The sequence below is a fragment of the Nocardia sp. NPDC057440 genome (genome assembly GCF_042802915.1).
GTDB lineage: Bacteria > Actinomycetota > Actinomycetes > Mycobacteriales > Mycobacteriaceae > Nocardia.
Genome location: NZ_JBHVDF010000005.1, coordinates 244,232 through 301,902, shown reverse-complemented (window position 1 = coordinate 301,902; position 57,671 = coordinate 244,232). Strand labels below are relative to the sequence as shown.

At 66.3% G+C, this 57,671-nt stretch carries 46 protein-coding genes and 1 tRNA gene; 18 read left to right on the top strand and 29 right to left on the bottom strand.

All coding sequences use genetic code 11. From position 1 onward, the window contains the following. Window positions 1-655: 655 nt before the first annotated feature. Window positions 656-1,546 (bottom strand): hypothetical protein, encoded by an 891-nt coding sequence (locus tag ACFU4Z_RS12860; protein WP_379062244.1) that lies wholly within the window; start codon window positions 1,544-1,546, stop codon window positions 656-658. Between the two features lie 85 nt (window positions 1,547-1,631). Here ACFU4Z_RS12860 and ACFU4Z_RS12855 point away from each other — a divergent pair, with 85 nt between their 5' ends. Both ACFU4Z_RS12855 and ACFU4Z_RS12850 read left to right on the top strand, forming a co-directional pair. Beyond that, window positions 1,632-2,513 carry an NAD(P)H-binding protein gene (locus tag ACFU4Z_RS12855; RefSeq protein WP_379062242.1) on the top strand — a complete coding sequence of 294 codons (882 nt, stop codon included), beginning with the start codon at window positions 1,632-1,634 and terminating at the stop codon, window positions 2,511-2,513. A 336-nt stretch (window positions 2,514-2,849) separates the two neighbouring features. Further along, window positions 2,850-2,921 (top strand) — tRNA-Gly (locus ACFU4Z_RS12850). Here the strand turns inward: ACFU4Z_RS12850 and ACFU4Z_RS12845 are convergent. Genes ACFU4Z_RS12845 through ACFU4Z_RS12830 form a run of 4 tightly spaced genes read right to left on the bottom strand, consistent with a single transcriptional unit; the run spans window position 2,903 to window position 7,916 of the window. Beyond that, window positions 2,903-3,364 (bottom strand): YbaB/EbfC family nucleoid-associated protein, encoded by a 462-nt coding sequence (locus ACFU4Z_RS12845; RefSeq protein WP_379062240.1) that lies wholly within the window; start codon window positions 3,362-3,364, stop codon window positions 2,903-2,905. The genes ACFU4Z_RS12850 and ACFU4Z_RS12845 overlap by 19 nt on opposite strands. Before the next feature lie 22 nt (window positions 3,365-3,386). Beyond that, entirely contained in the window at window positions 3,387-4,787 is a 1,401-nt protein-coding gene (locus tag ACFU4Z_RS12840; protein WP_379062238.1) for a hypothetical protein, read from the bottom strand. After that, the gene (locus tag ACFU4Z_RS12835; protein WP_379062235.1) at window positions 4,784-5,047 is read right to left on the bottom strand and encodes a hypothetical protein; all 264 of its coding nucleotides are present in this window, start codon (window positions 5,045-5,047) and stop codon (window positions 4,784-4,786) included. Before ACFU4Z_RS12835 ends, ACFU4Z_RS12840 begins: the two co-directional genes overlap by 4 nt. Next, the gene (locus ACFU4Z_RS12830) at window positions 5,040-7,916 is read right to left on the bottom strand and encodes a hypothetical protein (protein ID WP_379062232.1); all 2,877 of its coding nucleotides are present in this window, start codon (window positions 7,914-7,916) and stop codon (window positions 5,040-5,042) included. Before ACFU4Z_RS12830 ends, ACFU4Z_RS12835 begins: the two co-directional genes overlap by 8 nt. A 1,200-nt stretch (window positions 7,917-9,116) precedes the next feature. Between ACFU4Z_RS12830 and ACFU4Z_RS12825 the strand changes: the two genes are divergently transcribed. Continuing rightward, window positions 9,117-9,500, top strand: coding sequence for a hypothetical protein (locus ACFU4Z_RS12825; RefSeq protein ID WP_379062229.1), 384 nt, complete (start codon window positions 9,117-9,119; stop codon window positions 9,498-9,500). Between the two features lie 2,066 nt (window positions 9,501-11,566). On the opposite strand, the gene ACFU4Z_RS12820 is transcribed toward ACFU4Z_RS12825, so the two are convergent. From ACFU4Z_RS12820 to ACFU4Z_RS12765, 12 genes are all read right to left on the bottom strand, one after another. Continuing rightward, window positions 11,567-12,304, bottom strand: coding sequence for a hypothetical protein (locus ACFU4Z_RS12820; protein WP_379062226.1), 738 nt, complete (start codon window positions 12,302-12,304; stop codon window positions 11,567-11,569). A gap of 1,021 nt (window positions 12,305-13,325) precedes the next feature. Then, entirely contained in the window at window positions 13,326-14,561 is a 1,236-nt protein-coding gene (locus ACFU4Z_RS12815; RefSeq protein WP_379062223.1) for a cytochrome P450, read from the bottom strand. Continuing rightward, window positions 14,558-15,832, bottom strand: a complete 1,275-nt coding sequence (locus tag ACFU4Z_RS12810) for a cytochrome P450 (RefSeq protein WP_379062220.1) — start codon at window positions 15,830-15,832, stop codon at window positions 14,558-14,560. Before ACFU4Z_RS12810 ends, ACFU4Z_RS12815 begins: the two co-directional genes overlap by 4 nt. Beyond that, window positions 15,829-16,473, bottom strand: a complete 645-nt coding sequence (locus ACFU4Z_RS12805; RefSeq protein ID WP_379062550.1) for an ATP/GTP-binding protein — start codon at window positions 16,471-16,473, stop codon at window positions 15,829-15,831. The genes ACFU4Z_RS12810 and ACFU4Z_RS12805 overlap by 4 nt, the downstream gene beginning before the upstream one ends. After that, window positions 16,454-16,825, bottom strand: coding sequence for a DUF742 domain-containing protein (locus tag ACFU4Z_RS12800; RefSeq protein WP_379062217.1), 372 nt, complete (start codon window positions 16,823-16,825; stop codon window positions 16,454-16,456). Before ACFU4Z_RS12800 ends, ACFU4Z_RS12805 begins: the two co-directional genes overlap by 20 nt. Beyond that, a complete protein-coding gene (locus tag ACFU4Z_RS12795) occupies window positions 16,822-17,238 on the bottom strand; it encodes a roadblock/LC7 domain-containing protein (protein ID WP_379062214.1) in 417 nt (138 codons plus the stop codon). The genes ACFU4Z_RS12800 and ACFU4Z_RS12795 overlap by 4 nt, the downstream gene beginning before the upstream one ends. Next, window positions 17,235-18,560, bottom strand: coding sequence for an ATP-binding protein (locus tag ACFU4Z_RS12790; protein ID WP_379062211.1), 1,326 nt, complete (start codon window positions 18,558-18,560; stop codon window positions 17,235-17,237). The genes ACFU4Z_RS12795 and ACFU4Z_RS12790 overlap by 4 nt, the downstream gene beginning before the upstream one ends. Before the next feature lie 758 nt (window positions 18,561-19,318). Further along, a complete protein-coding gene (locus ACFU4Z_RS12785; protein ID WP_379062208.1) occupies window positions 19,319-21,589 on the bottom strand; it encodes a heavy metal translocating P-type ATPase in 2,271 nt (756 codons plus the stop codon). 51 nt (window positions 21,590-21,640) lie between these two features. After that, window positions 21,641-22,573: a hypothetical protein gene (locus ACFU4Z_RS12780; RefSeq protein WP_379062205.1), complete on the bottom strand. Its 933-nt coding sequence runs from the start codon at window positions 22,571-22,573 to the stop codon at window positions 21,641-21,643. A 29-nt stretch (window positions 22,574-22,602) separates the two neighbouring features. Next, complete coding sequence (locus ACFU4Z_RS12775) at window positions 22,603-22,824, bottom strand: heavy-metal-associated domain-containing protein (RefSeq protein WP_379062202.1); 222 nt, start codon at window positions 22,822-22,824, stop codon at window positions 22,603-22,605. Between the two features lie 57 nt (window positions 22,825-22,881). Continuing rightward, window positions 22,882-24,312 (bottom strand): MFS transporter, encoded by a 1,431-nt coding sequence (locus ACFU4Z_RS12770; RefSeq protein ID WP_379062199.1) that lies wholly within the window; start codon window positions 24,310-24,312, stop codon window positions 22,882-22,884. Between the two features lie 356 nt (window positions 24,313-24,668). Next, a complete protein-coding gene (locus ACFU4Z_RS12765; RefSeq protein ID WP_379062196.1) occupies window positions 24,669-25,424 on the bottom strand; it encodes a carboxymuconolactone decarboxylase family protein in 756 nt (251 codons plus the stop codon). Between the two features lie 119 nt (window positions 25,425-25,543). Here ACFU4Z_RS12765 and ACFU4Z_RS12760 point away from each other — a divergent pair, with 119 nt between their 5' ends. Then, window positions 25,544-26,101: a TetR/AcrR family transcriptional regulator gene (locus tag ACFU4Z_RS12760; protein WP_379062194.1), complete on the top strand. Its 558-nt coding sequence runs from the start codon at window positions 25,544-25,546 to the stop codon at window positions 26,099-26,101. Window positions 26,102-26,457: 356 nt separating this feature from the next. On the opposite strand, the gene ACFU4Z_RS12755 is transcribed toward ACFU4Z_RS12760, so the two are convergent. Continuing rightward, entirely contained in the window at window positions 26,458-27,165 is a 708-nt protein-coding gene (locus ACFU4Z_RS12755) for a sterol desaturase family protein (protein WP_379062191.1), read from the bottom strand. 8 nt (window positions 27,166-27,173) lie between these two features. Further along, window positions 27,174-27,911: a FadR/GntR family transcriptional regulator gene (locus tag ACFU4Z_RS12750; protein ID WP_379062188.1), complete on the bottom strand. Its 738-nt coding sequence runs from the start codon at window positions 27,909-27,911 to the stop codon at window positions 27,174-27,176. Between the two features lie 174 nt (window positions 27,912-28,085). Here ACFU4Z_RS12750 and ACFU4Z_RS12745 point away from each other — a divergent pair, with 174 nt between their 5' ends. Continuing rightward, on the top strand, window positions 28,086-28,430 hold the full coding sequence (locus ACFU4Z_RS12745; protein ID WP_379062185.1) for a YrdB family protein: 345 nt from the start codon (window positions 28,086-28,088) through the stop codon (window positions 28,428-28,430). 21 nt (window positions 28,431-28,451) lie between these two features. Here the strand turns inward: ACFU4Z_RS12745 and ACFU4Z_RS12740 are convergent, their stop codons facing one another. From ACFU4Z_RS12740 to ACFU4Z_RS12710, 7 genes are all read right to left on the bottom strand, one after another. Further along, window positions 28,452-29,114 carry a hypothetical protein gene (locus tag ACFU4Z_RS12740; protein WP_379062182.1) on the bottom strand — a complete coding sequence of 221 codons (663 nt, stop codon included), beginning with the start codon at window positions 29,112-29,114 and terminating at the stop codon, window positions 28,452-28,454. Beyond that, the gene (locus ACFU4Z_RS12735; RefSeq protein ID WP_379062179.1) at window positions 29,111-30,778 is read right to left on the bottom strand and encodes an ABC transporter family substrate-binding protein; all 1,668 of its coding nucleotides are present in this window, start codon (window positions 30,776-30,778) and stop codon (window positions 29,111-29,113) included. The genes ACFU4Z_RS12740 and ACFU4Z_RS12735 overlap by 4 nt, the downstream gene beginning before the upstream one ends. Before the next feature lie 11 nt (window positions 30,779-30,789). Next, on the bottom strand, window positions 30,790-32,469 hold the full coding sequence (locus tag ACFU4Z_RS12730; protein WP_379062177.1) for an ABC transporter family substrate-binding protein: 1,680 nt from the start codon (window positions 32,467-32,469) through the stop codon (window positions 30,790-30,792). A 34-nt stretch (window positions 32,470-32,503) separates the two neighbouring features. Next, window positions 32,504-34,213, bottom strand: coding sequence for an ABC transporter family substrate-binding protein (locus tag ACFU4Z_RS12725; protein WP_379062174.1), 1,710 nt, complete (start codon window positions 34,211-34,213; stop codon window positions 32,504-32,506). A gap of 17 nt (window positions 34,214-34,230) precedes the next feature. Next, on the bottom strand, window positions 34,231-36,081 hold the full coding sequence (locus tag ACFU4Z_RS12720; RefSeq protein WP_379062172.1) for a dipeptide ABC transporter ATP-binding protein: 1,851 nt from the start codon (window positions 36,079-36,081) through the stop codon (window positions 34,231-34,233). Beyond that, window positions 36,078-36,998, bottom strand: a complete 921-nt coding sequence (locus tag ACFU4Z_RS12715; protein ID WP_379062170.1) for an ABC transporter permease — start codon at window positions 36,996-36,998, stop codon at window positions 36,078-36,080. Before ACFU4Z_RS12715 ends, ACFU4Z_RS12720 begins: the two co-directional genes overlap by 4 nt. Window positions 36,999-37,071: 73 nt before the next feature. Then, a complete protein-coding gene (locus ACFU4Z_RS12710) occupies window positions 37,072-38,049 on the bottom strand; it encodes an ABC transporter permease (protein ID WP_379062167.1) in 978 nt (325 codons plus the stop codon). 257 nt (window positions 38,050-38,306) lie between these two features. Here ACFU4Z_RS12710 and ACFU4Z_RS12705 point away from each other — a divergent pair, with 257 nt between their 5' ends. After that, window positions 38,307-39,107 (top strand): HAD family hydrolase, encoded by an 801-nt coding sequence (locus ACFU4Z_RS12705; protein ID WP_379062548.1) that lies wholly within the window; start codon window positions 38,307-38,309, stop codon window positions 39,105-39,107. Window positions 39,108-39,194: 87 nt separating this feature from the next. On the opposite strand, the gene ACFU4Z_RS12700 is transcribed toward ACFU4Z_RS12705, so the two are convergent. Next, window positions 39,195-41,546 carry an N-acetylmuramoyl-L-alanine amidase gene (locus tag ACFU4Z_RS12700; protein ID WP_379062164.1) on the bottom strand — a complete coding sequence of 784 codons (2,352 nt, stop codon included), beginning with the start codon at window positions 41,544-41,546 and terminating at the stop codon, window positions 39,195-39,197. Between the two features lie 551 nt (window positions 41,547-42,097). Between ACFU4Z_RS12700 and ACFU4Z_RS12695 the strand changes: the two genes are divergently transcribed. After that, window positions 42,098-43,333, top strand: coding sequence for a SpoIID/LytB domain-containing protein (locus ACFU4Z_RS12695; RefSeq protein ID WP_379062161.1), 1,236 nt, complete (start codon window positions 42,098-42,100; stop codon window positions 43,331-43,333). Window positions 43,334-43,446: 113 nt separating this feature from the next. Here ACFU4Z_RS12695 and ACFU4Z_RS12690 read toward each other — a convergent pair whose 3' ends face one another. Continuing rightward, window positions 43,447-43,947 (bottom strand): MarR family winged helix-turn-helix transcriptional regulator, encoded by a 501-nt coding sequence (locus ACFU4Z_RS12690; RefSeq protein ID WP_379062158.1) that lies wholly within the window; start codon window positions 43,945-43,947, stop codon window positions 43,447-43,449. Between the two features lie 107 nt (window positions 43,948-44,054). On the opposite strand from ACFU4Z_RS12690, the gene ACFU4Z_RS12685 reads away from it, so the two are divergent. The 4 genes from ACFU4Z_RS12685 (at window position 44,055) to ACFU4Z_RS12670 (ending at window position 47,283) form a co-directional block, all read left to right on the top strand. Next, window positions 44,055-44,993, top strand: a complete 939-nt coding sequence (locus ACFU4Z_RS12685; protein ID WP_379062155.1) for an EamA family transporter — start codon at window positions 44,055-44,057, stop codon at window positions 44,991-44,993. Window positions 44,994-45,076: 83 nt separating this feature from the next. Next, window positions 45,077-45,850: a MerR family transcriptional regulator gene (locus ACFU4Z_RS12680; protein ID WP_379062152.1), complete on the top strand. Its 774-nt coding sequence runs from the start codon at window positions 45,077-45,079 to the stop codon at window positions 45,848-45,850. 219 nt (window positions 45,851-46,069) lie between these two features. Next, window positions 46,070-46,648 carry a hypothetical protein gene (locus ACFU4Z_RS12675; protein WP_379062149.1) on the top strand — a complete coding sequence of 193 codons (579 nt, stop codon included), beginning with the start codon at window positions 46,070-46,072 and terminating at the stop codon, window positions 46,646-46,648. A gap of 59 nt (window positions 46,649-46,707) precedes the next feature. Continuing rightward, the gene (locus ACFU4Z_RS12670) at window positions 46,708-47,283 is read left to right on the top strand and encodes a hypothetical protein (RefSeq protein WP_379062147.1); all 576 of its coding nucleotides are present in this window, start codon (window positions 46,708-46,710) and stop codon (window positions 47,281-47,283) included. Window positions 47,284-47,511: 228 nt separating this feature from the next. On the opposite strand, the gene ACFU4Z_RS12665 is transcribed toward ACFU4Z_RS12670, so the two are convergent. Further along, complete coding sequence (locus ACFU4Z_RS12665; RefSeq protein WP_379062145.1) at window positions 47,512-48,138, bottom strand: TetR/AcrR family transcriptional regulator; 627 nt, start codon at window positions 48,136-48,138, stop codon at window positions 47,512-47,514. A gap of 107 nt (window positions 48,139-48,245) precedes the next feature. Between ACFU4Z_RS12665 and ACFU4Z_RS12660 the strand changes: the two genes are divergently transcribed. The 7 genes from ACFU4Z_RS12660 (at window position 48,246) to ACFU4Z_RS12630 (ending at window position 57,512) form a co-directional block, all read left to right on the top strand. Further along, window positions 48,246-48,968 carry an SDR family NAD(P)-dependent oxidoreductase gene (locus ACFU4Z_RS12660; RefSeq protein ID WP_379062141.1) on the top strand — a complete coding sequence of 241 codons (723 nt, stop codon included), beginning with the start codon at window positions 48,246-48,248 and terminating at the stop codon, window positions 48,966-48,968. 465 nt (window positions 48,969-49,433) lie between these two features. Continuing rightward, window positions 49,434-50,660, top strand: a complete 1,227-nt coding sequence (glf, locus tag ACFU4Z_RS12655; RefSeq protein WP_379062139.1) for a UDP-galactopyranose mutase — start codon at window positions 49,434-49,436, stop codon at window positions 50,658-50,660. A 77-nt stretch (window positions 50,661-50,737) separates the two neighbouring features. Beyond that, entirely contained in the window at window positions 50,738-52,675 is a 1,938-nt protein-coding gene (locus ACFU4Z_RS12650) for a glycosyltransferase (RefSeq protein ID WP_379062135.1), read from the top strand. Window positions 52,676-52,785: 110 nt separating this feature from the next. After that, complete coding sequence (locus ACFU4Z_RS12645) at window positions 52,786-53,298, top strand: phosphatase PAP2 family protein (RefSeq protein ID WP_328412583.1); 513 nt, start codon at window positions 52,786-52,788, stop codon at window positions 53,296-53,298. Window position 53,299: 1 nt separating this feature from the next. After that, a complete protein-coding gene (locus ACFU4Z_RS12640; RefSeq protein ID WP_379062133.1) occupies window positions 53,300-54,226 on the top strand; it encodes a decaprenyl-phosphate phosphoribosyltransferase in 927 nt (308 codons plus the stop codon). 4 nt (window positions 54,227-54,230) lie between these two features. Then, a complete protein-coding gene (zomB, locus tag ACFU4Z_RS12635) occupies window positions 54,231-56,186 on the top strand; it encodes a flagellar motor control protein ZomB (protein ID WP_379062545.1) in 1,956 nt (651 codons plus the stop codon). Window positions 56,187-56,504: 318 nt separating this feature from the next. Then, a complete protein-coding gene (locus tag ACFU4Z_RS12630; protein WP_379062130.1) occupies window positions 56,505-57,512 on the top strand; it encodes an alpha/beta hydrolase in 1,008 nt (335 codons plus the stop codon). Window positions 57,513-57,671 lie beyond the last annotated feature (159 nt).

Below are 57,671 nucleotides of genomic sequence, written 5' to 3'. Positions count from 1 at the left end.
GACGCACGCTCAGCAGTAGCTGCTTTCGTTGCAGTTGCGCTACGCATTGGGCAGGGGGGCGTCGAGGCCAGGCCGGTGGAGATCCGGCGGCGGGTCATCGGGTCCATAGTGAACTCCTCTGAGAACGTGTTCGAGAACGTCGGTTCCGGTGTGTGACGCTCGAGATGCGAGTGAACTACTGGTGGTTGAGTGATTGTTGAGGTCAATGATCTGTCATGTGACAGTATCCTCGATCGCATCGTTCGCGTCCGGCCCGGCTGGAGGGGTGCCGAATGGTCACCGGGTGTCGGTGTGTTCGTCCTCGTCGATGACCGATGCCCAACGGGCGCAGCTGAAGGGTCTGTTGCCGCTACGGTCGACACTGCCGAAGGCGGCGAGACCGAAGAATGGCGCCGCCGATTCCCGACTGGACTGCATCCCATGATCCGGTCGCAGGTCGGGCACTATGCCTTTGAGCCGCAGGGCCTTTGAGCGCAGGCGCTTGTCCCCTGATCCGGCGTAGGCCGCATCAGCTCCTGAATCCCGACTGCGGAAGTGTGCGCCACGGAGCCCTGGTGCTGACGGCGTATGGCGCATGAACCTCTGACGACGGCCATGACGACTGAAGCGCTACGACCACGAACCCTGGACTCGACGTCGGAAATTGCGCCGGGGTTCACGCCGGTCTGGCCAGGCCTGAAATCGCCCGGCACGGTGCGGGTGCGGGAAGGTTCCCCCGGAAGAACCTGGTCGGCGGTACACCCATCAGAGCTTTGAAGTCCGCCGACATATGGGATTGATCGTAGTAACCGTTTTCGGCCGCGACCTGGGCCAATGACGTCAGTGGAACCTTGACCTCCGGCTGGTCGTAGTAGCCGGTGGTGGCCGGTTGGGCCGATGAGGTGTTGCCCGCGTTGGCGAGGATATGGCGGACTCGGCCGATGCGGGCGTAGTGCTTGGGAGAGACGCCGACACCGGTGGTGAAGAGGTTACGGAGTTGGCGTTCGCTCACTGCCAGGTCGGCGGCCAGTTCGTGGACCGGGGTGGGTGCGGCGGCGGACATGGCGGCGACGGCGGTGCGCAGCAGGGTCCGGTGGGCGCGCTGGGTCGGGTCTTCGGAGATGTGCTGGGGGAGGACGTCTTCCAGGAAGGGCAGTACCTCCTCAGGCGCGAGGTGTGTCAGCTCGTCGGCCAGATCGGCTGCGACACCGGGAAAGTCGGCGAGCCGGAACACCCGGTTAGCAAGGTCGGTGGCCGGTACGCCCAGCAGCTGACGGGTCGCTCCCGGTTCGAGGCGAAGGCGTACGCATCCGGCCGGCTTCTCGGCTCTGGAGTAGGTCGCCTTGGTTTGCGGGCCGACGACCATCGCCTCGCGATGGCCTGCCGCCTCGGCACGCAGCACAATGGTCGTCGCGGCCTGCGGAATATGCGTGAAGGGCAGCGAGACATCGGTGACGGTCGGGATGTGTCCGAGCTCGGTGATCCACGGCCGCAAGGATTCGGGCGCTGCCACCGTGGTCTCGATGAGCTCGTCGGTCAGCGTGTGCGCCGGATGCCTTGTGGTCACCCGATCAACTGTAGGCAGTCCGAGGCCGTCCAGGTGTGCCGAAATTTCCTATAGACCGCGGGGCGGCGGCGGCAGGCTGGCCATCATGATTCTTATTACCGGTGCCACCGGAACTATCGGCAGCGAAATCGTTCGTCAACTCGCGGCGCGCGGCGAGCAGGTCCGTGCCGTGACGCGCGACCCGCAACGAGCGCGGCTGCCTGTCGAAGTCGAGGTGGTGCGCGGCGACTACACCGATAGCGCGTCGATGGCCGCGGCCATGTCGGGCGCGACTGCCGTCTTCATCGTCGGTGTGCTCGGCCCGGACGACGCCGAGACCGATCGGGCATTGGTCGCCACCGCCAAGGCGGCCGACGTCCGCCGAATCGTAAAACTGTCCGCTATCGGCACCGGCGAGCCCGAACTCGGACGAGTCGGCACCTGGCACATCCCCGGTGAGAACGCCGCGCGCGACAGCGGCCTCGAGTGGACGATCCTGCGCCCCAGCTCTTTTGCCTCGAACACCCTGAGCTGGACCGATGCGATCCGCTCTGGCCAGCCCGTGCCCAACCTGACCGGTTCGGGCAGCCAAGGCGTCATCGACCCACGCGATGTGGCGGCAGTGGCCGTGGAGGCGCTGATCGCGCCCGGTCACTCGGGCCGCATCTACACCCTCACCGGCCCTGAACTACTCACCGGCCCGGACCAGGCCGCCGTGCTGGCGGCCGTCCTCGGCCACCCGGTGGAGTCGATCGACGTCCCCGAAGACACCGCTCGCGAACACATGCTTGCCGTGGGCCTGTCCGCGGAATTCGCCGATGGCGCCCTCGCCGGCCAGGCCTACGTCCGTGCAGGCGGCAACGCCGTTCTCACCGACGACGTCCATCAGGTCCTCGGTCGCGCGCCACGCACGTACGCCGAATGGGTCACCGACCACGCGACAGCGTTCAGTGCGGTGGTGGACCCGGTTGCTCAGGGATCTCGCTAGTCGAGGCAGCCCGCATCGCTGGTGAGGTAGTCGGCTTCGGCGCACGGGATCACGTCTGTCGGCCCGGAGCCGGCTGCCATGTCTGTCGGCCCGGAGCCGGCTGCCATGTCTGTCGGCCCGGAGCCGGCTGCCATGTCTGTCGGCCCGGAGCCGGCTGCGGTCCCAGCCGAGGCCGATCGCGGGTCGCCACGGCCCTGCACTGCTCGCGCCTGTGGAGCGATGGCGGTGCCGACTGGGCATCTCCTACCACCGGATTTCCGAAATCCGGTCTGCACCTACTACAGTTCAGCGTCGCACGACATGCTCGGCCGGATTCGGATCGCGCAGACGGTGCATGCGGATGTAGCGCAGTGGTAGCGCATCACCTTGCCAAGGTGAGGGTCGCGGGTTCAAATCCCGTCATCCGCTCTGACGGGCCGACCGCCGAGGTCATTCTCGTCGCGACGCGAAGGTTCACGGCGATCTCGGAGGCTGGGCGCACCCGGCAGCAGGTCGGGCAGATCGGGCATCGCGTCGGCGCCTGCGGCGAGGGGGGCGGTGATCGCCTCGTTCTGTATGTTCGCCAGCCGAGCCGCCTCCCGAGTCGCCTCGGTCACGGAGCGGCCGAGGGTTTCGCGGGTGCTGCGAAATGCCTGCTGCGCAAACCACACATCGGTGAGGACACCGGCTCCATCGACGGTGACGGTCACCAAACCGTCGGCCGAGCTCGCTGACGCCCGCACGGCGGCCAGCTGCTCGTAGGCCCGGGCCAGCTGCGCTTGCTGCTCGGTGAGCGTGTCCAGGATGCGTTCGACCTGGTTGCGTATCCCGGAGTTGGTCGAGCGCAATCCGTCGCGCTCCCATTGATCCATCGGTAGCCACTCTCCTCGAGTCTCACCCGGTTCGAGTTACTGAACCATGGCGTTCGGAGAATCGCTGTGTGAAATCGGCCATGTACACCGCCGGAGCGATGGAGGACGACGAAGGCTCGAGCACCCCGTCGTCGCCGATATAGAAGATCGCCCTGCCGATCGCGATCTCGCCTGATGCCACTGGTACATACACCATCCAGCCGACCTCGAATCGGTCAGCGACCAACTGGGACAAGGGATATCCATCGGTGTCGATCCCGCGTCCGGTGATGTAGTCGCGCACCCGAGCGATCGCCTCCGGCGCAGGCATCTGCTCGGGTACCGTCGACACCAGCCCGGCGAGCGAATATTGATGGAGCGCACCGTCGATGTCGAAGCGCCCGTCGTCACCGAACACAGTGATCAAAGTCTCGCGAGTTACCCCGCCGGCCGCGGCGGCCGACAGCAGTCCCGCTGTCGCATCGAGCACTTCCTCGCCCGTGCTGTCGACAAGTGCTGTGACGATCCCGATCACGGTGTCCTCGGTCCACACGCCGGGCACCGCCGTCGCGGACTCCTTCGCCGACGGCGATTCCCCGCGGTACCAATGTCCTCCGTCCCACCAGTAGCAGAACGAAAGCAACCCCGATGCCGCCCGCGGATCCAGCACGGAGTCGGCCACCCAATCCGGCGCACCCGCGTAGAGTTTCGGCATCGGCGCACCGCGGTTATACGTTGCGTCCAAGGTGGGTGCATTCCACACCCCACCCGACAGCACCGCCCGTCCGGCGGGCAGCGCGTACAACGTCGACCCGCCCCGCGCGGAACCCTCGAATATGCCCATCCACGGCAGCATCCGTGGACCCCAATCCGATTCGGTCGCGACGAACGCCGCCGCGATAGTCGCCCACCGCACCCACATCACCGGAAACGGCGGAAACTCGTTCTCCGCCAGCACGGCCCACACTTGCTCCAGCCGATCGGTGCGCGCTTGCGTCGCCGCCACTTGCGGGGTGCGCACCTGCCGGTCGCCGTGTCCGATATACGCGGCCAGCCACACCGGCACGCTGTCTCGCGGATATGCCTCCAGGTCAGCGCGATACGCTTCCGGAGCGAACAGCTGGCCCGCAGGAAACGGCTCCGCACCGTAGTCGTACTCGACCTCTAACTCCCCGGAACTGCTCAACATCACCAGCATCCGCCACCACGGTCCCGCACTGGACCGCGCTGAGGCGGCTCTCATCTCCCGGACAAGAGCGAGCGCCACCTCCGACGCATTCATCGGAACGGCTTGCTCACCCTCGGAATACACGACACCGGCGATCTCGCCTGCGACCGTGACCGCGAAAACCGCGTCCGCTCGTTGCCAGCCGACCGGTCCCTGTGCCGCAAGTTCGCGGGCAAGCGGGTGTTCAGCGGTCAGCCCGCCCATCTTGTCTGTCATGGTCTGCTCCTTGCGGCGCCGCATCGGCTTGTCTCGGCCGGGACGGTCGGCTCGAATTCTCTCTTGGCTCGCGACGCCGCCCAGCGCTCCCAGGCCCTTCGTTCGTCGCTGTCGATCCAGGCGCGGCCGCGCAGCTCGGTCTCCAGTGCGCCTGCCCGTCGTCGGGGGACAACCGCCGGGTCCTCGGCCGGACCGGGTTCGAAAAGCTGTACATGCCGCACGGTGTTATCCGGTCCGACCTGCAGGGAAAAGTCACTCACTGTCGAAAGCCTCCGGATGCGCCCGCTTCACCGTCTCTTGTTCGGCCGGGCTCAGGTATCGCCACCAATGCTGGATCTCCAACAAAATGCTCCGGCGATAGGCGTCGTCTCGGGTAAGCGGTGCGGCCTTGCTCCAGGCTTGTGCCGCCAGTAGGCGGACGGCCTCCGAAGGCAGTTTCAGCACGTAGGGTCGACCGGGATGCGGTGCGACATTCGCACCACTGAAGGCCAGGTCAACGAATCGTGAGGCGGCCTCGACGAACTGTGTGAGCTCGGGGACCGAGTTCGCCTGCGCGGCAAGTCGTCGAACACCGAACAGGAGATCGTCGGTCGGCATGATAACCCCCCGGAGGGGCGCCTTCGATAGCTCGAGCAGTGAGGCCAACGCCGCGTCCAGGCGTTTGCTCCTCTCGTACAATTGCCCGAACTCTTCAGGAAAGGTCATCAGCGCTATCGCTTCCGCCATCTCGGCAGACCACTTCGCTGACAGCCCGATCAACGGCAACACGTGCAGCATGCGTCGGTCCTGGCCTGCGACTGAGCGTAATTGCCGCTCATCAACCTGGCTAACCGCATTCTGGAGGCGAACGATTCCGTTGAGCATTGTCTCCGGCCTGGCGATGAGTAGTCCCGGTTCCACCCCGATCAGTGCGGCCACCTTTGCAGCCGCCACGAGGAGTTCCGTGGTCGTTGCTGTCGGATCGTGCTGGGAACTGATTGCAGCAGAGGATATTTCGTTATTGTGCTCGCCGTCGCGGGCCGGTACCTGTGGCTGCGATTGCGGATCGACATTCGTATCCGGTGTCGGCTGTTGACCTTTCGACCCGACACCCGGTCCACCATCAGGCGTATTCATGAAGGCTAGCGGGCCCTCGACCTGCACCGTCTTCTTCGTGAATGGCCTACCGATTTGCGTCACGGCATCACCATGGGACGTGCGCCCCGGGGGGACATCCATAATGTCGTCCCGCGTAGGAAAATACGCCTTTGCGGGGGACGCCGTCTTGGCACGTTTCGGAGTGGGATGCTGGGCGGGGTCGATCGGTGCTGCTTGCTCCGCCTGCTCCATGTCAGTGATCACCCTGTTGACAGCTCGATACATCGCGAATTTGTCACGGCCGCCTTCACTGGGGAATTCAGCCTCAGTGATCATGTCGAAGCCGCCGGCTCGTTCGCCCTGCACGGCCTCGTACACAGTGTGGTGTTCCGGGGCCACGTACGCGAACAGCGCGAGGGCGTATGGGAGCCACAGCTCCCGGGGAAGTCCCAGCCATATGAAGTGGGCCATCACCCGTAGATTGGTGCCTGAAACCCCCGCTCCCACTGGGATTCCGCGCTCGACCATGTCGCGGTACCACTCGCTGTTCTTGTCGAATTCCCAAACCGCCACGCCTTGGCGCGTGGTCAGTGCTACAACGTATCGCGCGGGATCGACACTCGCCGCCGTATCGGGATCGATAGCACCTTCATCGTGGTGGACAACTATTCGCTCGACAACGGCCTTTCCTGCTTCGAGCACGAGGTCACCGCGTGCGTTATAGCGATACTGCGGCAGGACGTAAACCACTGTGCTGTCGTCGGCCCGAAGCGTTGCCTCCAATGCGGGGGCGTCGACCAGTCCGCCCGGTTCTCGGGGCAGTGGAAACTCGGGATCGAGCAATTCTTTGCGCAAAAGGCGTAGCTCGTCCTCGAAAACCTTCCTTTCATTGTCCGACAACGGCTTGAACATCTCGTATTCCTGCAAAGTGAGGGCTCTGCGCCGTGCCATATTGTCGTCGGTACCGTCGGCCGAGCGACGCACGCGCGCGGCCTCGCTGCGGCGGAATTCGGCGGCAAGCGGACCCTCATCTACCAGATAGCGGGCAAGTCGGAGATCTCCTGCCTCGATATCCGGTACCGGCTGGCCTGCCAGCTCCGCCTCCGCGGCGACTCGCGCTTTTACCGCGCTCAGTGCGGCGACATCGAGCCCCAGGCTTTCTGCGATGTCCACCCAGTCTGTCTGGTTCAGCAGTTTTGCCAAACCTTGGTCCAGCGTTGTCGACACGGAGGGGTTTGTCGCCGAGCTCTGGTACATGGCGTTGATTCCTGCCAACACCAGCTCACGTAGATTGCCGTCGCGTCGCAGACTGTCCAGCGATACCGAACGGGGTACCCGGCCCGACTCGGTCTTATCGTTTACTGCGTAGAAAGCGTCTTGGATCTCCTCGATGGTCGCGTCGGGATGCAAGATGTACAACAGCGCCTCTATCCGGTCCAGCACCGCGATGGCCGCTGCTCGGGCCGATTTCAAGTTGTAGGCCCGCACGCCGAGCGCGAGCTCGATCCTCATCCGCAGCTCCCGCCAGGCCAACTCCTCATCCGGTATCGGTTGGTCGAGGTCGGCCGCAGCGCTCGCGGCGCGCTCGCGTTCGCGTTTGGCAGCAAGGAACTCGGCGAGATCGGCAGGGGTGAATACGGGCGGTCGGGATGGTGCCGCGGATGCCGGAGCTGGTGCCGCGGATGCCGAGGCCGGTGCCGCAGTGCTCTCGGATGGTGCAGGTTCCGGTGCCGTTGCGGAGTTTTCGGCGACCGCCGGCGCGGGCCCGGCCGGCTTTTCCTGCCGAGGTTCGACGGCCCCGGTGTCGGAGTCGCCGCCCATGGTCACCTTCGTCCATGGGACCGGACGGCGGTGTTTTACAGGCGGCGAGTCCTGCTCAACGCGTCGCCGGCTCGGGGGTGACTCGATGTGCGGGATGCCGTTCGATTTAGGGTTGTAGTCGGGATCGTCGGGGTCGAGGGTGGGACGGATCTTCGGATCGGTTGGCGCGCCGAAGTCTTCCTTCGGGCGCGTTTCGTCAGGAGTCGGACTGAATGCTGGGACGGCCGGCAAGCGGGGCAGCGGCGGTTCGGGTGAGTGCGCCGGAGCGGTGAATTCGGGTGGTGGTTTCCCGGTCCATGGCGAGACGGGGCTATGCGGGCCTACGTGCTCGGCGGGGGCCGGGAATCGTGGGGCAATCGGCGTGTCCGTCAGCGGCGTCGGGGACAGGGCGGGCAGGCGCGGTATGGCGGTGCCGCTAGCGGGGCGGTCCATTTCAGGGGCGTGTGGAAGGCCCGGTGTCGGTATGTCCGATTTCGGAATCGGGACGTCTTCCGGACTTTCCGAGGGAAGATCCGGAAATTCGCGATCGTTCGGGTCGGGTACGTAGGAGGGCCGGATATCCGGGATAGTCGTCGATGTTTCGGGGAACTCGTCGGGTACTTCGGGATATTCGTCGTCGGAACCTTGGCGGGCCACCATGGCGCCCAGAGTGTTCGATGGGCGGGGTGTCGGGTCGGTGATTCCGGGAGGTACCTGCACCGTCGTCAGCGGTCGTACGTCGGAATTTGCACCGGGCATGATCGATTGTGCGGCACTGTGATTCGAGACTTCGGTAGAGAATTGCGCAGCTGTCGGAGCTGCTTTCGGCGTGTCTACCCGTGTGGCGGGTTGCGGTGCGGCCTGCGGCTCAGGGTTGGAGACCGGTCTGTTCGGGTTCGCTTGTGGTCCAGGAATTGTTGCGTTGGACGGGTGATCGTCGGGTGTCGATAGTGCTTGGTCGGGAATAGGTTTCGGTGGTGCCGATGTGTGGTCGGAGGCCGCTTTCGGGGGCGCAGCCGGTGCAGCAGGGACGTGCGTTTCCGGGGTCGGGCGCGGCGGTACCGGCGACGGGGTACTCGGAGCGGTTCTCGGCGTTGCGGTGTGTGCGGCAGGATTGCTCGTCTCGACGACAGGGGGTTGCGATGGCGCGTCGGGAGCGGCTGGCTGTGGATGAGATTGAGGTGCCGGGTCCTCGCCCTGTGGCCGAGAGGGCGAGGTCGGTGGGGGTGCCTGCTCTGAAACCAGGTCCGGCGTGGGTGCGCCTGTGTTGGTCGCGTCGAGCGGCGAAGGCGGCTCGGGTGCGGCCTCCGATATTCCCTCGCCGAGGATCTGGGACAGCGCATCATCGAATGCGGATTTGGACTGGAGGAACTCGAACTCCACGCGTACCGGGTCGTTGTGATCCGTCGTAGCCGCCGGTCGCTCGAGAACATCGGCTCCGCCGGTCGGTCGGTGCCCGATCTCATCGCGTGGACCGAGCCCTCTCGGTGCTTGTCCGGGCGCGAGCGGCACTACCGCCTTGTTGTCGGCACCGAAGCCGACAGCGTGCCAGCTCTCCACCAGCGGCGTGAGTTCGGCGAGGAATTGCCCGACAGCGTCTTTCACCTCTCGCGTGCGCATCTCGCTGACCCGTTGCCCCTGCGCGTCGACTTTCCATTCCTCGACCCGGTCGCCGGACATGCGGCGGACCATGTTGCCGACCTGCTCGTGCACCTCGACCCGCCCATGCGCGTTCTTGCCCAGCCCGAAGGCGTGCGCACCGGCATCTTTGAACTGCACACCCACAAGAAACGTCCCTTTGATGCGTTGAGCGTGTTCGACCAACGCCCTTGGTGATGCATAGGTCAGCCATTCCCCGCCCAATCCTCTCGCGACCTGGTCACTGCTGACCCCCTTTGCGCCAGCAGGCCGATCGCCGATCACCGACAGATCGATGGCGTCGTTCTTGGTTTGGGCTTTCACATATGACGCGGCTTCAGGAGCACAGTTCCGCATGCCGTCGCCCACTAGGTGCGCGGGTACGAACTCGCTGCCGCCATCGAGCGCGGGCGGCGACTCTCCGTGCGTACCGTCGGGTGGAGTCCCGGTGGCGTCCTGTCCGCTCTGAGGCGGCGAATCATCCAGCAAGCTGGTCGATTCGGCGACTGGAGTTTCTTCGCTGACCGGTGCAGGGACCTCTTCGGCGGTTGCTACACCGCCGGCTTCCTCGGGACCGGCCACCACCTTTCCTTCGTCGGCGCGCACGCCCGGCTCTGTCGTGTGCGTCGGCACGGGCGGAGCATCTCGTTGACTCGCAGGGGCCTCCACAAGCATGTCGGGGCCGGTACGTGCGATGCCAGGCTCGACGGCCAAGGTGGGCGCGGTCGGACCGCTCTGTCTGATCACGACGCGCTCGGGCGCAAATACTGTGCCGGCAGCGTTGCCGCCGCGCGCCGTCACCACCGCGGGATGGATGGGGCCGTGCCCGAGCGGCGAGCGCGGTGTCCCCGGCGGAGGGTGCTGCGTAGGAGGTGTCGGAATCGGGTCTCGCGCCGAACCCGGCTGCTGGCCAGTGCCTTTCGATGGCGGCGTCGAGCCTGCTTCTGGATTGTTCGGTCGGAGCTGCCCCATGGCTTCGGCATGGGCCATCCGTTGGAGTTCGTCGGCGGTGGGGGTTCGCAAGTTGTCGAGATCGAGCTTCGGCTTGCCGTCGTCGCCGCTGCGGCTGTTGAGGAATTCGGCAGCCCTATCGCGCGCCGATCCCGGCTCCATCGTTGTGAGATCGAGGTCGCGGGCGACGTTGTCGGACAGCTCCCGCCCCAACGCCACCATCTCCGGAGTGGTGAGGTTGTCCGGTCGAGCCAGGTGACCATCCACAGATCCGGTCCGTGGTTGCTCCGCACGGAGCGGGATGGGTTCGGCGCGCGATACGAGGTTCACCAGCGCTGGGCCGCGACCATTCCGTGCGACCGATGCACCGGAGTACGCACCGGCCCGCATGCCTCGGACGGCCGCACCGACACCACCGAGCAGGCCGCCGCCGACTCCCATCAGGATCATGTCGGCCAGGTTCCTGCCCTCGATTCTCCCGAGGGTCAGGCGTTCCGCGGTCAGCCCACCTATCAATCCACCGAATCCACCCGCAAAGACGGCGGCTGTGAGCACCGACCCGAGAAGCCAAGCCTTTTGCCCTGTCTGCGATACCGCGTTCGCCCCGAGGCGGCGCACCGCGGGCGCGACGTAGGCACCGACCAATGCACCCGCCGCGCCGCCGGTGAAGCCCGCCGCGCCCGCTACCCCGACCGCCTTCCAGTCCACGGCCTTTCGGTCCCCATGCATGACCTGGATACCTTCCGCGACAGCGCGGACCCCAGCCATGCTCACCCCGCCGATAACCGCGCCACGAATGACGATGGCCAGGAGTGGCCGTTGCGCCGCGAACCTCGCCATCAACAGTCGCAGTTGGACGAGCAGCTCCCGCCAGGCGATCTTCATCGCCGTCTCGCCTGCGACGCGATCGGTGGCTGCCTTCGCGAGACCCGGAGGGCCCATCAGCAAATCAATCGCGAGCTGCGCAGCGAGTACCATGGCGATGCCGCGCACCATGTAGATCTCGAGCTCGAGTGCTGTGGCGCCCTCGTACAACTGCTTCGCCATGCTGTTGCTGTGGTCGATCAGTCTCTGTGTGTCGTCGATGAGCTCTGGGAACCGCGTCCGCACCGCGTCCGCGGTGACACCGTCGGAGGCCGCCGCCAATGCGCGGTCTTGCGATTTCAGGAGTTCAGTCAGGACCTTCGCAAGCCCAGTGGCAGAGTCCGACCAGCCGTCTGCGGCCCGCCGCATGCCTTCGACCTTCGCTTCCGGCATGTGCCCGAACACCATGTCTTGCAAACCCGGCGGGATTCCGGGTAGTAATGGCGCTGTCACGTGGTGCCCAAGAGCCCTCGCGCGTTCTCGACAACCAGGTGGTGCAGGACTTTCGCGGGCCCGCATGCGCCGTCATCGCACAACTCGACCTCGGTGAACGCCTCGGCCAAGGCCGCGGCGGCTTGAAACTGATTGCGGGAGAAACAGCGGCCGCTCAGTTGCCCGCGCCATTTCCGGTAGCCGGCAACGATCTGCGCGAGCGTGTCGGTTCGGTCCCATGGCCCGCTGATGCGCCGATATTCGGTGATCAACGACATCTGCGCCCGCTGCCGCGCGGCGGGACCCGCGGCCGCCGCCATTATTCGGCCGAGGTCGTTGACGATGACCGAATACATCGGCCGTTCCTCGGCTCCTGGTACCGATGCGCCTGATCGGGTTGCGGCAGAGACTATTTCGGCAATCCGAGTCGGGCTGGCCACCACCGCCCTATCGAGAAGAATCCAGCCTGCTGTCCGGTCCCATTTCACACACGACACAGCGTCGCCGCCGAGTTCGGTGATCTCGATCCCACCGAGAGCCAGGAACGGGTACTTCCCGAGGATGTCGTCGATGGCCGCCGCGATCTCGTGCACCGTGCTTTCCGCAATGCCGGCGGTCTCGAAACCGACGATCCGCAGGCCGTGCCGTGCGGCAAGCGCGCGGGCCGCCTCCATGGCGGCCTCGTCGGTCTGGACCTGCTGCGCTCGGGCAGGAACCGGCCGGGGCCGACGAGCTTTCGCGGCTCTACGCGACATTGTCCGTTTCCCGGGCTGTGCCGAGGCTGGCGCGGGTCTTGCGGGTTGCGGCGGAGAAACACGGCCGGGAGGGACACCGCCGGGAGGGACATTGCCGGGAGGTGCGCCGCCAGGCGTGTTTCGCGGTGCCGATACACCGGCACCAGGAGGCGGCGATGTTGTACTGGGCGCTTTGCGTTGCCACGGTGTATCCGATGACGGCCCCGACCACGGGGTTTCCGTCGGTTTCCCGGCGATTGCCTGGCGCTCGGGCGTTCCGGATCGGGGGACCGCTGCCCCGGGAGGCGCGGAGTTCAGTGCCGTCGGCGAGGCAACGGTGCCGGGCGCGCGGTCTATCGGCGAACCGTCGGGCATACCGGTGTTGGTGTTCGGACCATAGTCGGGATACCGCGATTGATAAGGCGAATCCGGATCGCTGTTCGATTGATACTGCGGCTGTTGTGATCGAGGGGGAGCGGCATCGGGGTCACGGGCACCGGCGGCGAGCTCAGTATTCGGCGTAGTACCGTTGGGAGGCAGAGATTCTGGGGACAAGTCGGAGCCCGGCCAGCCGGGCTGGTCGAACAGCGGGGTGGGATCGTGCCACGCAGGGTGGACATCGACGGGGTCCAGAGCACGGAACTGGTTGCCGATGTCCTGGTCTTGGCTGTGGAAGGCATCGGCGGCGTCCGCGACACCCGCGCTGGTCCTGCGTAGGTTGTCGACCAGGTTCGAGTAGCCGGCCAACCCTTGTTCAGCGTCCGGCTCATAGCTTTCCCCGAAGGTCCGGCCGGGTTCGTCGTTGCCCCAGCACTGGCCTTCCGCCGCGAGCGTGGCCTTCAGCTGCGTCAGCTCTCTGTGTGCCATGTCGGCAAGCTCGGCGAGCTCTGGGGCCAGCGCCCGAAGCAGATCTGAATCGACCCGCAACGATTCGCCCATGCTCGGCAACCCTTCAAACCTGGTTCGGTGGAACCCGAGAAGGCGATTGTCCTCCAATGATCGCTTTTGCTAATTCACACTCGTCCCATTGTTGGGAAAGTATCTAGTTGCCCAGGTGGATCGGGAATGCGGCGAGGTCGTTTTGGGTGAGGATCGGGAGGTTGCGGAGGTCGACGTCGGGGATGGCGAGGTGCAGGTCGGGGAATCGTTGGAAAAGGGCGGGGACGGCGATGGTTGCTTCGAGGCGGCCGAGGGCGGCGCCGGGGCAGATGTGGGGGCCGTAGCCGAATGCGATGTGTCGGTTGGCGGTGGGGCGGGTGACGTCGAAGGCATCCGCGTCGGGGCCGTGGAGGGTGGTGTCTCTGCCGATCGCGCGGTAGGACATGACGACGCCGTCGCCTTTTTCGATGGTGATGTCGCCGATAGTGATGTCGGTGGTGGCGAAGCGCATGAGCAGGTGGGTGACGGGGCTGTCCCAGCGCAGGGTTTCCTCGACGGCGGTTTTCCATTCGTATTCACCGTTTCGGACACGGTTCAACTGGTCGGGTTGGACCAGTAGTGCGCGCACGGTGTTGAGGATGAGGCCGACGGTGGTTTCGTGTCCGGCGGCGACCAGGGCTTTGAGGTTGCCGACGACTTCTTCTTCGGTGAGGGGTTGACTGTCGTCGTCGGCGTGGATGAGTGCGGTGGTGAGGTCGTCGGTGGGGTCGGCGGTCTTCTTGCGGACGAGGTCGGTGAAGTAGGTGTCGAGGTTGTCGATGACTTGGAGGCGTTGGTCCTGGGGGGTCAGGACGGAAAAGAATGCTTTGTACCAGGTCAACAGCATGGGGTGGTCGGTGCGGTCGACGCCCATGAGTTCGCTGATGACACGCATGGGTAAGGGGTAGGCGAAGGCTGGTTTGAGATCGACGACAGTGTTGTCTTGCCCGGTGATAGCGAGCTCATCCAAGAGTTCGGCGGTGAGTTGTTCGACGACGGGGCGCAGGGTGTCGAGTCGGCGTGGGGTGAGTGCTTGGGTGGTTTTGATTCGCAGCCTTCGATGCTCGGCACCGTCCACGGTGAACATCGAACGGCCGACATCGATCATGCCGATCAGTGGCCACTGCCTGGTCACGACCCCAGATGTCCACAGCGACCAGGCGTTGATGTCCTTGATCAGTCGCGGGTCGGTGAGGAGTTGTCTGGCTAGTGCGTGTTCGGTGATTGTCCAGGCAGGGACGCCGAGTAGTTCGATGCGGGTGACGGGTCCCGCGGCACGTAGTCGGGTGGTTTCCCCGGCGAGGTCGGTGACCATGGGGTCGATGGCGATGGGCCCGGCATGCGGACATTCTTGGCTCACTGGTGACCTCCGACAGCGTTTACGGGTGTGAAACGGACGGGCAAGGACACCATGCCGCGCATGAACACCGACGGGCGTCGGACCAGGGTCTCCGCGGGCACCGCGAGATCGATATCGGGCAGCCGGTCGAGGAAGACCTCGATGCCGGTCCGCGCGATGATCTCCGCGATCTGCTGGGCGGGGAACGGGCAACGGTACTCGCCGTAGCTGAAAGCGAAGTGCGCACTGTTGCCGGTATGGGCCGGTTCGCCGCTCGCGCTGAGATGTTGGCGGACATGGGGATCAGCGTTGGCGGCGGCGAGTCCGAGCAGCAGCATGTCGCCTGCCCTGATGACTTTGTCGCCGAGTCTGGTGTCACGAGCCGCCCAGCGACCGGCGAGGATCTGGGTCGGCGTTTCTTCCCAGAGCACCTCGTTCATCGCCTGGCCCGCGCTGTGGCGCCCGCCGCCGAGTGCCGCGGCGAACCGGTCGTCGGTGAGCATCAGTCGCACCGAACTCGCAAGCCAGTCCGCGGTTGTCAGGTGGCCTGCCGCCGTAATGGCCATCAGGTCCATCGTGTATTCCTGATCGGTGAACGGTGTCGGGTGCGCAAGCATCCGCGACACCAGATCGTCGCCGGGCCGTTCTCTCTTCACGGCGACCAGGTGTTGCATGCGTTCGAGGAGATGCAGGTAGGCGGCCTGCGCGTCCGCGCCGCCGTCGGCCATCGTCTTCATCAGCCAGGCCAGTTGCGGCCCGTCCGCGTCGGGAAAGCCGACGATTCGCGCGATCGCGAGCACCGGAAACGGCTCGGCGAAGTCGGCGACCAGATCGGCCGTGCCTCGGCCACAGAACATGTCGATCAACTGATCAGCCAAATCCTCACAGGTGCGCCGCAATTCGAAGGGATCGACGGCCTCCAGAGCGGGTTCCACCATCGCGACGTGCCGGAGATGCTCCGCGCCTGCGGTGAAGTAGATCGACGGCATCGGCCGCCCGACCATCGGGAGCAGTGGCCAATCCTCCGGGATGTTCGGCCACTGATTCCACCGGCCGACATCACGGGGGAACAACTCCGGATCACTGGTGACCTGGTGTAACTCGCGGTAGCCGATGACAAGCCAGGCCGGAAAACCACCGGGCAGTTCGACGGCGACCACCGGCCCGTGCTCGCGGCGCATCTCGCGATAGAGACGGTTCGGGTCGATGTGGAAACCGGGGCCGCTCAACGGAACTGCGTGGGCTACCGGGCACTGCTGGGTATTGCCCGACGTGGCACTTGGCGTGGTCATGATGCGGGCTCCGAGGCGGTGAGGAGAGTGGCCCGGGCCGGTTCGGGCCTATCGGTGTAGAGGTGTTCGACCAAGGTGATCAGCACCTGCTTGCTGGATTCGCGCGACCTGGCATCGCAATCGATGAGCGGTACCTGCGGGTCGAGATCGAGGGCCTCACGCACCGCCGCACCCCGATCCAATGCTCCGCCGAAGTTGTTGCACGCCACGATGAATGGTGTTCGCTGGTGTTCGAGACGGTCGATGGCATACCACGAGTCTGCGATCCTGCGCTGATCGACGAGCACGATCGCGCCGAGCGCGCCGGTGAACAGTCGGTCCCACAGGAACCAGAACCGTTCCTGGCCGGGGGCTCCGAAGAGGTAGAGGACGTTCTCGTCGTCGATGGTGATCCGCCCGAAGTCGAAGGCGACCGTCGTGGTCGATTTGCCTGGCGCGCCGCGGGTGTCGTCGATTCCTACGCTCGCGTTGGTCATTGTCGCTTCGGTGTCGAGTGGCCGAATCTCGCTGACCGAGCGGACCAGGGTGGTCTTGCCGACGCCGAAGCCGCCGACGATGACGATCTTGAGTCCATGGCGGGTGCTGCTGCTCAGCGGTGCGTCGGCCCGTGCGGGCCGGGGATCAAAGTTTACGGAGTCCAACAAGCACCTTCTCCAGGGTGGTGGCGTCGGGCAGCGAATTCCACGGCGCACCAGGAACTGTGGGGCCCGGCTGCGGATGACGCACGGTGATCTTGCCTGCGTGTAGCAGGTCCGAGAGCAGAACCGTTGCGATGCCGACCGGCAGCCGTAGCTCCGCCGCGATTTCGACGACGGCGGTGGGGGCCCGGCACATGCCGAGGATCGCCACGTGTTCGGACTGCATGCCAGGCGACGGATCGCACTCGCTGACCACTAGGGCGACCAGATCGAAGCTGTCGGAATCCGGTGTGCTCCGTCCGCCGGTCAGTGTGTAGAGCCGATCCGGGTCGTCGTCGCGGCCGCTCCAGCTCAAGACACGCTCCCTCCCCCGACGCGCGGTGCGGCGGCGAGATAATGCCCGAGCTGTTCCACGAGCTCCCGCATGTTGTGGCCGACCAGGCCCGCGTCCGCGTCTTCGGCGGCGACGACGGCGATATGCGCGCCCATACCGGCCTCGACGACGAACAAGATCCCGCCGTAGAACTCGGTCATCGACTGGCGCACGCCGCCGCGGCCGTCACCGAATTCGACGGAAGCGCCGTGCGAAAGGCTCTGGATGCCCGCCGCGATGGCGGCGAGCTGATCGGCGCTGTCGACGCCGAGTTCCGGTGTGTGGCAGATCTTCAGGCCGTCGCCGGACAGCAGCAGGGCATGTCGGGTGCGCGGGGTCTTGGACAGCAGTTGTTCCAACAGCCAGCCGAGCTGCGTCGGCAAAGACGTTGTCATTGATCGTTCTCCACAGCAATGGAAGGGGAAGGTGGTGCGACGGTGTCGGTCTCACGACCGGCAAGCGCACGCTGGAAAGCGCCCAACGCGGAAGGCGTCGATGCGGGTGGGGTCGCCGGGGTGTCGGTGGCGGCATCGGGTGTGGACAGACCATGGGGGTGGGCCTGTGCCAGCGCGCTGCCTCGTTGTCGCTTCGGCAGTACTGATTCGGTCGCGGCAGGCGCGAGCGCGGGTTCGGCGACGGGAGTCGGCGCCGCAGCTGGCGCGGGGGTGGGCAGTGTGATCGTGGTGATCGATTCCGGTGTTCGTTCGACACGTGCGATGAGATCGCGTGGCACCACCATGACCACCGCGGTTCCGCCGATGGCTGAGGGCCGGTAGGACACGGTGAGTCCGTGTTTGCGCGCGAGGTGACCGACCACCGCGAGGCCGAGCCGGGTACCGGAGAGCGAGGACAGATCCGAGCCCGCTCGGCCACCGCGCCCGTTCGGGCCCGAAACCGATACGGCCTGCTGGGCACGACGCAGCGCCGATTCGCTCATGACAAGTCCGCTGTCCTCGATGGTCAGCACGACACCGGCGGGGACCTCGGCGGCATAGACATGGACTTCGGTGGTCGGCGGAGAGAAATTGCAGGCATTGTCGAGCAGTTCCGCCAAGGTGTGCATCACGCCTTCGGCCGCGTGGCCCGCGATGGCGATGTCGGTGATGGCACGCAGCCGGACGCGCTGATATCCGGCGACCCGGCCCATGGCGCCACGCAGGATCGATTCCATGGCAATCGGTTTGGCCCACCGACGCCCGGACCTGGCACCGCTGAGTACGGCGATGCTGTCGGCGAGCCTGCCTGCCTGTGCGGTGCGGTGATCGAGATGCAGCAGGTCGGCGAGCACGCGCGGATCGGCGTGGCGATGCTCCATCTCCCGCAGCTCGGCGAGCATGCTTGTGGTCATCGCCTGCATGCGGCCGGCGGCGCCTGCGAAGGCGGACATTGCTGCGGCGCGGCGATTCTCGCTGGTTTTCGACGCCTGTTCATAGCCTGCCGCCAGTTCGTTCGCGGTCGCGATGTCGGCCGCCGCTGTGGCTGTTGCCTCGGCGACGACCGCCGCGGTAGCACGGCGGGCTCGTTCGGCCGCACCGCGAGCACGCGCGGCCTCGCCACGGTAGTGCGCGGCTCCGGTGATACTGGCGCACAGAATAATCGAGACCACAATCGCGCCCACGGCAAGCGGAATACGGAATCCTGCCGGTGCGCTGACGACGGCGATGACCACAACGACCGCGCTCGTGACACCGGAGGTCAGTAGCGCTGGATAAGGCATGTGGAGACCCGACCCGGCGTATTCCTGCAGCTCGCCATCCGGCGGATTCAATAACTCTGACAAGTTCCGTACTTCCGCACTCGCATTCACCAAGGGGAGATGCCGTATTTCCCCCGCTCCCTCCTGCTCGCGGGGCCGTCCCGAATATATAGGCCACCAAACAGTTTGGAATCTCGCGGACGAGCGTAGCCGTCGGGGTCGGGGAACGAAAGGACGATCTTCCATCAATGGGAACTGGCGATGCGGCAGCAGCGTGTTCGTAACCTGTTGTCTTACTTGAATTTTGAACTAGTCCGGGCGTGCAGGACCAGGCGCTCTCTACAGGCCGAGTGCTACGGCTGTGCCGTGCCCGGCCGCCATCCGTCGCGCAACACCGCAGGTCGTTATCTTTCGCGGGTTCATTCGCGAGGCGGATGAATTCGTCTGCGGCAATGCCGGATCGGCAACGCCATCCGGATTGCGGCAGGTCGGGCGGAGTGAATATCGGGTTGCCGGTGTTCGAGCCCGTACATACCGGTTAGTTGCCATTCTGTAGCTGATCGGCTCGCATTTCTACAAGGAAACGAGAACATTCACTACAAAGGCAGGAGCACGTCGATGCTTGATATTGCCTATCGGAGAATCATGCGCGATCAGGACACCCAGCGGCTGGATATCAGCTGGCTACGACAAGGGAAGGGGTGCGGGCGCAGCGGTTGGCGGGCCGATGGGCGGAGCGGCACATGAGATGCGCCGCCCCGCCCGATCCTCCGGAGTGACTACCGCGCGGTCGAGCGGAAGCCGCGCAGCCGCAGACTGTTGCTGACCACGAAGGCCGAGGAGAACGCCATGGCCGCGCCGGCGAGCATCGGGTTCAGCAGGCCTGCCATCGCCAGCGGGATCGCCGCGACGTTGTAGGCGAAGGCCCAGAACAGGTTGCCCTTGATGGTGCCAAGGGTCTCGCGCGACAGCCGGATCGCGTCGACAGCGGCGCGCAGGTCGCCACGCACCAGCGTCAGATCGCTTGCCTCGATGGCGACGTCGGTGCCGGTGCCCATGGCCAGTCCGAGGTCGGCCTGTGCCAACGCCGCGGCATCGTTGACGCCGTCGCCGACCATGGCGACGACCTTGCCTTCTGCCTGCAGCCGTGTGACGGTGTCCGCCTTGTCCTTCGGTAGCACCTCCGCGATCACCTCGTCGATGCCGACCTGGTCGGCGATCGCGCGGGCCGCGGCGGCATTGTCGCCGGTCAGCATGATGGGGGTGAGCCCGAGCGCCTTCAGCTGTGTGATCGCTTCGGCGGAGGTGGGTTTCACTGCGTCGGCGACAACGAGCACGCCACGCGCCTTGCCGTCCCAGCCCACCGCGACCGCGGTCCTGCCCTGAGACTCGGCGTCGTGCATCGCACGCTCGAGGTCGGCGTCCAGTTGCTGAGACCAGTCGGCGAGCAGCCTGGCGCGACCGACGATGACCGCGTGGCCCTCGACAACACCCTGCACGCCGAGGCCCTCGATATTGGCGAAGCCTTCGACCGATCGCAGTTCACCGACCTTGTCGCGGGCACCCTTGGCGATCGCCTGCGCGATCGGGTGCTCGGACGAATCCTCCAGCGCTCCTGCAAGAGCCAGGATCTCACCGGCGTCCTCGCCTGCCGCGGCGACGACATCCAGCAGCGTCATCTTGCCGGTAGTGACGGTGCCGGTTTTGTCGAGCACCACGGTGTCCACCCGCCTGGTCGATTCGAGCACCTCGGGTCCCTTGATCAGGATGCCGAGTTGCGCACCGCGACCCGTGCCGACCATCAGCGCGGTCGGTGTGGCCAGCCCGAGGGCGCACGGGCAGGCGATGATCAGCACCGCGACCGCGGCGGTGAAGGCCGCCGCGATGGAACCGCCGGTGCCGAGCCAGAATCCGAGCGTCGCGACCGATAGCGCGATCACGATGGGCACGAAGATTCCGGAGATTGTGTCCGCCAGCCGTTGGGCCTGCGCCTTGCCGGTCTGTGCGTCCTCGACCAGCTTCGCCATCTGTGCCAGCTGCGTATCGGAACCGACTCGGCCAGCGCGCACCACGATTCGTCCGCCGGCATTCACCGTCGCGCCGACCACCGCATCGTCGGGCCCGACCTCGACCGGCACCGATTCACCGGTCAGCATCGAGGCGTCGACCGCGGAGGAACCCTCCACCACCACGCCATCGGTGGCGATCTTCTCACCCGGCCGCACGACGAACTGGTCGCCGACAGCCAACTGGTCGATGGGGATGCGCTGCTCGACCCCGGGCCCGTCGCTCGCACGGCGCAGCACCGAAACCTCTTTGGCGCCGAGCTCCAGTAAAGCGCGCAGCGCAGCGCCTGCGCGCCGCTTGGATCTGGCCTCGAAGAAGCGTCCGGCCAGGATGAAGGTGGTGACGCCCGCCGCGGCCTCCAGGTAGATGCTGCCGCTGCCGTCCATCCGCGAGATGGTGAACTCGAAAGGATGCTTCATGCCGGGCGTTCCGGCGGTTCCCCAGAACAGCGCATACAGCGACCAGCCGAGTGCGGCGATGGTTCCCATCGACACCAGAGTGTCCATGGTTGCCGTCCCATGGCGGAGATTGGTCCAGGCCGCCTTGTGGAACGGCAGCGCGCCCCACGCGACGACCGGTGCCGCCAGCGTCAGCGATAGCCACTGCCAGTTGGTGAATTGCAGTGCGGGCACCATCGCCATGGCGATCACCGGTACGGTCAGGACCAGCGAGACCAGCAGGCGTGTGCGGAGTGAGGCGGTCGGATCCGATTCGGCCGCAGCGGCTTCCGCTGGCGCATCGGTATTCGGCGCGGGCAGTGCCGCGGTGTAACCTGCCTGCTCGACCGTGGCGATCAACTCCGCCGGCGAAACGTCACCGCTGAAGTCGACCCGAGCCTTCTCGGTCGCGTAGTTCACGGTCGCGGTGACGCCATCGAGCTTGTTCAGCTTCTTCTCGATGCGATTGGCGCAGGACGCGCACGTCATGCCACCGATCACCAATTCGACCTGTCCGGTGCTCGAGGGTTGTGTCGCAGTGGTCATCGTGTGCTCCGTTCTGTGCGGCACGGGTGGGGATAATGTCGCTGATGCTGGTCAGTGGCCGTGCGCCGGTTCGGGCGCGGGTGCGTTGCCGGTGGGCGCTGGGCCAGGGGCAACGGCGAGAGTGAATTCGGCTGTGCGGAGGACACCTTCGTGCTGGAAGTCGAGGAACAGTCGGTAGTCGCCCGCGCTGGGTACGGTGACGGCGAAGGTTATGCCGGGGCCTGCCGGGGTGGTCCCGTCGCCGGGATGACCCTCGGGGTGGACGTGCAGGTAGCCGAGGTCGGCGGCCCGCAGGGCGACGAGGTGACCGTAGGCGCCCAGGTAGGGCTGCAGATCGGTGACCGGCTTGCCGTCGCGGCTCACCGAGAGGGTGACCGTGGCGGTTTGTCCTGGCGTCACCGCGCCGCTCGAGGTGACCGTGTAACCGCCGACCGTGCTGGTGGCCACCGGAGCGGGCAGTGGTTGCGCGTCATAAGTACCCGCCACCCGCAGGTCCGCGCCGAGGGTGAGGTTGTCGCCGCCTTCCGCGGTGAAGTCGGCGAATACCCGGTAGTCACCGGCGTGCGTGAGATCCAGTGGGACGCTCCATGTTCCGGCCTGGTCGAGGGTGGGGTGCACGTGCTGGAAACCGACCATGTCGCGGCGAACCGCGATCAGATGCAGATCCTTGTCGTGACTGCGCACGTAGCGGGTCACCGGTGTGCCTGCCGGATTCAGGATGCGGAATCGCAGCGGAACCTTCGCCGCCGCGGTGGTCTGCGCGGTGTCCAGTCGCAGGGTGTAGCCGTTTTGCGTGGCCATAAGTCCGGCAGGGTATTCCTCGGGGCTCGGCCTGCTGGTGGCGGGCGCTGCTGCGTGGGTATTCGAATCGTGCGCGGCCGGTTCGGCGGGGTCCGGTCCGATCGCGGCGCCGGTGGCCAGAGCGATCCCGAAGACCGCCGCGAGACCGAGGGCGAAGCCGGCGAACTTACTGGATGCGTTCATCGGGATGCTCCGTTCTGAAAGATGGCGAATTAGTCGGCGGTGATCTGGTATCCGGCCTTGTCGACGGCTACGGCGATCACGCCGGGCTCGACCGGGGCCACGCTGTCGACGGTGACCCTGCCGATGGCGAGATCGACGTCGACAGCGGTGACGCCGGCGATCTCGCCGACCTCCTTGCTGACCGAGTTGACGCAGCAGCCACAGGTCATTCCGGTGACGGTGACAGTGGCGGTGGTGGCTGCGGTGCTCATGAGGTTCTCCTTCTGGGTGGCGGGCGACTGCCGTCTCGTGTCGTTTACCATACCCCCCTAGGGTATTTTGTCAACGGCTTCGGGCGCGGATTCCCGCTCGGGGGTGCGCATGGTCACTGCCGCGATCACCGCCCCGGCAATCGCGATGACGCCCGCGCCGAGGAATGCCGCAGAGAAACCACTGGTCAGCGCGGGGAGATCGCCGATCTCGTCGGCGCCGAACGCTGTGGCGACCGCGGTCATCGCGGCCAGCCCGACGGCCGAGCCGACCTGGTAACTGACGTTGACGATGCCGGAGGCCAGCCCGCCCTCTTCGGGGCGCGCCGCAGAGATGGCGGTACCCAGTGAGGGTATGAAGGCCAGCGACATGCCGCCCGCGGCGACCAGCGAGGCGGGCAATACATCGATCCAGAAGTTGCCGGTCGGCCGCACCAGCGACATGATCCCCAGCCCGAGGCCGAGCACCAGCAGACCGGTGACGATCATCGGCTTCGCACCGAAACGCTGCATCGCCCGCGGTGCGATCACCACCATGCCGAGCATGATCAGCGTCGTCATCGGCAACAACGCCGCGCCCGACGGGAATGCGCGGTAACCGAGTACCTGCTGCAGGTAGAGGTTGAGGAAGAACCACATCGGGACCCAGGCCGCGCCGAGCAGCAGCTGGGCGATATTGGCTGCGGCGAGGTTCGGCGCGCGGAAGATGCTCAGCCGCATCAGCGGCTCGCTGCGGCGAGATTGCAGGTAGACGAATCCGGCGAGCAATGCGGCCGCGGCGGTGAGGGCCGCCCAGGTCTGTCCGGACGCCCAGCCGACCTCGGGTGCTCGGACGATGCCGTAGACGGCGGCGGCGAGTCCCGCGGTGACGGTGGCGGAACCGAGCAGGTCGACCGATCCGGAGCGGGCCGGTGCGCTCGGCATCAGTGCGGGAACGGCGATCAGTGCGAGCACGGCGATCGGGATGTTGATGTAGAAAACCCAAGGCCAGCTGATGTATTCGGTGATCACACCGCCGAGGAACACGCCTGCCGTGCCGCCGGCGGGCGCGGCGGCGCCGTAGACGGCGAGTGCCTTCGTCAGTTCCTGTGGCGAGGAGCCGAACAGCATCATCAGCAGTGTCAGTGCCGAGGGTGCGATCAGGGCGGCCCCGCCACCCTGGATGGCGCGACCCGCGAGTTCGATGCCGACGGTCCCCGCCGCGCCTGCGATGGCGGATCCGGCCAGCAGCACCGCCCAACCTGCGGCGAATACTCGGCGCGCGCCGAGTAGGTCGGATAGCCGGCCGCCGAGTAGCAGCAGTCCACCGAAGGCGACCACGTAGGCGTTGAACACCCAGGTCAGGCTCTCCTGGGAGAAGCCGAGTTCCGCCTGCATCTTCGGCAAGGCAATGCCGATGATCGAGGTATCCATGATGACGATGAATTGCGCGGCGGCGATCACCGCCAATGCCAACCACTTTCGTGTGGCCGGTCGTGCTTGCGTAGTCATGTCGATTCCGTCCTTCCGGGAACAGCTGAACGATTTCGGTACCATACCCCCCTAGGGTATAAATCTGTCAAGATCGATACCGTGCGAATTCGAGCGGCCGGGTGGGGAATTCGAGAAGATGGGTGAACATCGAGATGTTCGGTGCGATCGGGATCGGCCCTGCGCTGCACGCGTCGGGTCCGTGAAAACGCGGCGGGCATGTCCGGAAAAGCAGCGAGCCCGGCCGGACGATGGATGATCGTCGGGACCGGGCTCCGCCGTGATCGAGGGTGCGGTTCAGTCTTTGGTGGCGTCCGCGATTCGCGGTCTGGATCGGTATCGAATCGGGAGGCCGGTCCGATTCGGGCAGGCGGCGTTCAGGATTCGGCGCGGTAGGTGACCAGGGCGACGGCAGGTGCGGACACGATCTGCACCTCGGCGGTTTCGGAGACCTTGATGTGCAGGAACCCGCCTTCGATCAACACCTGGACGTTCTCGACCGTGCCCACCGGCTGCCCCGTGTTGTTCCGCAGCGCGTAGCCGTCCACCAGTGCGACCCTGCTCGCGGAACGCCATTTCGTCGCCAGCGCGGCGCCTTCCGTGATCGCGGCCGGCGGGAAATCCAGCTCCGGCCGTGCGACGTGATTGAAGTAGTTGGACAGGATATTCAGCGAAACGTGGCCGACGATCTCGCTCAGTTCGGCATCGCTCACTCCGCGCTGCCGGGCCGAGGCGATCAGGTCGTCGTCGACTCGGCCACGGGATCGCAGCACGTCCTTGGCGAAGTGCAGTACCGCATCCGCGTGCGGGTCTTCGGCGTTGGCCGCGCGGGTGGCTGTGATCGCCTCATCGGTGAACCCCATCCGTCCGGCCCGCATGGTGTGCGCGGCCACGCAGTAGTCGCAACCGTTTTCACTCGCCACCAGCAGTGCGAGCTGCTCGCGGACGCGGGCGGAGAGCTTTCCGTGCGTCAGCGCGTCGCGCAGGGTGAGATAGCCGCGCAGCGTCGCGGGGCTGTTCGCCATGGCGGCATATAGATTCGGGACCCGGCCCAGCTGTCGTTGAACTTCGGTCAGCAGATCCGCCTGTTCCGCGTCGGCGGTTTCGGTGGAGACGAGAGGTAGCCGCGACATGTGCACTCCATGCTCGAATGTAATGGTACCGATCGGTGCCGAATGAAAACGGTACCGATCGGCGCCGAACTGGTCAAGCAAAATGGTACTGATTGGTTCCATCCTGGTACGGTGGCGTCATGGCAACACAGGCCAAGCAGCGTTTGCTCGCCACCGCGGAGGATCTGTTCTACGCCGAAGGCATCCGCGCGGTCGGCGTCGACCGCCTGCTCCAGGAGTCCGGCGTCGGCCGCGCCTCCTTCTACCGCCACTTCACCAGCAAGGACGATCTGGTCGTCGCGGTGCTCGAGGGCCGCGACCGCCGCTGGCTGGACTGGTTGCGGGCATCGGTCGAATCGAAAGCACCCGATCCTGTCGACCGCCCACTAGCCGTATTCGATTCCCTCTCGGAACGCTTCGCCCGCAACGACTTCCGCGGCTGCGCCTTCATCAACACCATGGTCGAAGTAGCCGACCCGACCTCCGCCGCACATCAGGCGGCAGATCGGCACAAGCGCCGAGTAATCGACTACCTCACCGAACTCCTCACCGCGGCAGGCAGATCCGACGCCCCTGAACTCGCCGCCGAATTCGCCCTCCTGGTCGACGGCGCCATCGTTACTTCCGTCCGTGAAGCGAGTCCCGCCGCCGCCCATCGCGCCCGTACGATCGCCGCGCGCCTGCTCGCTTCGAACTGACCGACCGACCGAGCAGCTAGTCCTGTGGACGGCGAAAAGTGGCGCACGACGATTGCCGCGCGCCTGCTCGCTTCGAACTGGCCGACCGAGCGAGCTGCCAGTCCGGTGGACGGCGAAAAGTGGCGCACGAGCGCGAGCGCTTCTCGGCGTTCGCCGCAGCCGGTGTTCCTTACCGCGAACCCGGCTTCCTCGGCTGCCCTCGCGAAATCCGCCACCCCGGCCGCATGCCTGCCGGTCATCGCTGTCTCCCGACTCGGCAGCAGCTGCTGGCCGGTGGAGTAGTCGGCGGGGTGATGAGCTGACGCCGAGAGCCGACGTCCTGGACCAGTGTCCTTGGGAGCGTCGGCTCTCGGCGGTCAGGCGGAGTGGAGTTTGCGGGCAGTGGGGGAGGCGGTGACTTCGGCGGGGTCCGGGTGGGTGCCGAACAGGCGGTCGGCGGTGCCGGAGGTGGTGACGGTGAACCAGAAGTGCTCGTTCTTGTAGTGGTGGTGGCGGTGGTTGCGCCAGACCGCGCGGTAGAGCGAGCCTTTCGGCTTGTAGTCGGTGTGGATCAGGTAATGGGTCCACTCGTAGCCGAGGCCGAGCAGGGTGATGGTGAGCAGGAAGGTCAGGCCGAGGCCGAGGCGTGGGAATGCCAGGGCGGCGAGGGCGATGAGGATGACGACCAGTACCGACAGTGTCTTGGTCGGGATGAAGATCAGCGGGATATTGCGCGGATCGACGTGGTGCTCACGGTGTTTGCGGGCCAGTTCGCTGTCGACGGCGACCGGGCCGAGTTTGCGCGGCCGCCAGTGCAGCACGGTGACGTGCACGATCCATTCGAAGATCGGGAACACCGCGAGCATCACGGCGGGCACCAGCGCGTCGGTCAACTGCCAGTCGCCCACGATGATTCGGCCGGTGAGGGCCGCGATCAGGGTGATGCCGATGAGCCACGGCGAAGGGTGCCGGACGAACTCGCGGAAGGCCTCGCCGAGGGTGAGGCCGCGCCGCAGCGCACGCTCGTCGCGCTGAACGCGCGCCCTGGCGCTCGAATCCTGTTCGGAGGAATGAGATTTCGTCATGGTTCTTCCTAGGGTGAAGCGTGATCAGTGCCACCGAGGGCATCGATCAGGATGGTGGTCGCCGGCTCGAGCAACGCCCGGGCGATCTCGGCGGCCTGTTTCGGCCGGCCCGCCACGATGGCGGCGGCCAGTTCGCGGTACGCCTCGACATTGCCCACCTCGGCGGACATGATCGGAGCCAGCGCGGTGAGCGCGGGTTCGTAGGCGGCGCTGAGCATGTTGAACATCAGCCGGAACACAATGGAATCGGCCGCGTCGATGACGTGATCCCAGAACTCCATCGCGTGCCGCTGCTGGGCGACCGGATCCTGTTCTGCGGCAAGTGCTGCCACGGTGCGCTCGAGCGCCGCGCCGACGGTGGCGGACTCGGTCTTGCCCAGGCGCGTAGCCGCCAACTCGGCAACCTTCGGCCCGTTGTGCAGCCGCGCCTCGAGAATGCTGCGCGCCACCCCCGGGTCCAACTCCCCACCCTGTACCAGCAGCCGAGGCAAAACCTCCAGCCCAGCCCCCCGCCGATAGTCCAGCACGGTCGTCGCATCCCCCTGCCGCACCGCAACCAACCCGGCCGCCGCCAGCCGCTGCAACGCCTCCCGAACCGCGGGCCGAGAAACCCCCAACGCCTCCGCCAGTTGTCGCTCACTGGGCAAGGTCGCCCCCGGCGCCAACTCCCCACTCAACACATCCGCCGCGATCTGCTCGAACACATCGCCGGACACCGACCGCTTGACCACGGGTTGCAACGCCATATCCCTACTGTGCGCCACATCGGCCAGATGGTCAAGTGGTCAGACCAGTTCGGTCGCGACACTGTTTTCCTGCTCGACAACCTCTACCCGGGCGGCAACTTGACGAAGGCGAGCCAGTCCAGCACACTGCTCTCATTAGAGAGCGATGCTCTCAGTATTTGAGGGAGAACGGACATGTTAGAAGTCTGGAAATGGGCCAACCTCACGCTGGCATTCGCGATGGAGTTGGTCGCGCTCGCGGCGCTGGCACTGTGGGGCTGGAAGACCGCCACTGCGATTCCGGCCAAGCTCGTGTTGGCTGTGGGCGCGCCTCTCCTCGCGGCGGTGGCGTGGAGTCTCTTCGCGGCGCCGAAGGCGACCTTCGACTATCCACTGCTCGCAGTCGTCACCAAGGTCTTGGTGTTCGGCGGCGCTGCGGTCGGATTGTGGGCCGCGAGCTACCGGGCGGCCGCGGTCGTCTTCGTCACCGTCCTGGTCGCGAACCTGCTGGCGATCAGGCTCGGGCACATCACCCTGTGAGCACGCCGCGTGGTGTACCACTCAGCTCGGGTCGGAGCCCCGGATGGCGGAGAGCCAGATGGTGCAAGCGGCGGCGACGGTGGTGGCCGCGAGGAAGGCGGTGAAGCCGCCGTTGGCGATGTATACCCACATCAGGGCTATGAAGGGGGCAGCGACTGTTGATTGGGCGTCCAGCAGGAGTCGCCGGGTCGGGCGGGTGGAGCTGGTGGCGAGCGTGGGGGCCTCAGGGTCGGGGCGTGAGGGGTTGTCGATGAGGCGGCCAGGGGGTTCGGTGTCGCGGATGCGGCCGGAGGGGTACAGGCGGAGGTTGTCGGTGTGCACCGATCGGTCGGTGATCTCGCCGGTGGTTTCGGTGAGGGCCAGCATGGCTGGGTCGAAATAGACGGGGAGCCAGCGGGATCTACCGGTGCCGGTGATTTCGAGCCAGGTCCGGCTGAGGAGGCGGTGGTCTTGGCGGATGCGTTTGACGCCGATGGCGCGGGTGGCGCTGGTCGATCCGTTGGATAGCAGGCCGAGGGCTCTGCTCAGCTGGTAGGTCGTGTAGCCGAGGATACCGAGCGCCGCTGTTGCCAGGGCGGCGAGTTGGTCCGGGTCGGCGAACGGCGCCCAGGCGAGGCAGGTCGCGAGGGCGCCGATCGTCACGGTGACCGGGTAGGCCAGGGGGTGGCCCGGTCCAGAACTCACTTCAGGAAGCCGACTTTGGTGTAGTCGGCGGAGGCGAGGCCGAAGGCTCCGTAGTTGGCCAGGTTTTCGCGGACCGCGTAAGTGCCCGAGGCCTGCTGGAGCGGGACCGAATAGCCCTCGGCGAAGATCATCTGATCGCATTGGTTGGCCAGCGCGATCGCCTTGTCGGGGTCGAGCTCGGCGATCGTCTTATCGATGAGTTCGTTGAGTTCCGGCGAACCGATCCTGGCCTTGTTGCCCTGCAGGTTCTCCGGGTTAAAGGCATAGATCTGGGGCAGCGCGCCGAGCGGGAGAACGCTACCGCCCCAGCTGAACTGGGCGATATCGAAGTTGCCCGGATCGATCACGTCCTTGAAAAGGCCACTGCCGGGCACGGTCTGGATGGTCAGCTTCACGCCGACCGCGGCCAGATTCTGCTGCACGATCTGTGCGGTCTGCACCCACTGATCCTGCTGGTACATCACATCGCGGATTTCCAGCTTGCGGCCGTCCTTCTCGCGGACATCGCCGTTGAGCTTCCAGCCGAGCGCATCGAGCATCCGCGCGGCCTCGGCGGGATCGAACGCGATGGGACCCGCGTTGTCCTGATAGCCCTTCTGCCCTGTCATGAAGATGTGATTGTTCAGCGGCTTCGGGTCGGTGACGACGCCGTTCTGGGCGGCGGTCACCAGCCCCTGCCGATCGATCGCCTTCGAAATGGCAATGCGCAGTTGTGGATCCGAGAGCAGCGCGCCGGGCGCACCGTTGAAGGTCAGATGCGACCAGCTCGGCTCCGGTGTCCGGCGGATGACGACATTCTTCGAGTTCTTGGCCGCGGTCACCAGCTCGATGCCGGACATGTACCCGTAGTCGAGCTCGTTGTTCTGGATCGCGGGCAGCATGGCGCTGTGGTCGAGCACGCTGAGGGTGATGGTGTCGAGCCTCGGGGTGTCACCCCACCAGGTCGGGTTGCGGTTCAGCATGATCCGGTTCTGGGCGCGATCGATGTTGGTGATGACGAACGGTCCCGAGCTGACCGACAGCGAGTTGAGGTCGACAGCGGCGAACGCATCGGGGGTCGCGGTCACGGCCTTCGGATACAGCGGGCTGAACTGGCCCTGCCATTCGGCGTAGGGCTTGTCGAAGGTGACGATCGCCTGGCGATCGTCGACGCCGCGCTCCACCTTCGCGACCCGTTCGAAACCGCTGGTCGAGGAGACCAGGAACGCATTGTCCCTGCCGCTCAGCGCCGCCGCCTGAGAGCGCATGTCCTCCCAGGTGATGGGGCTGCCGTCGGACCAGACGGCCTTCGGGTTGATCGTGTAGGTGACCTGCTGCGGGGAGGTGCTCGTCAGCTCGATGTCGGTGAAGTAGTTGTGGTTGACGGTGAGCTGGCCCGCGGCGTCGCTGACGAACGCGACGGGCATCGTCGGAGCGATCACGATGGCGCCGTCATCGGTGCCGCCGTCGACATGCAGGTAGTTGAAGTTCGACGGGAAAGCACTCAGCGCCAGCCGCAGATTGCCGCCGTCGCGCAGTTCGCTCGGGTCCTTCGGATTGATGTCGTTCGTATTGCCGATGGTGCTGGTGCCCGAGGCCACGTCGCTGTTGGAGCAACCGGCCACGATCAACCCGAGTGCGACGACCGGGATGGCGCACCGGGCGCCGAGGGAACGGAGCCGCATTGCTGGTCCTCTCACTTCAGGAAACCGATTTTGGTGTAGTCGTAGGATGCCAGCCCCGCCGCGCCGTAGTTCGCGAGGTTCGCACGGACCGCGACATTGCCGGGTGACTGCATCAGCGGCAGGGAATGACCCTCTTCGAACACCTTGCGATCGACCTGGTTGGCCAGCTCGATGGCCTTCTTCGGGTCGAGCTCCGAGATGGTCTGCTCGATCAGGTCGTTGAGCTCCTGCGATCCGATGCGTCCATAGTTGCCCTGCAGATCGTTCGGGTTGTAGCCATAGATCTGGATGAGGCTACCGAGCGGGAAGGGATCACCCACCCAGGTCCACTGCCCGACGTCGAAGTTGCCGGGCTGGATGACGTCGGTGAAAAAGCCGGTGCCCGCCTTGGTTTCGATGGTCAGCTTCACACCGATCTGAGCGAGGTTCTGCTGGATGATCTGCGCCATCTGCACCCAGACGTCCTGGTTGTACATGATGTCGCGGATTTCCAGTTTGCGGCCGTCCTTTTCACGGACATCGCCGTTGAGCTTCCAGCCCAGTGCGTCCAATTCCTTGGCGGCCGCGGCCGGATCGAAACCGAGGCTGTTGTCCTGGTAACCGTCTTGGCCCTGCAAGAAGATGTGGTTGTTCAGCGGCCTCGGGTTCTCGACGAGACCGTTCTGGATGGCGCTTGCGATGCCCTGCCGGTCGATGGCCTTCGAGATCGCGACGCGCACGCCTTGTTCGGCGAGGATCGATCCGGGTGCCCCGTTGAACGTCAGGTGCGACCAGCTATTTCCCGGTGCGCGGCGGATCGCGATGCCGTCAGTGTTGCGCGCCGTCTTCAATTCGTCCCTGCTGGCGAGGCCGACGGCGTCGATTTCATTGTTCTGCAGCGCGGGCAGCAGCGCGGAACTGTCGAGCACACTGAAGGTGAAGGTGTCGAGTTTAGGTGTGTTGCCCCACCACTTGGGGTTACGACCGAGCACGACCCGGCCCTGCGCCCGGTCCACCGACTGGATGATGAACGGGCCCGACGACAGCGTGAGGCCGTTGAGCTGGCTCTTGTTGAAAGCCTCCGGGGTGGCCGTGACGGCCTTGGGAAACAGGAACGAGTTGCCCGCGAATTGTCCTCGCCAGTCGGCGAAGTGCTTCTTGAAGGTGATGACGGCCTGCCGGTCGTCGACGCCCCGCTCGACCTTCTCGACCCGGTCGAAGCCGCTGTTGTTGGCGATCAGGAACGATTTGTCGGCTCCGCTGAGCGCGTTGGCCTGGGACTGGATGTCTTCCCACGTGATCGGGGTGCCGTCGGACCAGATGGCCTTCGGGTTGATCGTGTAGGTGACCTGCTGCGGTTCGGTGCCGGTCAGCGCGACATCGGTGAAATAGTCGGTGTTGACCGAGAGTTCCGCTGCCGCATTGGTTTTGAACGCCCGCGGCATCACCGGGCGCAGCAGCCCGCCGGTGTCGGCGTCGTTTCCGTCGTTGTGCAGCGCGTTCCAGTTCTGCGGCAGCGCGCTGATGGCGAGGCGCAGATTGCCGCCGTCGCGCAGTTCGCTGACATCTTTCGGGTTGATGTCGTTGGTGGTGCCGAGCGCGGCGGCGGCGCCTTCCGGGGCGGCCTCCTCGTCCGAACTGCACCCGGCCGCGATCAAGCCGACCGTGACAAGGGGAATCGCCAGTCGTGTCGTCCATGAACGAATCCGCATGGTCCGCTCCTTTCCGCAGGGATGCTGCTGGGGGTTACTTCAGGAAGCCGATGGTGGTGTAGTCGTAGGACGCGAGCCCGGGGGAGCCGATATTGGCCAGCTCGGCACGGACGCCGAAGCTGCCGTCGGATTGGGTGAGCGGCAGGGAATGGCCCTCCTCGAACACCTGGCGATCCACCTCGTTGGCCAACTCGATCGTCTTCTCCGGATCGAGTTCCGCGAGGGTGCGATCGATGAGGTCGTTGAGCTCCGGTGAGCCGATGCGGCCGTAGTTGCCTTGCAGATCGTTCGGGTCGTAGCGGTAGATCTGCCGAATGCTGCCGAGCGGGAACGCGTCACCCTGGAAGATGAACTGGGCGGCATCGAAGTCACCTGGCTGGATGACATCGGTGAAATATCCCGCGCCCGGCTTGGTGTCGATGGTCAGCTTGACGCCGATCTGCGCCAGGTTCTGCTGGATGATCTGGGCGATCTGCACCCATAGCGGGTCGTTGTACATGACATCGCGGATGATCAGCTTGCGTCCGTCCTTCTCGCGGACGTCACCGTTGAGCTTCCAGCCGAGCGCGTCGAGTTCCTTGGCCGCCGCGGCCGAATCGAAGCCGAGGCTGTTGTCCCGGTAGCCTTCCTGGCCCTGCAGGAAGATGTGGTTGTTCAGCGGTTTCGGATTCTCGACGAGGCCGTTCTGGGTCGCGGTCGCGATCCCTTGCCGGTCGATGGCCTTGGAGATGGCGACGCGCACCTGTGGATCGGCGAGGATGGAGCCCGGTGCTCCGTTGAACGTGATGTGCCGCCACCGGTTGCCCGGCGCGCGGCGCAGGGCCAGGCCCTGGGTATTGCGCACCGTTTTGACCTCGTCGATGCTGTTGAGCCGGACCAGGTCGACTTCGTTGTTCTGCAACGCCCCCACCCACGCCGGGTGATCGAGCACGCTGTAGGTGATGGTGTCGAGCTTCGGCGTCGCGCCCCACCATTTCGGGTTGCGGCCCAGCACGATTCGGCCCTGCGAGCGATCGGTGGACTGCACCACGAACGGCCCCGCGCTCGGTCCCATGGCCTCGACCAGGCTGTTGTTGAACGATTCCGGGTCTGCGGTCACGGATTTCGGGAACAGTGACGCATTGCCCGCGAACTGGCCGCGCCATTCCGCGTACGGATGTTCGAAGGTGAGGACGGCTTGCCGGTCGTCGACACCGCGTTCCACCTTGTCCACGAACTCGAAGCCGTTGGTGATCGCGATCAGGAAGCGCTTGTCGGCCCCGCGCAGCGCGTTGGCCTGGGATCGAATGTCCTCCCAGGTGATGGGGTTGCCGTCGGACCAGACGGCCTTCGGGTTGATGGTGTAGGTGACCTGCTGCGGGTTGGTGCCGGTCAGTGCGATATCGGTGAAGTAGTCCTTGTTCACCGAAAGCTCGCCCGTCGCATCGGTGGTGAAGGAGCGCGGCATCATCGGTCGTTCGATGTCGGCGATCTCGCCGTCGTTTCCCTCGTTGGACAGCGTGTTCCAGTTCGCCGGAAACGTGGTCGTCACCAGGCGCAGGTTGCCGCCCTCGCGGATTTCGCCGAGGTTGCGCGGGTTGATATCGCTGGTGGTGCCGAGCGCGTCCGACAGCCCCTTGCCCGCGTCGGAGTCCTCGGCGCCACAGCCGGTCGCGATCAGGCCGAGCGCGACTGTCACCGCGGCACATCGCAGTGCGGTCATTCGGGTTGAGCCCATCCCGGCTCGGCTCGATCGGATCCGCATTGCGCTCTCCCCTTCCGCTACCGGCTCACAGCCGGAACCGGAATCGCGTCGATCAGCGCCCTGGTGTACTCATTGCGCGGATCGGCGAAAATCTGTTCCGCCGGACCGGATTCGACGATCTTGCCGCGGTACATCACCGCGATGTCGTGGGCCAGGTTGCGGACCACCGACAGGTCGTGCGAGACGAACAGATAGGACAGTCCGCGTTCGATCTGCAGGTCGCGCAGTAGGTTCAGCACGCCTGCCTGGATCGACACGTCCAGTGAGGACACCGGCTCGTCGAGCACCAGCAGCTCCGGATCCAAGGCCAGCGCGCGGGCGATGCTGATGCGCTGCTTCTGGCCGCCGGAGAAGTCGGCCGGATAGCGATCGGAGTGTTCCGGGCGCAGGCCGACCTGCTCGAGCAGTTCCGGTACCCGCCGGGCGATGTCGGCGCGTGGCCGGCCATCGATGCGCAACGGCTCGGCGAGTGCGTCGAAAATCGGCAGCCTCGGGTCCAATGACGCGGTCGGATCCTGGAAGACGATCTGCATCTTCCTGCGGATCTCCCGCTTGTGCGCCTTGGTCAGGGTCGCGACATCGCTGCCCATGATCTCGATGCTGCCGGATTCGGGCCGGACCAGGTCCAGAATCTGGGTGAGCGTGGTGGATTTTCCGGAACCGGACTCGCCCACCAGCGCCAGTGTGCGGCCTGCGCGGACTTCGAAGCTGATGCCGTCGACCGCGCGCACCTCGCCCTTGTGGCGCCGGAACACCACACCCGAGGTGATCGGGAAGGTCTTCACCAGCTCCGAAACCTTCAGCACCACACGGTCTTCGGTGGCGGCCTCGGTCCGCGGTTCGGAGATTTCCTGACGGTAGGCCTCGAACAGTTCCTTCGAACCGACCTCCGCGGTGCGGATGCAGGCGGCGGAGTGCCCGGGGTTGGTCTTCTCCAGCGGTGGTTCGGCCGCCCGGCAGTCGTCGATGGCGATCGGGCAGCGCGGCGCGAAGGAGCAGCCGGGCGGCAGCGAATGCATCGCGGGCGGTGCGCCGACGATCGGGATCAGCGGACTGCGCGCGGGGCCGTCGATGCGCGGGATGGAGCCGAGCAGCCCCACCGTGTACGGCATCCGAGGCGCGTTGAAAAGCTCGGTGGTGGTGGCGGTTTCGACGATTTTACCCGCGTACATGACCGCGACCCGGTCGGCGAGGGTGGCCGCGATGCCCATGTCGTGGGTGATCATGATGACGCCTGCGCCGGTGATGTCGCGCGCCTTGCGCAGCAGGTTCAGGATCTGTTTCTGCACGGTCACATCGAGTGCGGTGGTCGGCTCGTCGCAGATGATCAGCGCGGGATCGTTGGCGATCGCCATCGCGATGACGACGCGCTGGCGCATGCCGCCGGAGAACTCGTGCGGAAACATGGTGGCGCGCACCGCGGGCTCGGGGATGCCGACCAGGTCGAGCAGTTCCACCGCCTTCTTGCCGGCTTCCTTCTTGCCCATCGTGCCGTGCGCGAGCAGCGCCTCGGCGACCTGGTCGCCCACCCGGTACACCGGGGTCAGCGCCGAAAGCGGGTCCTGGAACACCATGCTGATGGAACTGCCGCGCAGCTTGGACATTGGGCGGTCACCGAGGCCGAGCAGTTCGCGCCCGCGCAACCGGATGGATCCGTTGATGCGCGCCTGCTCCGGCAGCAACCCCATCACCGCGAGCGACGACACCGACTTGCCGGAACCGGATTCGCCGACGATGGCGAGTACTTCACCGTCGGACACTGTGTAGTTCACCCCCCGCACCGCGTCGATCCGGCCCTCCTCGCTGGGGAACGAGACTCGTAGATCGGTGACCTCGAGCAGGGGTGCGGTCGAACTTGCTCCCGTCATGGTTTCGCTTTCTTCCGCGAGCGGGCCCGCTTGGCGCCCGGATCGAACGCGTCGCGCAGGCCGTCACCGACCAGATTCGCGCTCAGCACCGTGATGATCAACAGGCCACCGGCGAACAGGAACAGCCAGGGGTAGGTCAGCGCCGATTTGGTGCCCGCCGCGATGAGCGAGCCGAGCGACACATCGGGCGGCTGCACACCGAAACCGAGGAAGCTCAAACCGGTTTCGGCCATGATCGCCGCACCGACGCTGAGCGTGGTGTCGATGATCAGGATCGACGCGATGTTCGGAATGATGTGGCTGACGATCACCGTCCGGGTCGGTGCACCCATATACCGGGCGGCCTTGACGAATTCGCGGTCACGCAGGCTCAGGGTCAGGCCGCGCACGATCCGCGCGCTGATCATCCAGCCGAAGGCGGCCAGCAGCACGATCAGCAAGGCGATGGATCCGCTGCCCTTCGTGCGCGGTGCGAACAGCGCGATGATGATGAAGCTGGGCACCACCAGCAGCAGGTCGACCACCCACATGATCGCCCGGTCGGTCCAGCCGCCGAGCAAGCCGGCCACCGAGCCCGCCGTCGCGGCGATGGCGGTGGAGAACAGTGCGACGCACAGGCCGATAACCAGCGATTTCTGCAGGCCGCGCAGCGTCTGCGCCAGCACGTCCTGGCCGATCTGCGTGGTGCCGAAAGGATGCTTGGCGCTCGGTGGTTTGAGCAGTGCGGTGTAGTCCAGCTGTTGATAGTCGTAGGCCAGCAGCGGCGGCAGCGCGAAGCTGGCGACGAACAGTGCGATCAGCACCGCCGCGCCCGCGATCGCGGGCTTATTGCGAGTGAACCGACGCCAGACGAGCTTGCGCCTGCCGGAAGCGGTGATCTCCGGCGCGCCCTGAACAATGATTTCGGCTTCGGTCACGATTGCGCCTCGCTACGGCTCGGCTCCGCCGTGCCGAACGGTGCTGTGTTGATGGTTCGATCGCTGCGCTCACTCACGACACACGCACCCTGGGGTCGAGAATCGCGTACACGATGTCGGAGAGCAGACCCGACACCAGCACCACCAGCCCGGCGAAGGCCGTCACCGTCACCACCACGTAGAGATCCTGGGCGTTGATCGAGTCGACGAGCCACTCGCCGACGCCGTGCCAGCCGAAGATCTTCTCGGTGAACGTCGCACCGGTGATCAGGCCGCCGAGGCTGTAGGCGAACAGCGTCGCCATCGGAATCAGCGCGGTGCGCAGGCCGTGCTTGTACAACGCCTTGCTGCGGGTCAGGCCCTTGGCGCGGGCGGTGCGAATGAAGTCGCTCTGCAGCACGTCGAGCATGGCGTTGCGCTGATAGCGGCTGTAGCCCGCCATACCGCCGAGCGCGAGGCCCGCCGTCGGCAGCACCAGGTGCTGGAGGCGGTCGAGCAGCTGCGGCCAGAAGCCGGTGACCGTATTCGCCGAGGTTTCACCGGTATAGAGGAAGATCTGCGAACCGGTGAGCGAGTTGACTTCCAGCGCACCATATTTCAACAAGGTGGCGAGCAGGAACACCGGAGTGCTCAAGATCAGCAGCGAGACGACCGTGGTGAAGTAGTCGCTGAACTTGTACTGCCGGATCGCTCCCGCCGCGCCGATCAGCACGCCCAGCACGGTGCCGACGAGCGAACCGATGATCAGCAGTCGCAGACTGACCGCGACCCGGCGCGGTAACTCCTCACCGACCGGCTGTCCGGCGAGTGTGGTGCCGAAGTCGCCGTGCGAGACACCCTTCAGCCAGGTCACGTAGCGCTGCGGAATCGGATCGTTGAGATGCAGCTGCTCGGCCTTGGCGTCGATCACCGCCTGTGGTGGCCGCGGGTTGCGCTGTTCGAGACTGTCCAACGGCCGAAACGTCAGCGAAGCAAGGCTGAACGTCAGGAACGAGGCCAGCAGCAACAGCACGACATAATTGAGCGCGCGTCGTAGCAGGAAGCCGGTCATCAGTCCTCTGGTCTTACGGCTGGGCGGGCCAGCATGAGTATTAGCCCCTGATCATAAGGACGTGTGTCGCCGCGCGCGTGCCACGCGGGGGTTCGGCATGTCCTTTATTCTGTCGGATCTCCGAAGGCCGAGCCGGAGACCCGGGCCGACGACGCGAAATGGCGTCGACCGCCCTCCTGACGCACATCGCGATCGTCTCGAGACTGTTTTCCGGCAGGATGGCGTAGGTGACTCGCCTGGACCTGCCCAAACCGAAGATGGTTGCCACCGATGTCGACGGCACCCTCATTGATCACGACGAGCGGGTCACCGCGCGGACCAAGGCGGCGATCGACGCCCTGGTCGCCGACGGTGTGCCGTTCGTCCTCGCGACCGGTCGGCCGCCGCGCTGGATCGACCCGGTGGTCGACGGTCTCGGTTACGCGCCGCTGTGTGTCTGCGGCAACGGTGCGGTGATCTACGACAGTGCCACCGATCGGGTGCTGGCGAGCAAGACGTTGGACGTGCAGACCCTGGCGTGGATCGCGGATCTGGCCGAACGCGCGCTGCCCGGCTGCGGTCTCGCCGCCGAACGAGTCGGCGCCCGCGCGCACGACGCGGTGACGCCGCAGTTCGTGAGCTCGCCCGAGTACGAGCACGCCTGGCTGAATCCGGACGACACCGCCGTGTCCCGCAGCGAGGTCATCGACGCGCCCGCGATCAAAATGCTGGTCCGACTACGCGGAACCAGCAGCGCCGATATGCGCGCGGTGCTCGCGCCACTGATCGGGGACCGCGCTGACATCACCTATTCGACCGATCACGGTCTGATCGAGCTGTCCGCACCGGGCGTCACCAAGGCCTCCGGGCTGGCCTCGGTGGCGCAGCGGCTAGGTGTGGAGCACTCGACGATCATCGCGTTCGGCGATATGCCCAACGATGTTCCGATGCTCACGATGGTCGGGCACGGGGTGGCGATGGCCAACGCGCACCCGGAGGCGCTCGCCGCCGCGAACGAGGTCACCGCGGCGAATTCGGAGGACGGGGTTGCGCGGGTGCTGGAACGCTGGTGGGTCTGAGTCGGTTCGGTTGGTCTCGGGAGGCCAATCAACCGACGCGCAATATTCTGTGCTGCAACAACTTTCGATTCAACGCGGCGGTGGGTCCTACTCCGGGGCCGGATCGGCTTCTGGCGCGGGCGCAGTCTCCGGTGCAGGAGCGGCGTCGGGAGCCGCAGCGATGTCCGGTGCCGGAGCGGCGTCGGGAGCCGCAGCGATGTCCGGTGCCGGAGCGGCGTCGGGAGCCGCAGCGATCTCCGGTGCCGGAGCGGTCTCGGGAGCCGCAGCGATCCCCGGTGCCGGTGCCGGATCAGTGCCGAGCGCCGGAGCATTGCCGGGTGCTGAGGGCGGGGCGGGCGCCGGTCCGGGTGCGGCGATCCGCTCGTTCGGTTTGCGCCGCGTTTCCTGCTGGTAGGTGTCGTTGTAGGTCTTCCATACCGTGGTGACGATGTCGGTCAGCTGGTTGAAAACGAGTGAGCCGTACTGGAAGTCCGAACGCAGGCCATTGGGCACCGGGTAGGAATTGCTCAGCGGCAGGCCGAGCACGCCCGCGTCGGCGCCGAGCGCGAGGAAGCGGTCGAGGATCGCACCCATCACCGCGTACACCTGACCGTCGGGCGCGGAATACACATACCCGTTGGTGAACTTGGCGTACTGCTGGCCCGACGCCGCGGGAAGCAACTTCGACCGCGCGGCGCCGAGCGGGCCGGTCGGGCCGCCCTGGTCGAACCAATACCTGGCGATTCCGCTCTCGTTCACCATGCCGAGCAGCTCGTTGGCCAGTGCGGCAAGTGTGGCGAGGTCGGGCTGCGTCCGCGGTGCGGGCTGCTGCTGAGTGCCGTTCTGCGTCTGTGTATTACCGGTCTGCGGCTGGGTGGTCTGCACCGGGACGCTCGACTGTCCCGTGCCGCTCGCGGCGATGTCGCGAATGCGGTCCATCAACGCGTAGGCGGCGTCACCGGGGCAGCTGGTGTTGCCGACGTCGCGGTGCGCGAACACTATCGGCAGCCGGACGCTCTCACCTTGGGCGTAGGAGGTGAATTCGGTGCCTTCGGAGTACATGGTGGTGTACCCCTTCGGATCGAGGCCCGCGACCTTGGTCTTCCAGCCGACGAACCTGCCGAGGGCGTTGATCGCCTCGTCCGACGGCTGCTCCGACTCGTAGTTGCCCATCAGCGACACGCCGGAAGTGTTCTCGTTGAATCCGCCCGCGTGCGCGCCCTGCACCGGGCGATCCAGTCCGCCGAAGCGACCCTCGAAGATCTGCCCGTACTTGTCGACGAGGGCGTTGTAGCCGATGTCGCACCAGCCCAACGTCCTTGCGTGATAGGTGTAGATCGCGCGGACGATGCCCGCGGACTCGGCCTTGCTGTAGTCGTTGCGTCCCGCGGTGTGGTGGACCGTCACCCCGCCGACGCCGTCCGCGTCGTAGGTCGGTTCCTCGCAGCGGATCGATTCGTCGGCGCCCCACTGGGCACGGGTGATCACGTTCGGGCCGCCGCCGGGCAGTGCCGCGGCGACGTCGGACAGTTCGCTGTCGATGGCGCCGCGACCGGGATCGATGAGGACCGCGGTCATGGCCGCGGCGTTGATCTGGGCCGGGTCGTCGGAGCGCGCGGCGGCCGCCGTCGGCTGCGTGGGCTCCTGCGGCGCTGTCGACGCGGCGGGCTTGCGGGTCACCAGGATCTGCACGGCCTTCGTGTCGCCGACGTAGATCGGTTCCGTGCCGGTGGTGCCGCCTGCCGGGGCGCGATCGGTGCGCCGGGTGTCGACGGCCTCGGTGTCATACCAGGGTCCCCATGCGCCGTCGGGTTGGCGGGCACGGATCGTCGCGGTGGTGTTCACCAGATCGTTCGCGGTGAGTGCGACCACGCTGAACGGTGTTTCGCGGGTGAGCTCCTTGACCTGCGCGCCGACCTGGTCGATCAGGTCGGGCGGGACGGCGCCGGGCGCCAACGCCGGGGTGTCGGGGGTGGTTCCCGGTTCCAGCAGGCTGGGGTCGGCGATGAAGCTCGCGGTCGGGGTGCGACCCGGGATGGGCGGCGTGGGAGCGGTCGGGCTCGGGGCGGGGTACTGGCCGGAGAGCGGGCGCTGTCCGGGAGCTGTCTGAAACTGCCCGGGAGCGAATTGACTCTGACCAGGGACTGTTCGGCTCGGAACGGAATTCGGGCCGGCGCCTGGCGCCGTCGGGCTTTGGCCGGAATTGAGCCTGGGTAGTGGAATTTCCTTTGGTAGCTGAATGCCTGGTGGCAGCGGCAGGCCATCGGGAATCCGCAGCGACGATGGCAACGGCAGCATGCGCAGATCGGACAGCCGCAGGTCCGGCAGGTCGAGGCCGGTGAGCTCCTTGAGCGGGAGCGTGATGTCGGGGGCGGAGGCGAGCGCCATTTCGGCGAGTTGTGCGGGTACAGCAGCCAGCTCGCTATCGGTGGTCGAGCGGTAATCGATCGAATCGCTCATGGTAAATGCTGCGAGCGGGGCCGCTACCGCGAGCGTGGTGACAACCGGGATTACGTAGGAACGTTTCGGTTTGCGGTACGGCACGAGCATCTCCAATCAGGTCGAACTGGCGATCTGTGCAAAAGATTCAGGCTTGCATCCTGATGCATCAACGATCACACTAGTTTACAACTGTCACATTATCTAAACCTCTTCTTGAGGATTAATATGATTGCTCGAATGTAGCTCTCGGATTGCGACCGGACGGCGCGACATGCCGACAGGCGGAGCACTGATCCGGTCCTGGAAACCGTGGGAGTGAACAGATGCGACGCAGACAGCACCGAAATGAAAGCGCACGCGCGCAGCGACAATTGCCTGCGAAATGGGGTGCGCGCATACCGCGCTCGGTCCGCGGATATCGCGGTCCGACGACACCGTCCGCGATATCCGCGCCTCCGGTTCTTGTCACCGGTGCTGCGCTGCTCGTTGCGGGAACAGTTCTCGCATTCTGGGGTTGGCAAGGGCACGCGGGATATCGACCGTTGGCAGGGCCCGGGCATGGACGTGGCATGAGTCAGGTCGGCGCATTCGACAGCGCGCTCGAGGGGTGGCAGGCCGGGCAGATTCTCGAGCACTACTACCCGGGCGCAGACCTCGGCCGAATCCCGCAGGCCACGGTCGCGGTGCGGCTCGTCGAACAGGACGACTCCACCCTGGACGCCTACGCCGATGCGGGCGGTCGGGTCGCGGGGCGGGAGTTCGCCGCCGGCCAGGCCGCTCACCTCACACCGTTGCCCGACGGCGGCGCGAATGTGGTCGTCACCACCGGCTGTGACGGCGAGGTGTTGTGGCAGTCCGCGACCGACGACCCGTGGATCTATCCGCACGATCACGCGCCCGGCAGGCCCGCTACTGAACATCTGACCCTGTGTGGCGGCTCGGCGTACCGGGGCGCGCTCGGTGTGGCGACGGAGAACGGCGAGGCGCGCACGGTCAACCGTGTCGATGTGCAGGACTACCTGCTCGGTGTGGTGCCCGCCGAGGTGCAGGCCAATTGGGCCGACAAGGGTGCGGTGGAAGCCCTTCGCGCCCAGGCGATCGCGGCTCGTTCGTATGCCCTTGCCGAGCGCCGTTACCCCTACGCGCAGACCTGCGACACCACTGACTGCCAGGCCTATCCCGGTACCGACAAGGAAGATCCGCGTACGGCCGCCGCGGTGGTCGCCACCGCGGGCATGGTCCTGCTGCGCGACGGACGGATCTTGCGAGCGGAATACTCCGCCGCGCCCGACGGCGGCGAGCCTGCCGATATCTACACCTTCGCCGTCGGCCCGACCCCGGGCGAATTGGGGCCGGTGCCAGTCGAACCCGGTCCCGCCGACCAGTCCGCCGTCGGTCCGCTGGATCCGCGCACCCAGACCGTCGTCGGTGAGTTGCCGATCGCTGTCGAGTACCGGCGGCTCGGCGGCGCGAACAGTTCGGTCGGGCAGCCGTTGGGCCCCGAGATGGCGCTGCCGCAGCACGCGGGCACCTATCGGATGTTCACCAATGGCGTCATCGTTTCGACGCCGACCCTCGGTGCTCAGGTCGTCGACTTCACCAGGCTGATGCAGTTGGTGCCCGAGCCGCCCGCTTCTGGGGCGAAGCCCTCAAACAACGCCGTGCCGCTTGCCGATGCGATCCCGCCCGCGAGCGCCGTTGCGCCGGGGCACACCGTCGCGCCGAAAACCGCGTCGACCCCGACGCCGCGTCCGACGTCGAGCGCTGCCCTCCCGTCCGGCGGTCCGACCGGAGGTGAGCTCTGATCGGTTCGATGACATTGCCGAGGTTTGACTCCGGGCAGCGGGTTTTCCGAAGTCGCCTGCTGTCGATCGGTTTTCGTCTTTCGCGCGAAAGCTGACCGAAGGCGTCGATGGGGTCAATCCAGCGAGGTGTCGCCCAAGGACTCGGACAGGTTGCGTAACAGTCCCGTCAGCTGTTCGCGCGCCGCGGCATCCAGTGTCGTCAGCATGCGCTGCTCGTTTGCCATGTGGAGTGGGAGCAGGTCGTCGATCAGGGTGCGGCCTGCCGGGGTGAGCTGAACCCGGACCGATCGGCGATCCTCGGGATCGGGCGTGCGTTCCACCAAGCCCTTGGTCGCGAGCCGGTCGATGCGATTGGTGATCGCGCCCGAGGTCACCATGGCCGCTCGGTTCAAAGCGCCTGCGGTGAGCCCGGTTTCGCCGCCGGAGCGCCGCAGCGTGGCCAGCACATCGAACTCCCAGAACTCCATGCCGTGGCCCGCGAAGAACTTCTTCAGGTCCTGTTCCACCACACGCGACAGGCGGCTGATCCGTCCGATCACCTGCATCGGTGAGACATCCACATCGGGGCGTTCCCGGCCCCAGTGTTCGATGATCAGGTCCACGGCGTCTCCCATCGGAGTTCCTCTCGTTCCTAAGAATCTTAACATTGATCTACTTGACGGTGAGACATCTCGTACGGTAGATATTTCAACGTTGAGATTATCAATGAGGAGCGACCGACATGACCACAACCACCGCCCCGCGTGCCGCGGGTTCTTACGCGGGCACCCTGGCGCTCACCGCCCTGACTCCGATCGTCTGGGGCTCCACCTATGCCGTCACCACCGAGTTCCTGCCCCCGGACCGGCCGCTGTTCACCGCGCTCATGCGCGCGCTGCCCGCCGGGCTCGTGCTGCTCGCCCTCACGCGGGTGCTGCCCCGCGGCATCTGGGTCGGACGGGCCGCGGTGCTCGGCATCCTCAATATCGGGGCGTTCTTCCCGCTGCTGTTCCTGGCCGCCTACCGGCTGCCGGGCGGTGTCGCGGGCGTGCTCGGTGCGGTGGCGCCGATGATCGCGCTCGGCTTCGCGGCGATGGTGCTGGCGGAGAAGCCGACCGGGCGCAAGATCATCGCCGGTCTGGTCGGCATCTTCGGCGTCGCACTGGTGGTGCTGCGTGGCAATGCCCAGCTCGACACGCTCGGGGTGATCGCCGGACTCGCCGGCGCCGCGTCGATGTCGTTGGGCACGGTGCTCACCAAGCGCTGGGGACGGCCCGACGGTGTCGGTCCACTCGCGCTCACCGGCTGGCAGCTCACCGCGGGCGGATTGTTCATCGCGCCGCTGGCCTTCCTGATCGAGGGCGCTCCGCCGGCGCTCGACGGCCGCGCTGTCGGTGGCTACCTGTACCTCGGCATCATCGGCACCGCAGTGGCGTACTGGCTGTGGTTCCGCGGCATCTCTCGGGTGCCTGCCACCTCGATCGCCTTCCTCGGGCTGCTCAGCCCGGTATCCGCGGCGGTGATCGGCTGGGTCGCGCTCGGTCAGGCGCTTACTCCCCTGCAGGTGCTCGGCATGGTGATCGCCTTGGTCGGCACCCTGCTCGGTCAGCTGGCGGGCAAGCCTGCACCCGCGGCGCTGCCCGAGGAGCCGGGTGCGCCGGTGCCCGTCCCGGCCCGCTAGGAGTTCGCCGAGAAAAGTGTTGACTTTGACGTAACGTCAACTTGCAAGCTGGTAAGTACCGACGAGAACGAAGGGAAAGGGTCATGGCATCGGCCACCCGCACCGGCGAATGGTCCATCCAGGACCTGGCCAAGGCGGCAGGCACCACCAGCCGGACACTGCGCCACTACGGGCAGCTCGGGCTACTGCCGCCGAGCCGAATCGGCGCCAACGGGTACCGCTACTACGACCAGAACTCCCTGGTGCGGCTGCAACGCATCCTGCTGCTGCGAGAACTCGGCCTCGGCCTGCCTGCCATCGCCGAAGTTCTCGCCGGACAACAGGACGCCAACGCCGCACTGCGCGCGCACCTGGAACTGCTACGGCAGGAACAGGATCGGATCCGGCGCCAGATCGAATCGGTGACCACCACGCTGCACAAGACGGAACGAGGTGAACAACTCATGGCAGCAGAAGTTTTCGACGGGTTCGACCACACCCAGTACAAGGATGAGGTGATCGAACGCTGGGGCAAGGACGCCTACGAGAGCGGCGACCGTTGGTGGCGTTCGCTGAGTGAGGCCGACAAGAAGGCGCACCAGCAAACGCATCTCGACATCGCGGCCGACTACGGCGGGGCGCGCGCCACGGGGCGCACACCCGACAGCGACGAGGTCCAGGCCATCGCGCAACGGCACCGTGACTGGCTCGGTGACAGCTGGCAGGGCCGCCCGCTCACCGCCGAGGCCTTCATCGGCCTTGGCGAAATGTACGTCGCCGACCCGAGGTTCGGGAAGAACTACGACGTACATGGCGAGGGCACAGCCGAATTCGTGCGTGACGCGATGAAGGTCTACGCCGAGAACCGGCTGCGGTAGCCGGAAACTGCTCGGTCGCAACAAGGTAGAGCGCCCGCATGTCACGTGGCATGCGGGCGCTTTCGGCTTGGATGCCGCATTGGACGCGCGCGGGCAGCTCGGTTCGAAGAGCGGGTGCCGTTCGGCGGTGACTGTGTCGGCGGGCGGGGCCCGCGCCGGAGCGCTCGATTTCACGTGCTCGCGGAAGGTAGAGTTCGCCAGCAGGACGAGGGGGGCTCGATGAACTATCCGTATGGTCACACGGGGAATCCGCAGCACATCTATCCGCAGGCGCCCGGCTATCCATCGCAGCCCGGCTACCAGCCGCCGTACGGATATCAGCCACGGCCCGGCGGCGGAACGGCCATCACCGCGGGGATATTGGCGCTGCTCGGTGGTGTGCAGAACACGATCAGCACGGTGTTCGCGTTACTGGAGTGGCGCGACCGCCACGGTCCGCTCACCGCGAGGAACGGCTCTATCGCATCCACTCGGGTACGGCTCGACACGATCTACGCCGTGTGGTTCGGTGGCGTGGGACTCATCGCCTTTCTGCTGGTCCTTGGTGCTGTTCTGCTGTTGTGTCGCAAGCAGACCGGAAGGGTCATGGTGATCCTCGGAACGGTTCTGGCGCTCTTCGTCGCCGCCCTGCCGATATTCGGCGTCGGCGCCCTCGGTGGCGTCGGCGCGCTCGCCGATTCCGATCTGGCCATGGTCGTTGCGATCGGCGCGGGGCCGCCGCTGCTGACATTGGTCCTGGCCGCGTGGAGCTCGACAGGCCGCTGGATCGCAGCGGGACGCCTGCCGCGATACCCGTAGCCGTTTCCGGGCTGCCTGGATGTCCGGTGCGGACGCCGATCACCGGCTACGGTCGAACTGTGGATGCCACTGGGAATTCGGGCGCAGCCCCGTACTCGGAACCGAGCGCAGCACTGGCGACGACAGCCGGGGTACTCGGCGTGGTCCTCGGTGCGAGCAATCTGATCGGCGCGGGCATGCTGCTGATCGCATTCCGTAGCGACCCGGACACATTCGACAACTCCCTCGCCATCTTCGCGACCCTCGGCGCCCTGCTGCTGGCTTTCGCGCTGATCTACGGCGCGATCCTGCTGTTCCGCCGCGACGAGACCGGCCGCTACACCCTCACCGTCGCTTCGGGCTCGATGCTCGCCATCGCCCTTGCCGCCCTTGCCTGTTCGCTCACCGGCTACGAATCCAGCTACGGCATCCACTGGTTCGACGAAGGGGCTCGCGCCGCCGACGCCATCACGTCGACATTCGGCCTTGTCGGCACCCTCACGGCCTTCGTTCACCAGGACTGGCTCGCCGGGCTGACCACAATCGTCGTCCCCCTCGCCACCTTCCTCACCGCGGCATCGAGCTACACCGCCCGCTGGGTAGCGGCATCTCCTCGCCGCCGCGCCGTTCCGCATCTGGACGAGCCGGCCTACTGACGGCCTCGGCCGGCATCGAGCGATCGAACCGATCTGCTCGGAGTCGTGGAACCACGCTCGGCGGCATCGCCGCTGACGATCGATCGCGCGGTGGATGGCAACGTGGCTACCAGAGCCTGGAGCAAGCCGAGGTCGATACCGGACTGTGGGAGCTTGTCCTGCGGGCGGTTTCGACCAGCACGGCGGTGATCGAGAGTGACGACCGGCCGTGGGGCGAATGGATAGGCATCAGCCGCGCATGGCCTGCATCAGTTGGTCTTCGGTGATCGGGGGGACCGGAAGCGGGTGGGCGGCGGAGGCGCGGAGGCCGTCGAGGACGAGGGCCAGGTGGCGGCGCCAGATGTCGGGGGCCACGGTGGCGGTGGCTTCGACTATGCGGGTGTGGGACCAGGTGATGAAGGCGATGTCCTCCAGGACCCAGTCGGGGCGCAGGACGCCGGCTTCCTGTGCGCGGACGATGATTCGGCGCATCAGGCCGTGGCCGTGTTCCTGGGCGCGCGCGATGGCGGCGCTGGGGGCCGCGCGCAGTGACAGGTCGCTGAGGAGCCGGTCGCTGGCTTGGAGCTCGCAGACCTTCTCGACGAGGTAGGTGAAGGCGTCCCAGGGGTCGTCGATGGCGATGGCCTGTTCGGCGATGCGTCCGCCCGCTTCGATGCGGTCTTCGACGGCGGCGGCGATGAGGTCGTCGCGGGTGGGGAAGCGGTTGTAGAGGGTGCCGATGGCGACGCCTGCGCGGGCGGCGACCTCCTTCAGGGGTGCGTCGAGACCGCGTTCTTCGAACACTTCCCTGGCAGCGGTCACGAGCGCGTCCCTATTGCGGCGGGCGTCGCTGCGTAACGGCTTGTCCTCGGGCATTCGCCGATCCTACAAATCTGCCGCTCGATTTATCTTGAGCATGGGTTCAAGTTAATGCTACGGTCGCAGTGAACTTGAACCATGGCTCAACTTAGTGAGGTAGTGGCATGACGAAGACGATCGCGATATTCGGGTTCGGGCCGGGGCTCGGCATGGGGACCGGGCGGCGGTTCGGGCGCGAGGGCTTCCGGGTCGCGGTGATCGGCCGGAATCCGGACAAGGCCGCGCGGCACGTCGAGGAGCTGGCCGCGGAAGGTATCGAGGCTGCCGCCTTTCCCGCGGATCTCACCGACGAAGCGCAGCTGCGCGGTGTGGTCGACGACATCACCGGCACGTTCGGGCAGATCGACGTCGCGTTGCACGGCGCGGCGGCCGACATGACCGACCGGACCCCGACCACGCTGGACGTGGACGCGGCAGCCTTGCGCGTCCCGCTCGAACTGAAGCTCTACTCGCCGATCTGGATGGCCCGTGCGCTCGCGCCCGCGATGGTCGAGCGCGGTGCGGGCACTTTGCTCTTCTCCTCCGGGTCGTCGGACCGGTATGTGCTGCCCTACCTGTCCAACTTCGGCGTCATCCTCGGCGCGCAGCGCACCTACATCCGCCAACTCGACGTCGAACTCGCGGGCACCGGCGTCTATGTCGGACTGCTCAACATCGGCGTGCTGATCGGCAACAGCAAGGCCGAACGCATCGTCGACGAGCATCCCGAGCTGGTGCCGCCCGGTGTCGAGATCGCCAGAATGGGCAATGACGAACTGGGCGAACATTATTGGCGCATGTACACCGAGCGGACCGAGGTCGAGGTGGAGGTCGGCTTCCCCGAGTGACGCCGGTTCGTCGGGGCCGCGACCGCATCGCACGCATCGACGGCGTTCACCGCATCGCCGAAGGTCGGTGTGCCTGTCACGCACCACCCGGGCCGTCGGCGATGGGTGCGCCTGCCGGTGAGTCGGCCTCGGCGGCCCATGTGGTGGGGCCAGGCTGGTTTGCCGAGGACGGCGACCGGGGTGCGGAACCCGATGGACGGGGCGAGGGTGTGACATCCACGATGCGGGGTTTCCGGTCGACCGGGCGATGGTGTGGCTCGATCGGCCTTCGCCGCCAAACTGGACGATCGCTCAGTTCGAGTGTCTATTGAATAGCGGCTTTATTGCGGTCACATGGCGGTTTGGGCAAACTCTCGGCGAAATTCGGATGTTCTCTCTCCGAAACCACTGGCTGGAGCAGGGCCGCTCAGCCCGCCCGGTGACTCCGCCAGGACAGCGCGGAGACTTCCGATACGCTGGGCTCCCGTGACCGCCGCATCGTCCTCGGGTAACTCCGTCCCCACCGCCTCACAGTTCGATCTGATCGTCGTCGGCTCCGGATTCTTCGGGCTGACCGTCGCCGAACGCACCGCTACCTTGCTCGGCAAGCGAGTGCTGGTGATCGACCGCCGCTACCACCTCGGTGGCAACGCCTATTCGGAGCCGGAGCCGGAAACCGGGATCGAGGTGCACAAGTACGGTGCGCACCTGTTCCACACCTCGAACAAGCGGGTGTGGGACTACGTCACCCAGTTCACCGAGTTCACCGGCTACCAGCACCGTGTCTTCGCGATGCACAAGGGGCAGGCCTACCAGTTCCCGATGGGCCTCGGCTTGATCTCCCAGTTCTTCGGTCGCTACTTCACCCCCGAGGAGGCGCGCACGCTGATCGCCGAGCAGGCCGCCGAGGTCGAGACCAAGGACGCGCAGAACCTGGAGGAAAAGGCGATCTCGCTGATCGGCCGCCCGCTCTATGAGGCGTTCGTCCGCGACTACACCGCCAAGCAGTGGCAGACCGACCCGAGGGAACTGCCCGCGGGCAACATCACCCGCTTGCCGGTGCGCTACACCTTCGACAACCGCTACTTCAACGACACCTACGAGGGTCTGCCCGCACAGGGCTACACGAAGTGGCTGGAGAACATGGCCGCCTCCGACCTGATCGAGGTCAGGCTCGACACCGACTGGTTCGACGTGCGCGAGCAGATTCGCGCCGAGAACCCGGACGCGCCGGTGGTCTACACCGGTCCGGTGGATCGCTACTTCGACTACAGCGAGGGCGAACTCGGCTGGCGCACCATCGATTTCGAGACCGAAGTGCTGCCGACCGGCGACTACCAGGGCACCTCGGTGATGAACTACAACGATGCGGACGTGCCCTACACCCGCATCATCGAACCGCGCCACTTCCACCCCGAGCGCGACAGCTACCCCAACGACAAGACCGTGATCATGCGCGAGTACTCCCGCTTCGCGCAGACCGGCGACGAGCCGTACTACCCGATCAACACCCCGGAGGACCGCGCCAAGCTCGCCGCTTACCGCACCCTCGCCAAGAAGGAAACCGCAACGGAGAAGGTCCTTTTCGGCGGCCGCCTCGGCACCTATCAGTACCTTGACATGCACATGGCCATCGGCAGCGCGCTCAGCATGTTCGACAATGTGCTGCGGCCGCACCTGGAATCGGGCGAGCTGCTCGCGGACGAGGCGTAGATGAGCCACACTCGCGAAGCTCGGCTCGTCGAAGCCGACCAGGTGCGGGTGACCCGCACTGACACCGAAAGTAACGGATGACCTCCCAGTCGATCTTGGAAGATATGACCACCGAAACCCGCGCGAAGTCGCTGCTGCAGCGCATCATCCTGCCCAGGCCGGGTGAGCCGCTGGACGTGCGCACCCTCTACGTCGAGGAGTCGGCGACCAACGCACGGCGCGCGCACGCCGCCACTCGCACCTCGCTGTCGGTCGGCGCGGAATCCGAGGTGTCGTTCTGCACCTACTTCAACGCACTGCCCGCGAGCTACTGGCGGCGCTGGAGCATCCTGGAATCGGTGGTGCTGCGGCTGGAGCTGGCCGGGCACGGCCGCGTCGATGTCTACCGTTCGAAGGCGGACGGCTCGCGAATCCACGTGCAGGGCAAGGAGTTCGCCGTCGCGCCCGGCGCCGAATCGGTGCACGTCGAGTTCGAGACCGATCTCGCTCCGTTCGAGGATGGCGGCTGGATCTGGTTCGACATCACCACCGACACGGCGGTCACACTGCTGGCGGGCGGCTGGTACGCCCCGATCGAGGCGCCGGGCGACGGCAGCATCGCGGTCGGCATGCCCACGTTCAACCGGCCGACCGACGCGGTGAAAACCCTCGGCGCCCTCGGGTCGGATCCACTGGTGCTCGAGAAGATCAAGGCTGTCATCATCCCTGATCAGGGCACCCGCAAGGTGGTCGACGAGCCCGGCTTCACCGAGGCCGCCGCGGTGCTCGGCGACCGGCTCGCCATCTACAACCAGCCCAACCTCGGCGGCTCCGGCGGTTACAGCCGGGTGATGTACGAGGCGCTGAAGACCACCGACGCCCAGTACATCGTCTACATGGACGACGACATCGAGATCGAGCCCGACTCGATCCTGCGCGCACTGGCCTTCGCGCGTTTCGCCAAGTCGCCGGTTCTGGTCGGCGGGCAGATGCTCAACCTGCAGGAGCGCTCGCACCTGCACGTCATGGGTGAGGTCGTCGACCGCGGCATCTTCATGTGGACCGCGGCGCCGAATGTGGAGTACGACCACGACTTCTCGAAGTACCCGCTGAAGGACCGCGACAACTCCAAGCTGCTGCACCGGCGCATCGACGTCGACTTCAACGGCTGGTGGACCTGCGTCATCCCGCGGCAGGTCGCCGAGGAGCTCGGTCAGCCGCTGCCGCTTTTCCTCAAGTGGGACGACGCCGAATACGGTCTGCGCGCGCGTGCCGCCGGGTACCCGACGGTCACCCTGCCCGGCGCGGCCGTCTGGCATATGGCCTGGAGCGACAAGGACGACGCCATCGACTGGCAGGCGTACTTCCACCTGCGCAACCGCCTGGTCGTCGCCTCGCTGCACCTGCCGGGCAATGGCCGCGCCATGGTGGTGAACACGGTCAAGGCGACCATGAAACACCTGCTGTGCCTGGAGTATTCGACGGTCGCCATCCAGAACCTGGCGATTCGCGACTTCCTCGCCGGCCCGGAGCGGCTGTTCCAGCTGCTGCCGAGCGCCCTCGGCGCGGTGCACGAGCTGCGCAAGCAGTACCCCGACGCGGTGATCCTGCCCTCGTCCACCGAACTGCCGCTGGCCAGCCACATCGGCGTCGGCGCGGTCGGCGAACCCGCCAACCCGATCGCCAAGGTGGTCCGGCTCGCCAAGGGCCTCGTGCACAGCGTGCGACCCGCCCAGCCCGAGCACCATGAGCGTCCGCAGCTGAATGTGCCGACCCTGGACGCGCGGTGGTTCCTGCTCTCGCAGGTCGACGGTGTCACCGTCACCACCGCCGACGGCCGCGGCGTCGTCTACCGCAAGCGCGATCCACGGCAGGCCCTCGGCCTGTTCAAGGAGGCCATGCGGCTGCGCAAGGAGCTGGCCGCGCGCTTCCCGGAGATGCAGGAGCGCTACCGTGCCGCCCATCCGCAGTTGACCAGCACCGCCGCGTGGGAGAACGCCTTCGGCATCGGCGATACGAAAGGCACGCAGCAGTGAGCATCGGAGCACATGGCAGCGCGGCGGTGAACGAGGCGTTGCGCAGCACGAACGGGCATGCCGCCCATGGCGTCGCGCCCGAAACCGCGACCGCGCCGCCCGAGGTCGCCATCCTCAATGCGGTGCAGTCGGCGATCGGCGGCAACCCCGCGGTCGTCAAGGCGGCTCGCGGCATGTCGCACTTCGGTGAGCACGCGCTCGGCTGGGTCGGCATCGCCGCCGTCGGCTGGCTCGCGGACAAACCGCGGCGTCGGCAGTGGGCGGGGGTCGCGGTCGGCGCGGTCGGTGCGCACGCTGCTTCGATCGTGATCAAGCGGATCGTCAGGCGGCCCCGCCCCAACGACCCATCGGTGCAGGTCAACGTGTCTACGCCGAGCAAATTGAGCTTTCCGTCCTCGCACGCGACCTCGACCACGGCGGCGGCGGTGTTGCTCGGGAAATTGACCGGGCTACCCTTGCCTGCGGTGCTCGTTCCACCGATGTTGCTCTCCAGGGTCGTACTCGGGGTGCACTATCCCTCCGACGTGCTCGCCGGATCCGCGCTCGGTGCCGCGTCCGCCGCTGTTGTGCTTGCCGCCGAAAAGAGACTCGATAGTGACCGGACAAGAAAGAGCCTTGGTTGACATGAGTGAAGAGCCGACCAGCGCCGACCTAGCCGAGGCCGTCGTCAAGGGCCCGCCCAAGACGCTGGCCGGCGGGTTGATCAAGGCCGTTCGCCCGCGACAGTGGGTGAAGAACGTTCTGGTGCTCGCCGCGCCGCTGGCCGCGGGCTCGGCCACCGAGGTGGACGTGCTCGCCCCCGTCGGGATCGCCTTCGTGGTGTTCTGCATGGCGGCGTCGGGCATCTACCTCGTCAACGACTCGCTCGATGTGGAAGCCGACCGGGCGCACCCGACCAAGCGGTTCCGGCCGATCGCCGCGGGCGTGGTCCCGGTGAACCTGGCCTACATGCTGGCCGCGGTGCTGCTCGTCGCGTCGATCGCCGGATCGTTCCTGGCGTCGTGGCATCTCGCCGTCGTGATGGCGGTCTACATCGGCATCCAGTTGGCCTACTGCCTCGGCCTCAAGCATCAGGCCGTGCTGGACATCTGCATCGTGTCCTCGGGCTTCCTGCTGCGCGCCGTCGCCGGTGGCGCGGCCGCGGATATCGATCTGTCGCAATGGTTCCTGCTGATCATGGCGTTCGGTTCGCTGTTCATGGCGGCGGGCAAGCGCTACGCCGAACTGCAGATCGCGCTGGGCACGGGCGCCAAGATCCGCAAGTCGCTCGAGTACTACACGCCGACCTATCTGCGCTTCATCTGGACCCTCGCCGCGACAGCGGTGGTGGTGTTCTACGGCCTCTGGGCGTTCCAGCAGGACAGCCTGAAGAACACCAACTGGTTCGCAATCTCGATGGTTCCGTTTACCATCGCAATCCTGCGCTATGCGGTCGACGTCGATGGCGGCGAGGCCGGTGAACCCGAAGAGATCGCGCTGGGGGACCGCATCCTCCAGTTCCTCGCAATCGCCTGGATCGGAGCGGTAGGTGTCGCTGTCTATCTCACCTGACGAGATGTTGGTCGAGGGAGCGGAGCGAACGGAATACGCAACCGACGAGCCGGCCGAAGGGCCGGCTCGCTCGACGTTGCGGCACGTACAGCTATCCCGAGCCATCTTCGTCGGTGGGATGGCGCTCACTGTTGTCCTGTTCGCGACCGGCGCCTGGCAACGGCGCTGGATCGCCGACGACGGCCTGATCGTGCTGCGAACGGTGCGAAACCTGTTGGCAGGCAACGGGCCGGTCTTCAACGTGGACGAACGCGTCGAAACCAACACCAGCACGGCGTGGACCTATCTGGTCTGGTTCTTCAGCTGGCTCACCCAGGCCAGGCTCGAGTACGTGGTGCTCGGTGTCGCGCTGACGGTGTCGATGGCCGCGATCGTGTTCGCCATGCTCGGGACCGCGCGGCTGTGGGGTGGCGCCGAGTCCGCGCTGATGCTGCCCGCGGGCGTGCTTGTCTACATCGCGCTGCCGCCTGCCCGTGACTACGCCTCCTCCGGACTGGAGAGCGGGCTGGTCATCTGCTGGCTCGGCCTGCTGTGGTGGCTGATGATCCGGTGGAGCCAGGCCGAGCGGGTCCGGCTGCCCGGCTTCTTCGGACTGGTGTTCCTCGCCGGACTCGCGCCGCTGATTCGTCCCGAGATGACCCTGGTCGGCGGACTGGCGCTGGCAATGATCTTCTGTGCGCCGATGCCGAAGACCCGGCTGCGTCCGATTGTGCTGCGGGCGTTGATCGTCGCGGCCGCCGGGATCCTCCCGCTGGGCTACCAGGTCTGGCGTATGGGCTACTACGGCCTGCCCTACCCGAACACCGCTGTCGCCAAGGACGCGGGCGGCGCGAAGTGGGGACAGGGCTTCAAGTACCTGTGGGACCTGGTCGGTCCCTATTACCTGTGGGTGCCGCTGCTGGTGCTGCTCGCCGCGGGCGTCGTCGCGGCGCGCACCGCGACGGCCGTCGCACCGGCGCGGGCCGGTCGGTCCGCCGCTGCCGACGAGCAGCGCGGTGGGACCGTCGACCGCGTGCGCGCATGGCTGCGCTCGCCGAGCGCGGTGGTCACGCTCATGCTCGGCAGCGGTGTCATCCTGACGGTGTACGCGCTGCGCGTCGGTGGCGACTTCATGCACGGCCGGATGCTGCTGCCGCAGCTGTTCTGCCTGTTGCTGCCGGTCGCGGTGGCGCCGATCCGGCTGCCCGACGGCGGTCTGCGGTCGATGTCGGCCACCGACTGGTCGTTCGCGGTGATCGGGTTCGCGTTGATCGGCACCGCGGGCTGGGCGCTGTTCGCCGCTAACACCACGGCCATCAAGACCGGGACCAAGATCAGTTCCTCTGGCATCGTCGACGAGCGCGTCTACTACGTGCTCAACACCGGCCACGATCATCCGATCCTGGCCGAGGACTACCTCGACTACCCGCGCATCCGGCCGATGGTCAACGACATCGCGGCCACCCCCGACGGCGGCCTGCTGCTGAACTCGCCGTCGTTCATGTTCTGGTACATCGCACCGCCGCCGCAGCCGATCCCCGAAGGCGGCGCCGGACACACGGTCTACTTCCTGAACCTGGGCATGACCAGCATGAACGTCCCGCTGAACGTGCGCGTGATCGACCAGATGGGCCTCGCCTATCCGCTGGCCGCGCACACCGACCGGTTGACCGACGGCCGCATCGGGCACGACAAGGCGCTGTATCCGGACTGGGTCATCGTGGATACCGGCGTGGTCGACAAGAAGCCGTGGATGCCGTGGTTCCTCGACGAGAAATGGGTTACCCAGGCGCGGACGGCGATGAAGTGCCCGGACACCGAGGCGCTGGCCATCTCCTATCGCGATCCGCTCACGTGGGACCGTTTCAAGCACAACCTGCTGCACGCGCTGAGTTTCGCCAAGTACCGCATCGATCGGGTGCCGAAGTACGAGATCCAGCGCTGCGATCTGGTCGATCCCTTCCCACAACCGCCACGATGATCATATTCTCGTAGTCACACTGAGCCCACGGATCACCGTGGGCTCAGTAGTTTCATCGGACTACGCCGGTAGAGTGGCGTACGCCGCTTTATCACTTTTTGATAACGCCCATGCATCGATGACGCGTTAGGCTGCGACGGTACGCCCGCCGGTGGCGTTCCCTCGTGATGGGCGAAAACCGGAGGTCACCGTAAATCGATCGGATTCGGTCGGATGAAGGAAGGGTCCAAATAAATGCGAGGCGTTATCGGGCGTAAGACCGAAAGTGGACGTCTGAGATCCCGGAGAGCCGGTGCGTGGTTCAAGCGGTCGGTGCTGATGTCGCTGGCCGTTTTGCTACCGCTCGGGGTGTCGGTGGCAGGACCTGGCGCCACCGCGTCGGCAGCGTTCAATCCCGATGCGTTCGACTTCTGGGTCGACTCGTCGATGGGCCCGATCAAGTCGCGGATCTTCCGCGCGGCGGACGGCAACACCGGACGCGTGGTGTACGCGCTGGACGGCATGCGGGCCCGGGGCGACATCAACGGCTGGGAGGCCGAGACCGAGATCGCCCGCGAGCTCACCAAGTGGAACATCAACGTCGTCATGCCGGTCGGCGGACCGTCCAGCTTCTACGCGGACTGGAACGCGCCGGGCAACTTCCTCGGCCTCAACACCGGGTCGACGGGTTCGGCCAACGGCTCCTCGTCGGGTTCCGCGATGACGGGCTCCTCGGGCTGGAACGAGACGCTGGGGAAGAACAACACCTATAAGTGGGAATCGTTCCTCACCAACAACCTGCGCTGGGCGCTGCGGGACCGGCTCGGCTTCAACCCGAACCGCAACGGCGTGTTCGGCCTGTCCATGGGTGGCAGCGCCGCGCTGACGCTGGCCGCCTACCACCCGGACCAGTTCCGGTACGCGGGCTCGTACTCGGGCTACCTGAACATCTCCGCGCCGGGTATGCGTGAGGCGCTGCGCGTGGCCATGATCAGTGCGGGTGGTTACAACATCGACGCGATGGCGCCGCCGTGGGGCCCGCAGTGGCTGCGGATGGACCCGTTCGTCTTCGCGCCGCGACTGATCGCGAACGGCACCAGGGTCTGGGTCGCCGCCGGTAGCGCGCTGCCGGGTGCCGCCGACGCGACATCGCCGCTGGACATCCTGCAGGGCACGCCGCTCGAGGCGCTCGCGCTGGTCAACACCAGGGCCTTCCAGGTCCGCATGATGACCCTCGGTGCGCAGAACGTCACCTACAGCTTCCCGTCCGTCGGTATCCACAACTGGCGCAACTGGGAGTCCGAGGTCTACCGGATGATTCCGGACCTCTCGGCCAACATCGGGTGAGTTCATGAGCCCGGCTCGGTAGAGCTGGGGTCGCGGTGAAATCGGGGGGGCGGGGGGGCGGCGGGATGGTGTTAGGGGCGGCCCCGACGAGGTGGGGGGCGCCCGCCGGCGCGCGCGCGCCCCCCGCCCACGCGCAGCCGGCCGGGGGTGGGGAGACGC

Coding starts and splice junctions, on each gene's coding strand:
- ACFU4Z_RS12765 (WP_379062196.1), bottom strand. CDS start 25,424: ATGTCGCGGCTACCTCTCGTCTCCACCGAAACCGCCGACGCGGAACAG.
- ACFU4Z_RS12780 (WP_379062205.1), bottom strand. CDS start 22,573: ATGAACGCATCCAGTAAGTTCGCCGGCTTCGCCCTCGGTCTCGCGGCG.
- ACFU4Z_RS12820 (WP_379062226.1), bottom strand. CDS start 12,304: ATGTCGCGTAGAGCCGCGAAAGCTCGTCGGCCCCGGCCGGTTCCTGCC.
- ACFU4Z_RS12785 (WP_379062208.1), bottom strand. CDS start 21,589: ATGACCACTGCGACACAACCCTCGAGCACCGGACAGGTCGAATTGGTG.
- ACFU4Z_RS12810 (WP_379062220.1), bottom strand. CDS start 15,832: ATGACCACGCCAAGTGCCACGTCGGGCAATACCCAGCAGTGCCCGGTA.
- ACFU4Z_RS12755 (WP_379062191.1), bottom strand. CDS start 27,165: ATGACGAAATCTCATTCCTCCGAACAGGATTCGAGCGCCAGGGCGCGC.
- ACFU4Z_RS12665 (WP_379062145.1), bottom strand. CDS start 48,138: ATGCCCGAGGACAAGCCGTTACGCAGCGACGCCCGCCGCAATAGGGAC.
- ACFU4Z_RS12790 (WP_379062211.1), bottom strand. CDS start 18,560: ATGCCTTATCCAGCGCTACTGACCTCCGGTGTCACGAGCGCGGTCGTT.
- ACFU4Z_RS12795 (WP_379062214.1), bottom strand. CDS start 17,238: ATGACAACGTCTTTGCCGACGCAGCTCGGCTGGCTGTTGGAACAACTG.
- ACFU4Z_RS12760 (WP_379062194.1), top strand. CDS start 25,544: ATGGCAACACAGGCCAAGCAGCGTTTGCTCGCCACCGCGGAGGATCTG.
- ACFU4Z_RS12685 (WP_379062155.1), top strand. CDS start 44,055: ATGACCACAACCACCGCCCCGCGTGCCGCGGGTTCTTACGCGGGCACC.
- ACFU4Z_RS12845 (WP_379062240.1), bottom strand. CDS start 3,364: ATGGATCAATGGGAGCGCGACGGATTGCGCTCGACCAACTCCGGGATA.
- ACFU4Z_RS12700 (WP_379062164.1), bottom strand. CDS start 41,546: ATGAGCGATTCGATCGATTACCGCTCGACCACCGATAGCGAGCTGGCT.
- ACFU4Z_RS12855 (WP_379062242.1), top strand. CDS start 1,632: ATGATTCTTATTACCGGTGCCACCGGAACTATCGGCAGCGAAATCGTT.
- ACFU4Z_RS12660 (WP_379062141.1), top strand. CDS start 48,246: ATGACGAAGACGATCGCGATATTCGGGTTCGGGCCGGGGCTCGGCATG.
- ACFU4Z_RS12720 (WP_379062172.1), bottom strand. CDS start 36,081: ATGACGGGAGCAAGTTCGACCGCACCCCTGCTCGAGGTCACCGATCTA.
- ACFU4Z_RS12745 (WP_379062185.1), top strand. CDS start 28,086: ATGTTAGAAGTCTGGAAATGGGCCAACCTCACGCTGGCATTCGCGATG.
- ACFU4Z_RS12650 (WP_379062135.1), top strand. CDS start 50,738: ATGACCTCCCAGTCGATCTTGGAAGATATGACCACCGAAACCCGCGCG.
- ACFU4Z_RS12695 (WP_379062161.1), top strand. CDS start 42,098: ATGAGTCAGGTCGGCGCATTCGACAGCGCGCTCGAGGGGTGGCAGGCC.
- ACFU4Z_RS12735 (WP_379062179.1), bottom strand. CDS start 30,778: ATGCGGCTCCGTTCCCTCGGCGCCCGGTGCGCCATCCCGGTCGTCGCA.
- ACFU4Z_RS12630 (WP_379062130.1), top strand. CDS start 56,505: ATGTCGCTGGCCGTTTTGCTACCGCTCGGGGTGTCGGTGGCAGGACCT.
- ACFU4Z_RS12840 (WP_379062238.1), bottom strand. CDS start 4,787: ATGACAGACAAGATGGGCGGGCTGACCGCTGAACACCCGCTTGCCCGC.
- ACFU4Z_RS12775 (WP_379062202.1), bottom strand. CDS start 22,824: ATGAGCACCGCAGCCACCACCGCCACTGTCACCGTCACCGGAATGACC.
- ACFU4Z_RS12770 (WP_379062199.1), bottom strand. CDS start 24,312: ATGACTACGCAAGCACGACCGGCCACACGAAAGTGGTTGGCATTGGCG.
- ACFU4Z_RS12675 (WP_379062149.1), top strand. CDS start 46,070: ATGAACTATCCGTATGGTCACACGGGGAATCCGCAGCACATCTATCCG.
- ACFU4Z_RS12710 (WP_379062167.1), bottom strand. CDS start 38,049: ATGACCGGCTTCCTGCTACGACGCGCGCTCAATTATGTCGTGCTGTTG.
- ACFU4Z_RS12705 (WP_379062548.1), top strand. CDS start 38,307: ATGGTTGCCACCGATGTCGACGGCACCCTCATTGATCACGACGAGCGG.
- ACFU4Z_RS12640 (WP_379062133.1), top strand. CDS start 53,300: ATGAGTGAAGAGCCGACCAGCGCCGACCTAGCCGAGGCCGTCGTCAAG.
- ACFU4Z_RS12680 (WP_379062152.1), top strand. CDS start 45,077: ATGGCATCGGCCACCCGCACCGGCGAATGGTCCATCCAGGACCTGGCC.
- ACFU4Z_RS12750 (WP_379062188.1), bottom strand. CDS start 27,911: ATGGCGTTGCAACCCGTGGTCAAGCGGTCGGTGTCCGGCGATGTGTTC.
- ACFU4Z_RS12690 (WP_379062158.1), bottom strand. CDS start 43,947: ATGGGAGACGCCGTGGACCTGATCATCGAACACTGGGGCCGGGAACGC.
- ACFU4Z_RS12730 (WP_379062177.1), bottom strand. CDS start 32,469: ATGCGGATTCGTTCATGGACGACACGACTGGCGATTCCCCTTGTCACG.
- zomB (WP_379062545.1), top strand. CDS start 54,231: ATGTTGGTCGAGGGAGCGGAGCGAACGGAATACGCAACCGACGAGCCG.
- ACFU4Z_RS12725 (WP_379062174.1), bottom strand. CDS start 34,213: ATGCGGATCCGATCGAGCCGAGCCGGGATGGGCTCAACCCGAATGACC.